This is a genomic window from Thalassospira sp. MIT1004 (assembly GCF_001858545.1).
Classification (GTDB): domain Bacteria; phylum Pseudomonadota; class Alphaproteobacteria; order Rhodospirillales; family Thalassospiraceae; genus Thalassospira; species Thalassospira xiamenensis.
In genome coordinates, this window is sequence record NZ_MCAO01000003.1 from 57,672 (window position 1) to 115,342 (window position 57,671).

The window sequence follows — 57,671 nt, forward strand, 5'->3', positions numbered from 1 at the left end:
CAAGATCGGCATGCACAAACTCTCCCAGGGCGGGCTTCTGGTGATGGCAATCAGCAGCCTGATCAATCTGGGCATTGCATTTGCCTTTGACGGCGCCCCGCCGCTTCCGGTGTTTGGTGTGGGTCTTACGGTCACACTTTTCTGCTTTTCGATGACCATGCCAAACTTCAATTCGCTGGCGATGGAACCGGTTGGCCGGATTGCCGGCACCGCATCCTCGATGATCGGGGTTTACAGCACCCTGATCGGTGTTGTCGCGGGCGGCATCATCGGTCAGCAGTTCAATGGCACGGTGATCCCGCTGGTGGGCGGTTATCTGGCTCTTGCCGTGCTGGCTATCATCATTGTCGGCATCACCGAACGCGGGAAGTTTTTCCACGCGACGCATTGATGACCGACCCAATGTAAAAAAGCCCCGCAGCCGGAAAGCTGCGGGGCTTTTTTGGTTCTGTACGATCACGCCTGACGCGGATCGTAATTCAGGTTCGGTGCCAGCCAGCGTTCGGCTTCGGCCAAAGTCATGCCCTTGCGTTCGGCATAGCTTTCGACCTGATCGCGTTCGATCTTGCCAAGACCGAAATATTTGGCTTCGGGATGGGCGAAATAGAACCCGCTGACCGAGGATGCCGGGGTCATGGCACAGCTTTCGGTCAGTCTGACTCCGACATTCTTTTCGGCATCAAGCAACTGCCACAGCGTACGCTTTTCCGTATGTTCCGGGCAGGCAGGATAGCCCGGTGCCGGTCGGATACCGCGATAGTTTTCGGCAATCAGTTCCGCATTCGGAAGGTTTTCATCCGCCGCATAGCCCCAAAGCTCCTTACGCACCTTTTCATGCATGCGTTCGGCAAAGGCCTCGGCAAAGCGGTCGCCCAGTGCCTTGACCAGAATGGCGTTGTAATCGTCATGCTCGGCTTCAAGCTTTTTGGCGATTTCTTCGACCTGCGGCCCGGCGGTGACGACAAAACCACCGATATAGTCGGTTTTACCGGATTCTTTTGGCGCGATGTAATCGGCAAGGGCGCGGTTCGGGCGTGAATTGTTTTCACGGAACATCTGCTGGCGAAGCGTGCGCAGCATTACCGGTTCGTTCTGATCGGGTGCCGGGGTGACCTCGATATCGTCACCCACCGAATTGGCCGGCCAGATACCAACAACCGCACAGGGCTTGAACCATTTTTCATCGACAATGCGTTTGAGCATCGCCTTGGCGTCTTCATAAAGACCGCGCGCGGTTTCGCCAACCTTCTCGTCGTTCAGAATATCGGGGAAACGGCCATGCAGTTCCCAGGTTTCAAAGAACGGTTTCCAGTCGAACCGTTCAACCAGTTCGGCAAGATCAAAGGTTTCAAACCGGGTAATGCCCGGTTTGGCCGGTGCGGGAACATCATAGGCTTCCCAGTCAAGCTGCACCTTGTTGGCGCGCGCGTCCGCAATGGCAAAACGTTTTTTCTGCAATTGCTGGGCGGCGTGTTTTTCCGCCATCGCGATATATTCTGCACGGATTTCGGCGGCAAAACGTTCACGGTGGGTTTCAGATACAAGCTGGCTTGCAACCCCCACCGCACGCGATGCGTCAATCACGTAAACCACCGACTTGTTATAGTTCGGGGCGATCTTGACTGCGGTATGGACCTTGGACGTGGTTGCGCCACCGATCAGAAGCGGGATATTGAGCCCTTCGCGTTCCATTTCGGCCGCGACATAGGTCATTTCTTCAAGCGATGGCGTGATCAGGCCAGAAAGACCGATCATGTCGACCTTTTCGGCCTTGGCGGTTTCGATGATTTTCTGGGTCGGCACCATCACGCCAAGGTCAAGGACCTCGAAATTGTTACATTGCAGGACCACGCCCACAATGTTCTTGCCGATGTCATGGACATCGCCCTTGACCGTCGCCAGCAGGATTTTGCCGTTGGTTTCGCGCACACCGTCCTTTTCTTCCTCGATGAACGGGATCAGGTAAGCAACGGCCTTTTTCATCACGCGGGCGGATTTGACCACCTGCGGCAGGAACATCTTGCCCGCACCAAACAGATCGCCAACCACATTCATGCCGTCCATCAGCGGCCCTTCGATAACGTGAAGGGGCTTATCAGCCTGTTGGCGGGCTTCTTCGGTGTCTTCTTCGACGAACTCGGCAATGCCGTTGACCAGCGCATGGGCCAATCGTTCATTAACCGGCTTTTTGCGCCATTCGAGATCGGCCTTTTTCTCTGGCCCGCCGGTGCCCTTGTATTTTTCGGCGACTTCAAGCAAACGGTCGGTTGCATCCGGACGACGGTTCAGGATCACGTCCTCGACCCGCTCGCGCAGTTCAGCCGGGATTTCCTCATACACCACGAGCTGACCGGCATTGACGATGCCCATATCCATACCGGCCTGCGTTGCATAATACAGGAACACGGAATGCATCGCTTCGCGGACCGGGTTGTTGCCCCTAAACGAGAAGGAAACGTTGGAAACACCGCCGGAAATCTTGGCGTATGGCAAGCGTTCCTTGATCAGCTTGCAGGCTTCGATGAAATCGACGGCATAATTGTCGTGTTCCTCGATCCCGGTCGCGACCGCAAAGATGTTCGGATCGAAAATGATATCTTCGGGCGGGAAGCCGACCTTGTCGACCAGCACGCGATAGCTGCGTTCGCAAATCTCGATCTTGCGGGTAACCGTATCGGCCTGCCCTTTTTCATCAAAGGCCATCACGACGACGGCGGCACCATAACGGCGCAGAAGACGTGCTTGCTTGATAAAGGGTTCCTCGCCTTCTTTCAGGCTGATGGAGTTGACTATCCCCTTACCCTGAAGACATTTCAGACCGGCTTCGATCACGTTCCATTTGGAACTGTCGATCATGATCGGCACACGGGCAATATCGGGTTCGGCCGCCAGAAGATTAACGAATTTGACCATCGCCGTTTCGGCATCCAGCATCGCATCATCCATATTGATGTCGATGATCTGTGCGCCATTTTCGACCTGCTGACGGGCAACCTCAAGGGCTGCGTCGTAATTTTCCTCGACGATCAGGTTTTTGAACTTGATCGATCCTGCGACGTTCGTGCGTTCGCCGATATTGATGAATCTTGAAATGTCACTCATGGGTCTGTTCGATCTCTTTTTTCAGCTTCCCGGCATCAGGCGGCGTTGAATGGTTCCAGGCCCGAAAGACGCATTTTCGGTTCAATCACAGGCAATTTGCGCGGGGTCGCATTTGCCACCGCATCGGCAATCGCCTTGATGTGGGGTGGCGTCGTGCCACAGCAGCCGCCCAGCAGATTGACCATGCCGGTATCGGCCCATTCCTTGACCAAGGCCGCCATTTCGGCATCCGATTGATCATATTCACCGAACTCGTTGGGCAGGCCCGCATTGGGATAAACCGAAACACGGCATTCGGCAATGCGCGACAGTTCCTGCACATAGGGGCGCAACTGTGCCGCCCCCAATGCACAGTTAAGCCCGATCGAGAACGGCTTGGCATGACGGACCGAATTATAAAACGCCTCGGTCGTCTGCCCCGAAAGAGTCCGGCCAGAGGCATCGGTGATCGTGCCCGAAATCAGAACCGGTACATCTTCACCACGTTCTTCAAGCACTTCGTCGATGGCAAATAACGCAGCCTTGGCATTGAGCGTATCGAAAATGGTTTCCACCAGAAGCGTATCCGCCCCGCCATCCAGAAGGCCGTTCACAGCTTCCTTATAGGCTTCGCGCAGCTGATCAAAATTAACCCCGCGGAAGCCCGGATTATTCACATCGGGCGAAATCGATGCGGTGCGGTTGGTCGGGCCGATGGCACCATTGACAAAGCGCACATCGCCGGGATGGGCGGCTTCCCATTCATCGCAGGCCGCGCGCGCGATTTTGGCACTTTCGTAATTGATCTCGTAGGCAAGGCTTTCCATGCCGTAATCGGCCTGCGCAATCGTCGTCGCACTAAAGGTATTGGTCCCCTGAAGGTCGGCACCCGCGGCAATATATTGCAGATGGATATCCTTGATGATGTCTGGCTGGGTCAATGACAGCAAGTCGTTATTGCCCTTCACATCCTGTTTCCAGTCGGCAAAGCGTTCACCGCGATAATCTTCCTCGCTCAGCTTGTGCTTCTGGATCATGGTGCCCATCGCACCATCAAGGATCAGGATTTTGTTTTCGGCCCGTTTACGCAGCAGGGCAATGCGTTCCTTGCGGTCATTCATCATCGTCATCCAGTCGTTTTGATCATGCAGGGTTTCTGGCGGGTGGTTCAGGCAGCAGCCTGTGCAACACCGCGAATACCCAACGCATGACAGATGGCATATGTCAGTTCGGCACGGTTTAACGTATAGAAATGGAATTCGGTAACACCTTCGGCCATCAGGCCCTCGACCTGTGAAATGGCTTCGTGGAAGGCGACCATGCGGCGCGTATCGGGATCTTCGTCAAGGTCTTCAAACCGCCAATGCAGGCGCTTGGGCACCGATGCGCCGCACATATCGGCAAATTTCAAAAGCGATCCGAAATTGGTCACCGGCAGGATACCCGGCACAATCGGTGCGGTGATCCCGGCAGCAACACATTTGTCACGGAACCGAAGAAAAACCTCGTTATCAAAGAAGAACTGCGTGATCGCGCGGTTCGCACCGGCATCGATCTTGTGCTTCAGATATTCGATTTCGAAATCGGCACTGGGGGCATCCGGGTGGGTTTCCGGATAGGCCGAAACCGAAATATCGAAATCCGCAATCCGCTTTAGTCCTTCGACCAGATCAACCGCATAAGGATATCCCCCCGGCGTCGGCACATATTTATCGCCCGCATCAGGCAGGTCACCGCGCAAGGCAACAATTGATCGGATGCCTTCATCCCAGTAGTTGCGCGCGATACCCTCAATTTCGTCCTGGGTGTGACCAACACAGGTCAGGTGGGCGGCCGCCGGAATGCCGGTTTCGCCCTGAATGCGGGTGACACTGCTATGCGTGCGGTCACGGGTTGACCCGCCTGCCCCATAGGTTACCGAAACAAAAGACGGGTTCAACGGCGCCAGACGGTGGATCGAACGCCACATGGTTTCTTCCATCTTTTCCGTTTTCGGCGGAAAGAATTCGAACGAAATCCGCAAATCGCTGCGGGATGTTCCCTGTGGTGCGATGTCGTTTTTAACCGTCATTCTTTTAATCCTGTCTTGTCGTTCCGGTGGAACGGGTCGTTATTCATCATTATTATGGTATCAAGCTGCCGGTTTGTTACTCGGCAGCTTCGTTATGATTGTTCGCGATCTGCGCCTTCTGTTCCTTTGCGGATGCATGTGCAGACCAGATTCGCACCGTCAGGGGCTTGCCCGGCAGGCTTATGACATCGCCGGGCGAAAGTTCACATGCGCGAAACCACGTATTGATCGCCCCGTCTTCAAAGCCAAGCCGCCGATGCGCGTGCTCTTCACGCAGTTCTTCGCGGTCATGGGTTGCAAAATCAACCACCACCAGCCTGCCATTAGGTGCCAGAACGCGGGCAGCTTCGGCGATGGCGGCTTCGGGGCGTTCGGCGTAATGCAGCACCTGATGCAGGGTCACAACATCAAACATTCCGGCCGGATAAGGCAGTTGATACATATCGGCCTGCCGTACCAGACAGTTCGAAAGATCGGCGCGCTGCAAGCGTGCGCGTGCGACCGCCAGCATCTCGCGCGACATATCAACACCGACACCTTCTTCGGCCGTTTTGCCCAGAAGTTCCAGAATCCGGCCCGTACCGGTCCCGATATCAAGAATACGGCCCCCGGAAAGATCGCCGATGGCGTCAACAAGCGCCCGTTCGACCACTGCTTCGTCGACATGAAGTGACCGGATTCGATCCCAGTCATCGGCATTGGCACGGAAATATTCCGTCGCAATCTGTTCGCGCTGCGCCTTGACCTGCTCAAGCCGGGTACGATCAAGTAAGAGGGTTTCGTCATCGCGGGGCAACAAATCAAGAACCGGCTGCAACAGTTCGGCCCCCGGACCTGTATTGGGTGTGCGATAAAAAACCCATGTCCCTTCACGGAATCGGACAAGCAAACCGGCTTCGCACAGCAATTTCAGATGACGTGACACACGCGGCTGGCTCTGCCCGATGATCTGGGTGATCTCGCTGACCGTCAGTTCGCATTCGGCACAGATCGCCAGCAGGCGAAGACGTGTCGCCTCTGCCGCCGCGCGTAACCTTGCAAGGACCTGTTCCATTTCGCCACCTCCGCTAACTCTGCAAAGACATAAAGATATGTTTATATTTAATCAAGACCTATTTACCCACCCCAAAGGGGTATGGCAAAAAAGCAACACGCCAAATCCCATTGATCGGGCACATAATTTTGTGTGCTGGTGTTTAAACTTTCCCTATGCTAACCACATTGGTATCTGAGACGTGCGCGATGCATGGTCCTGTTTTCTTCGCGGGCAACAGGACAGGTAGCGTTTTTGAAATCCCGATTTCAAAAACGTCTCGGGGTCGGGGAAAGTTTGTATCGAAAATCGTTTGGCAAAAAATAATGAAGCTTCGAACTTTGCTTTCGCTGTGCGCTGGTGCATCTCTGTCCATGCTGACAGCATGCGCGTCCACCCAGCCGGCACAGGACATGAGTGACTATGACCCTCTCGAACCGGTGAACCGGGTCGTGCACGGGGTTAATGGCGCCGTAGACTTTATGGTCCTTTACCCAGCCGCCATGTGGTATCGCGACATTGCACCGCAGCCGGTAAAAACAGCTGTCCGCAGTTTTGTGCGCAACATCGGCGAGCCGGTTAATGCATTGAACTCGCTGCTGCAAGGGGAACCTGATCAGGCGGCTGACACCGTTCAGCGCTTCATCATGAACACCACGATCGGCTTCCTTGGTTTCAATGATGTGGCTGCCGATTTCGGCATCGAATATCATTCAGAAGATTTCGGCCAGACTCTTGGCCATTACGGTATCGGCGGCGGTCCTTACATCGTCCTGCCGCTGCTTGGTCCGTCGAACTTGCGTGATACGACCGGCATTGCCGTTGATTACGTGGCAAACCCGCTGACCTGGGGCAGCCGGAACAGCGATACCCTTGATGCGCTCTATCTTGGTTCGCTGGGTTTGACAGCACTTGACGCACGCTATCGTACGCTCAACCAGCTCAACGAATTGCAGCAGACGTCGATTGACTATTATGCCGCTTTGCGTAGCCTGTATCGTCAGCAACGCAACGCCGCCATTCGGAACGGTGCAGATCCTTCGGCACCGAATTTCGAAGACGAAAGCGCTTCTGCCGACTTCGACGATGCGTTTGAAGCTGCGGCAAATTAATGGTTCGATCGAACATGAAAAGCAAATTTACGATTCCCGCACTGGCGGCAGCAATCGTTAGCGCGACCGGCCTTCTGGCCGGTCCTGCATTTGCAGGTAATGCAAACACTGCGCCGTCCCTGACGGTAGAGGTCGCTGTAAGCAGCAACGCATCCGAGGTAATCAAGACTCTTGCGAATGAAGCGATTATCGGCCTGACCGACCAGTCGCTTAGCAACGATACCCGTCGGCAGAACTTTGTTGCGCTGATGGACCGTTACTTCGCAATGGATGTGATTTCCCGGTTTGTTCTGGGACGTTACTGGCGCTCGATCTCCGAGGAAGAACTCAACGAGTTCGCCGATCTTCTCCAGGACTATCTGGCGCTTAACTACGCCAGTCAGTTCAAGGATTTCAATGGCGAGCAATTCGTTGTCGGCGACGAGAAACAGCAGAACAAGGATACCTTCGTCAATTCGCAGTTTGTCCGCCCGGACGGTCCGCCGGTTTCGATTATCTGGCGTCTGCGCGAATTTGGCGACGAGTACAAAATCATCGACGTCACCGTCGAAGGGCTGAGCATGGGCATCACCCAACGCGACGAATTCACCGCCGTCATCCAGAAAAACGGCGGCAAGGTCTCTGCGCTGACCGAAAATCTGCGCGAAAAAGTCGGAAAATAACTCCGTCACGACCTTTACGGAAATCAAAAAGCCACCGGTGATTTTCCGGTGGCTTTTTTAATGCATCCCCCAGATGGGGATAATAAAAGGCCGCCCGGCAGGCAAGCGGGCGGCCTTTTATTGTTAACCGCGCGTCAGCGGCTTGTATTTGATGCGATGCGGGCGGTCGGCCGCGTCACCGTAACGGCGTTTATAATCCGCTTCGTATTCCTGATAGTTGCCTTCGAACCATTCGACATGCGAATTGCCTTCGTAAGCCAGGATGTGGGTCGCGATACGGTCAAGGAAGAAACGATCGTGCGAGATAACCACGGCACAGCCGGCAAATTCCAGCAGACCTTCTTCAAGCGCGCGAAGCGTATCGACATCAAGATCGTTGGTCGGTTCATCGAGCAGCAGGACGTTAGAACCGGATTTCAGCATCTTGGCAAGATGAACGCGGTTACGTTCACCACCGGAAAGCTGCCCGACCTTTTTCTGCTGATCCGCCCCCTTGAATGCAAACTGCGACACATAGGCGCGCGAGCTCATCGGGCGTTTACCCAGAAGGATTTCGTCCAGACCGTCGGAAACTTCCTGCCAGACGGTTTTGTTCGGATCAAGCGAGTCACGCGACTGATCGACATAGCCCATCTTGACCGTTTCACCGATCTTGAGCGTACCAGCATCGGGTGTATCGCTGCCGGTCAGCATTTTGAACAAAGTGGTTTTACCCGCACCGTTCGGACCGATCACACCAACAATCCCGCCCGGCGGCAGACGGAAATGCAGATCATCAAACAGAAGCTTGTCACCAAATGCCTTGGTCAGGCCTTCAGCAGTGATCACCTCGTTACCAAGGCGTTCGGCAATCGGAATAACAATCTTGGTTGAATCCGGAACCGCCTTTGCGGCTTCGGCAACGAGATCGTCATAGGCACGAACACGGGCCTTGGATTTCGCCTGACGGCCTTTCGGGTTCTGACGGATCCAGTCCAGTTCGGATGCCAGCTGTTTCTGACGGCTACCTTCCTGACGGGCTTCCTGTTCCAGACGCTTCTGCTTCTGTTCGAGCCAGGATGAATAGTTGCCTTCATACGGGATACCCTGACCACGGTCGAGTTCAAGAATCCAGCCGGTAACGTTATCAAGGAAGTAACGATCGTGGGTAACCAGAATGACAGTACCCTGATAATCTTCAAGGTGACGTTCCAGCCACGCAACCGATTCCGCATCCAGATGGTTGGTCGGTTCGTCAAGCAGCAGGATGTCGGGCTTTGCAAGCAACAGACGGCAAAGCGCGACACGGCGGCGTTCGCCACCGGAAAGCTTGGTCACATCTGAATCCTTGGGCGGGCAACGCAGCGCATCCATGGCGATATCAAGCGTACGCTCAAGATCCCAGCCATTGGCCGCATCAATGCGTTCCTGCAATTCCCCCTGCTCGGCGAGGAGATTATTCATCTCGTCATCGGTCATCGGCTCGCCAAAGGCCATGCTGATTTCATTGAAACGTGCGAGATCGTCAACGATCTGACCGCAACCTTCCATGACGTTGCCCAGAACATCCTTTTCCGGGTTCAGCTGCGGTTCCTGTTCAAGGTAACCGACGCGAACACCTTCGGCTGGCCATGCTTCGCCGGAATAATCCTTTTCGATGCCCGCCATGATTTTAAGCAGGGTCGACTTACCGGCACCGTTGTTCCCGAGAACACCGATTTTCACGCCCGGCAGGAAGGATAGCGTAATGCCTTTGAAAAGTTCGCGACCGCCCGGAAGGATCTTGGTCAGGTCCTTCATGACGTAGATATACTGGTAGGATGCCATTAAATTCCCCATCCAAAATGTGAGAAATCCCGGGCAATGCCGGGACATGCGGATCGTCGCATTGCGACCATCCAGAAAGCTTTGCCCGTTTGTAACCGACCGGCCCCTTACAAACAATGACAAACAATCGCAATCGCTGTGATGCGCTTTGAATCTGCATCGGTGGAAACGACGCGGGCAAAACCGCGCCCGGAAATACACCTCTCGGGGCAAAATCAACCGTTAATAATGCATAATCAAGCAAATATACGCGTATTTCGATTAAAAACAGGCTGCCATTGTGCAGCGCAGAAAAACATCGAAAAAATGGCGGTTTTGGTAGGTTTTTGCAGCATTTCCAGCAGGTTGAGAACCCCGGGCGCGCGAATGTCTACGACTAATGATTAGCTTCTTGCGCATTCTGAAAACTGTTATCGAATTCGTTGGCAATGGTGCGTGCAAACACCACCACTGCATCAAAAGCAGGCGGACCGGCACAAAAAAAGAACTCAATAGCCGGTCGGCAGGGAAGTTTTCATTTTCTAGGAAGGAGACGCGCTATGGATGAGCAAAGCGCAGCCTACTGGAAGCGAAACGTAAAACTGGTGACCACCTTGTTGATCATCTGGTTTGTCGTTTCCTACGGTTTCGGCATCTTGTTTGTCGATGTGATGAACAACATCAAGATTGCGGGCTTTGAACTCGGGTTCTGGTTCGCCCAACAGGGGTCCATTTACGTCTTTGTCGCGTTGATTTTCGTTTACGTGTCCAAGATGAACAAACTGGACCGTGAATTCGACGTTCGCGAAGACGACTGACGTCGGTGAAAATTCCGGATCCGGGGAGACAGACAAATGGATCTTACTACCCTTACCTATATCGTCGTCGGCCTGAGCTTCGCGCTGTATATCGGCATCGCGATCTGGTCACGTGCGAGCACCACCGGCGAGTTCTATGTCGCTGGCAAGGGCGTTAACCCGGTCGTCAACGGTATGGCGACCGCCGCAGACTGGATGTCTGCTGCATCCTTTATTTCAATGGCCGGTCTGATTGCCTTCCTTGGCTATGGCGGCTCGGTCTACCTGATGGGCTGGACTGGCGGCTACTGCCTGCTGGCAATGCTTCTGGCACCTTACCTTCGCAAGTACGGTAAATTTACCGTGCCGGAATTCATCGGGGACCGGTACTACTCCAAAACAGCGCGTATCGTTGCTGTTATCTGCCTGATCTTCATTTCCTTCACCTATGTTGCAGGCCAGATGCGCGGTGTCGGTATCGTGTTCTCGCGCTTCCTTGAAGTCGAACTCCTGACCGGCCTGATCGTCGGCATGGGCATCGTCTTCGTTTATGCCGTTCTTGGTGGCATGAAGGGGATTACCTATACTCAGGTTGCGCAATATTGCGTGCTGATCGTTGCCTATACCATTCCGGCAATCTTCATCGCCTTCCAGCTGACCGGCAATCCGCTGCCGCAGCTGGCATTCGGTTCGACGGTTAACGGTACGGGCGATCATATGCTTGATCGTTTAAACCAGATCGTGACCGAACTGGGCTTCCTTGAATATACCACCACCAACAAATCGACGATCGACATCTTCTGCATCACGCTTGCGCTGATGGTCGGTACGGCAGGTCTGCCGCACGTTATCGTCCGCTTCTTCACGGTTCCGAAAGTACGTGATGCACGTTCATCGGCCGGTTGGGCGCTGGTATTCATCGCGATCCTTTACACCACTGCCCCGGCAGTCGGTGCGATGGCTCGCCTGAACCTGACGGAAACCGTGCAGATCGGTGCGGTTGGTGATCCGGAAGGCAACCTTAAAATCGAAGATCGTCCGGATTGGATGACCCGTTGGGAGGCCACCGGTCTTCTGAAATTTGAAGACAAGAACGGTGATGGTCGTATCCAGTACTATAACGATGCCAATGCCGAATTTGCCGCCAAAGCCGCTGAATATGGCTGGGCCGGTAACGAACTGAGTGTTGACCGGGACATCATGGTTCTGGCCAACCCGGAAATTGCACAGCTTCCGAACTGGGTGATTGCCCTTGTCGCAGCCGGTGGTATTGCCGCCGCACTGTCAACGGCAGCCGGTCTGTTGCTTGTGATTTCCTCGGGCGTTTCGCATGACCTTCTGAAGGGCACGTTTACGCCAGATATGACAGAAGGGCAGGAATTGATGGCCGGGCGTATTGCGGCAGCCGTCGCAATCGTGATTGCCGGTTATCTTGGATACAACCCGCCTGGCTTCGTGGCACAGGTGGTGGCCTTCGCCTTCGGTTTGGCAGCGGCATCACTGTTCCCGGTTATCATCATGGGGATCTTCTCCAAGAAGGTTAACCGCGAAGGTGCGATTGCAGGGATGCTGGTCGGTCTGATCTTCACCATGGGCTATATCATGTCCTACAAGGGCATCTTTATCCCGGTACTGATCGAAAACGTTCCGGCAAACTGGCTGTTCGGCATTTCGCCGGAAGGCATCGGTGTTGTTGGTATGATCCTGAACTTCCTCGTTGCGTTCGGCGTTTCGAAAGTTACCGCAGAACCGCCGGAACATATCCAGCACATGATTGAAGATATCCGTGTTCCGAAAGGAGCCGGTAGCGCCGTTGACCATTAATCGGTCGACTGGTTTGCAAGAAACCTGTTGCTGGCCCCCGGAATTACCTCCGGGGGCCTTTTCTTTTGCCGCGAACTCGGGCAACAATGCATCACGACAGGGAGGAAGGTCATATGAGTCTGGAATTAAAAGAAATCAGCGATTTCCTTAAGCAGCATCACCCGTTCGACCTTTTGCCTGACGACGTGATCAATGCCCTGCCCAAACGCCTGACCGCGCGCTATTTCCGCAAAGGGACGAAAGTCCTCTCACCTGAACAGCAATGCCTGCATCTGCACATCATCCGGACAGGCGGAACCGAAACACGCGACCCCGATGGCCAGCTTCTTGCCCGCCTTGGCGAAGGTGAATGTTTCGGCGTACGCGCGATGTTCCGCAATGGCAAGGCCGCCAACAACATCACCATGCTCGAAGACAGCCTTGTCTATCTGCTGCCCGAAAAGGATTTCCACGATCTGGCGGGGAAATACCCGCAGTTCAATTACTTCTTTGAACAGATGGGCGGTGCCCGACTTCGAAGCGGCATGCAGTTGCTTGAAAAGCGTGATGATGATCAGCTTAAACTGATGTCCATCCGGGTTTCCGATCTGATCGCGCGTGATCTGGTCAGTATCGATATCGGCGCATCGATTCTCGAAGCAGGCAAGCTGATGAGCGCCGAACGGGTTTCCTGCCTGCTGATCACGCAAAACGGCGATGAAGTCGCAGGCATCATGACCGATCGCGACCTTCGCAACCGGGTCGTCGCCGAGGCCCGATCGTTTGACGAACCGGTGACCAACATCATGACGCCGAACCCGATCAGCATCGGGCCGGACGATTATGCCTTTGACGCACTTCTGACCATGACGCGTCACAATGTCCGACACCTTCCGGTGATGAAGGACGGTAAGGCGATTGGCATGATCACCACCAACAACCTGCTGGCCCGCCAATCGCTTTCGGCGGTTCATATGGTCGGGCGCATTCGTAAAATGACCAGACCCGCCGATATGGCAAAGGTCATCGCACAGGTGCCCGAACTGCTAAGCAACCTGATCGAAGCCGGGGCGACATCGCGCAATGCCGGGCACATTGTCACAACACTTTCGGATGCGGCAACATCGCGCCTGCTGCAACTGGCCGAGGAAAAATTTGGTCCCCCGCCCGTGCCCTATGTCTGGATGGCGGGCGGATCGCAGGGGCGACAGGAACAGACCGCCCTGTCGGATCAGGACAATTGCCTGATCCTTGATGACGCCTATGATCCCGATCAACACGGCGACTATTTCAAGTCATTGGCCGATTATGTTTGCGATGGCCTTGATACCGTCGGCTATGTCTATTGCCCCGGCGAAATGATGGCGAAAACCGCCGAATGGCGGCAGCCTGTCCGGGTCTGGCAGCAATATTTCAACAAATGGATCGAACAGCCTGAACCCAAGGCATTGATGCTGTGCTCCGTCTGGTTCGACTTGCGGCCGATCCATGGGACGCGGTCGATTTTTGAAGACCTGCATCGCATGATCATCACCAAAGCCAAGGGCAACCGTATTTTCCTGGCTTACATGGTCGGAAATGCTTTGACCCATCACGTGCCGCTTGGCTTCTTCAAGAATTTCGTGATGGTTCGTGGTGGTGAACATGACCGCACGCTTGATATGAAGCATAACGGGGTTGTACCGATTGTTGATCTTGCGCGGATTCACGCATTGGCCAACGGTGTTGATGCGGTCAACACCTATGAACGCCTGGAGGCCGCAATGACCTTCCCCTCGATCAGCAAACAGGGGGCGTCCGACCTTCTCGATGCATTTGAATTTATCAGCATCACCCGGCTGAAACATCAGGTCCGGCAGATCCGCAACGGGGATCGCCCCGATAACTTCCTGCATCCCGAAAGCCTGTCGGCGTTTGAACGCACCCATCTGAAAGACGCATTTTCGGTGATCAAAAACCTGCAGACCGCCCTTGAGAACGCCTTTGGCAAAAGCGGGACATAACAATGGGCCTGCGTCAGAAAATCGTCGATAGCGACTTTTACCGCCAGATGGTGCAACGCCGGGCGACCGGGCCGCTTCGTTCCTATTACGACATCCCCGCCGCCGATCCCGATACGCCGATCCGGAATGTCGAATTTGTCGCCCTTGATCTGGAAACCACCGGTCTTGATCCGAAACACGATGAAATCGTCTCGATTGGCTTGGTGATCATTCGTCAGCTCGCAGTTGATTTTTCAAGCTGTCAGCATCTTCTGGTGCGGCCGAAAAAGGAACTCAGCGAAAGCTCGGTAATCGTGCACCGCATTTTCGACAGCGACGTCGAACAGGCCCCCGATATCGAGATCGCGCTGGCCCATATCCTGCCCATTCTGGCCGGGCGGGTTCTGGTGGCCCATCACGCGCCGATCGAGCTCGGTTTCCTTGGTCATGCCTGCAAACGTTACTTTGGTGCATCTTTGCAGATTCCGACCGTCGATACCCTGGTGCTGGCTCTTCGTGATCTGCACCGGCAGGGACAACCGATGAAATCGGGCGCGCTGAAACTTGAAACGCTGCGCCATACCCATAATCTGCCACCCTATCGTATTCACAATGCCCTGTCGGATGCGATTGCCGCGTCGGGCCTGTTTCTGGCGCAGATTGCCAAGCGTGATCCGAAAGGCGAACTTGAGCTTCGCCGCGTGCTGCGTTAATCGGTAATCAGGGGAAACGGGAACACCCGCCAGACCGATCCCGTCATAACAATAAATCAGGGGACTTCTTGCCGGATGTATGTGTTTATTATCACGACCGTTGTGGTCGGTTTTGCCTGTGCCGGTGTGGTCATGTTGCTGTTCCGCCTTTGGGGACGCAAGGCACCGAAATATGTCATCCCCTTTGTCGCGGCGATTGGCATGTTTGCCTATATGATCTGGGATGAATACAGCTGGTTTGACCGCTATGCCGGTCGCCTGCCCGGCCAGATCGATATCGTGCAGACCTTTGCCGATGAAAATCCCTTTGCCCCCTGGACACTGATTTCTGCCCCGATCAACCGCTTTACCGCCATTGACCGGGAAAAGGTCGTCGCTAATCCGGACAATCCCGGTCATAAACGGGTCACGACCCTGCTTCTGAAAAAAGGTTCAGAAACGCTGGCCCTAACCCATCTGGTGGATTGCAATGCCGGAACACGCGGCTACATCACCGCTCAAACCGCCCTTGATGGCAACGGATTCCCGATTGGCATCGAAGAATGGTTTACGATGGACGAAAACGATCCGCTGCGTTCGGTCTGTGACTGATCTGATCCAATCCAATCGAAAATTCCCGAACAGGATCGGCCATGCCGGTCCTTTCTTTTTTGGCCCGCACGCCCCGGCAGGCTCCATCTGATGGCACAGATGGTTGACGTCCCGCTATATTTTATCGAATATAGCGGAAAATGATCATCTGCTCCGTTCATCCTCCAGCCCGGAATTTTGCCATGCGCGATCTGATCCGAACCGCTCTTGCGTCCCTGTTGTTTCTGGCTGCCGCAACCACCGCCCGCGCCGAAGAAATCACGGTCTTTGCCGCCGCCAGCCTGACCGACGCCATGACGCAGGTGGCCCAAAGCTATGCCACGGCAACCGGCGACACGTTGCAACTATCCTATGCCAGTTCATCGACACTGGCCCGTCAGATCGCCGCAGGTGCCCCGGCTGATTTATTCATCTCGGCCAATCAGAAATGGATGACCTGGCTTGCTGATCAGGATCTGATCGCCGCCAACAGCCGCCATGATCTTCTGGCCAATGCGCTTGTTCTGATTGCCCCCGCCAACAGTAACCTTGAACCGATCACGTCCCAAACCGATCTGACCAGCCTGATCGGTGACGAGGACCGCATTGCCGTTGGCGACCCGGACCATGTCCCGGCGGGCATTTACGCCAAACAGGCACTTGAAAACCTTGGTCAATGGAACACCGTCGAACCAAGGCTGGCACGTGCTGACAATGTGCGCGCCGCCCTGGCACTGGTGGAACGGGGCGAGGCACCGCTTGGCATCGTTTACGCCACCGATGCCGCCATCGCCACCGATGTCAAAACCATTGCCACCTTCCCCGAAAACAGTCATCCGGCCATTACCTATCCGGTTGCGATCACGGCCGGACAGACCAAACCCGCAACCGCAAAATTGCTGGCGTGGCTTTTGGGGGATGACGCGGGCACCATTTTTGCGGAATATGGTTTCAGACGCCCGGCAACCAGCCCGAAGACACAATAACAAACCATGATCACACTCACCGACGCCGAGATCGAAGCCCTGCTGCTTAGCCTGCGCATTTCCGGCGTGGCGGTGATATGTGCCCTGCCCTTTGCCATTCTGGCCGCTGCCCTTCTGGCGCAGGCGCGCTTTCCGGGCAGGATTTTGGTCGATGCACTGGTGCATCTGCCATTGATCCTGCCACCGGTTGTGATGGGCTATCTTCTGCTGATCAGTTTTGGCACCCGCGCGCCGCTTGGCGCGTGGTTGCTGGAAACGTTCGATATCCGCCTGATTTTCAGTTGGACCGGTGCGGCACTGGCCGCGGGGATTGTCAGCTTCCCGTTTCAGGTCCGCGCCATCAGGCTGGCACTGGAAAATATCGACCCCGGCCTGTATCACGCCGCCGAAACGCTGGGGGCCGGGCCGGTTGACCGGTTCTTCAGCCTGACATTGCCGCTGGCCCTGCCCGGTATCATTGCCGGGGCGATTACCGCCTTTGCCGCAAGCCTTGGCGAATTTGGTGCCATCATTACTTTTGTGTCCAACGTTCCGGGTGAAACACGCACCCTGCCACTTGCGATCTATACCGCAATCCAGACACCGGGCGGCGAACTGGCCGCCGCACGCCTTGCGGCCATTTCCATCGGACTTGCCCTGATCGGGCTTCTGCTTTCGGAATTTGCCATGCGCCATATTCGCAAAAGGGCCCGCGCATGAGCATTTCCGTCGATATCCGCCACAAGATCGGCAAGCTGGACCTGCATGCGCAGTTCGATATTGCCGAGCCCGGAATTACCGCCCTTTTTGGCCCGTCAGGCAGCGGCAAAACCACCATCATCAATGCGATTGCCGGGTTGCTGCGCCCGGATCGGGGGCTCATCACCATCCATGACCGCCTTGTCTATGACAGCATGAAGCGGATCAATCTGGCACCGCGCAAGCGCCGGGTCGGTTATGTCTTTCAGGATGCCAGACTGTTCCCGCATCTGAGTGTCGCGGCCAATTTGTTTTACGGCCATAAACGCTGCGACCGGCCCATGAACAAAGCCGCCTGTGATGATGTCATCGCGATGCTCGGTATCGGCGGCTTGCTATCGCGACGCCCCAACCTTCTTTCCGGCGGCGAGAAACAGCGCGTCTCGCTGGGCCGGGCATTGCTGGGCAATCCGGAAATCCTGCTGCTTGACGAACCGCTCTCGGCCCTTGATCAGGGCCGCAAGAACGAGATCATCCCCTATCTGGAAAATCTGCGTGACGCACGGCAATTGCCGATCCTTTATGTCAGTCACGCGATTGATGAAGTCGCCCGTCTGGCCGATCATATGGTGGTGATGGAAGGCGGCAAAACGCTTGCCAGCGGATCGGTGTTTGACATGCTGGGCCGAACCGACCTTGCCCCGCTTGCCGGGCAGTTCGATACGGGAACCGTGCTTCCGGCCACGGTCAAAAGCCGCGACCCGAAGGGTGTCATAAGCTTCCTTGACTGTGCCGGGCAACGATTTGTCGTGCCCTTCCTTGGCAAGAAATCCGGAAGCCCGGTGCGCCTGCATATCCGGGCGCGTGATGTGATGATCGCCCGGACAGCCCCGACCGGGATCAGCGCCAATAACGTCCTGCCGGTAACGATCCGCGATATCGCCGATAATGGCGGCGATACGCTGGATGTCACGCTGGGGCTGGGTCATGACGATACCGGTGAAAACCGCACAATCCATGCCCGCATCACCCAATGGTCGGCAACACGCCTGAAACTTGCCATCGGACAAAAGGTCTTTGCGGTGATCAAATCGGTCACGGTCGACGGGCATCTGCGCGCCGACGATCTTTAAGACCCGTCTTCAGTCGGCGGGGACGGATCGCCCGCCAGTTCATCGGCAAGCTTGCGCAACTGGTCCGCCAACGCTTCATCTGCACGGGTTTGCGCATCGTCGTAAATCGCAATGATCCGCATCCCCGTCCCGGTCAGGCTGGCCCCGCCACGGCCTGCCCCCCCCATCCGGGTTTCAACAACCGGGGTGGCAAAGCTTTTGTTCAATTCTTCAAGCAGCATCCATGCCCGGCGATAGGACATGCCCATCGACCGCGCCGCCGCCGAAATCGACTGTTCACGATCAATCGCGCGCAGCAGATCGATCTTGCCATAACCAAGGCGAACCCCATCGGGCAATTCGATTTTAAGCCGGATTTTAAGGTCGGTTTTGCTCATGACGGACAATCTAGCGCCTTGGTCACATGCGCGCTACTGCCAACCGTAAACCGGGTGCCGATACAATCAGTTAACCGGGCTTACCAGCGTCCCGTCCGCAAACCACTGTGCCAGATTATCGACCACCATCTGCGCCATCGCATCGCGGGTTTCGACCGTGCCGCTGGCGTTATGGGGATACAGCACGACATTCTCAAACTCGGCAAAGGCACGGTCCATATGCGGTTCATTATGGAACACATCCAGCCCCGCCCCGGCAATCACGCCATCCCGAAGTGCCGCAATCAGGGCCGGTTCATCAATCACCGAACCACGGGCGATATTGATGACAAAACCGCGCGGGCCAAGTGCCTTCAAAACGTCGGCATTGATGATCCCCTGTGTCGCCGCCCCGCCGGGGCAGGAAATCATCAAAACATCCGCCCAGTTCGCAAGCCCGATCAGATCGGCTTCATAATGATAATCGACCGGCTTTTTGGATCGTCCGAAATAACCGATTTTCATGCCAATCGGCTCCGCCCGCGCGGCAATCGCCTGCCCGATCCGGCCAAGCCCGACAATGCCAAGCTTCTTGCCGCGTGCCGTTGTGGTTAACGGCATCGCCCCCTTTTCCGACCATTGTCCGCTGCGCGCCCAATGATCACCAACAACCAGCCGCCGAAGCGTCGCCAGCAGCAGCATGATCGCGGTATCGGCGACATCGTCATTCAAAACATCGGGCGTATTGGAAACGCGAATACCGCGCGCCGTACAGGCCGCGATATCAATCGCATCATAACCGACCCCGAAACTTGTAATGACCTTAAGGTTCGGCAGTTTCCCGATCAGCTCCGTCGGCACCCCGACCCCGGCGGTCGAAACAAGGGCTGTGATTCTGTCTGCCACTTCAGAAAGAAACGCGTCCTTGTCACTCGCCTGATCCCAGCGATGCAGTTCGTATTTCGCGGCCAGTTCTTCCATATGACGCGGCCGGATGGCCGAAACGACGAGGATATGTTTGTCAGAACGTGACATCGGGGATTCTCCGTTGGTGGCGGGAGGTCACAGACTAGCGGCATGCAACTTGTAAAACAAGAGAACAGGACAATTAACAGGCCAGCGCACATACCCCCTGAACTTGCAACCTGCCGCTGCGCCATTGCACACTACCTGCCCGGATGGCGAATATGTACAACAGATATGACGCAAATATCCAATCGCGACGTCGCAAATTCACATCTAATCGTGCAAAATCATGACACTTGGTGGAGCCGCTTCTCATGACGCATTTTTCTGCTTTGTCGCTGTTAAAGAATGCTCTTACAGGACAAAAGAACTGGCAGGCGCAATGGCCCGACAGCCAACCGAAGGCAGAATATGACGTCGTCATTGTCGGTGCCGGCGGGCACGGGCTTGGCGCGGCCTACTATCTGGCCAAGGAACATGGCATCACCAATGTCGCCGTGATCGACAAGGGCTGGCTTGGGGGTGGCAATACCGGGCGCAACACCACGATCATCCGGTCAAACTATCTTTATGATGAAAGTGCGCGGCTTTATGACCATGCCGTTGATCTCTGGGAAGGTCTTAGCCAGGATCTGAATTACAACGTCATGTTTTCGCGCCGCGGCGTTCTGATGCTCGCACACAATGTTCACGACGTTCAGTCTTTCCAGCGCCACATCCATTCCAACCGCCTGAACGGTGTCGATAACCGCTGGCTCACGCCCCAGGAAGCCAAGGAATTCTGTCCGCCGCTTAATATTTCGCCCAATGCACGCTATCCGGTCGTCGGTGCCGCCCTTCAGATGCGCGCCGGAACCGCCCGCCATGATGCGGTTGCGTGGGGCTATGCACGCGGGGCATCACAACGCGGTGTCGACATCATCCAGAACTGCCCGGTCACCGCGATCCGCCGCGGGCCGGATGGCGCGGTTGAAGGCGTTGAAACCGCCAAGGGCTTTATCCGTGCGAAAAAGGTCGCGGTTTCGGCCGCCGGTCACACCAGTGTCGTTATGGAAACCGCCGGTGTGCGCATGCCGCTTGAAAGCTATCCGCTGCAGGCACTGGTATCCGAGCCGGTCAAACCGATCTTCCCCTGTGTCGTCATGTCCAACACCGTGCATGCCTATATCAGCCAGTCGGACAAGGGCGAACTCGTGATCGGATCGGGCACCGATCAATATACCAGTTATTCCCAGCGTGGCGGCCTGCCGCTGATCGAACATACGGTTGCCGCGATCTGCGAGATTTTCCCGATCTTCAACCGCATGCGGATGCTGCGCAAATGGGGCGGCATTGTGGATGTGACCCCGGATCGCTCCCCGATCCTTGGCATGACCCCGGTACCGGGCCTTTACGTCAATTGCGGCTGGGGCACGGGCGGGTTCAAGGCCACACCGGGGGCTGCCCATACGCTTGCATGGACGGTTGCCAAGGACACTCCGCATGACATCAACGCCCCCTTCACGCTGGACCGTTTCCGGACTGGCCGTCTGATTGACGAAGCGGCCGCAGCCGCCGTCGCACACTGAGGAGAACGAACATGCTTCTCATCCATTGCCCCTATTGCGATGAAACGCTGCCGGAACTGGAATTCACCTATGGCGGCGAAGCCCATATCGCGCGTCCGGAAAATCCGGCGGACAAAACCGATGATGAATGGCGCGATTTCCTGTTCATCCGCACCAATGTCAAGGGACCGCATTTTGAACGCTGGCGTCATGCCCATGGCTGCGGCCGGTTCTTTAACGCCGTGCGCGACACCGTCTCGGACCGGTTCCTGACGACATACAAGGCGGGCGAACCGCGCCCTGACCTTGCTGTTTTGCTTGAAGATGCCGCAAAGAAGGAGCCTTCGAAATGACCGCTTTCCGTGTTCCGGGGCGTGGCCGGGTCCTTCACAATCGGCCGGTTTCATTCACCTTTGACGGCGACACCTATCAGGGTCTGGAGGGCGACACTGTCGCATCTGCCCTGATCGCCAATGGTGTTCACCTGATGGGGCGTTCGTTCAAATATCATCGTCCGCGCGGCCCGATTGCCGCAGGGTCGGAAGAACCGAACGCCCTGATCGGAACACGTCGCGGCAAGGGGCAGTTTGAACCCAACACGCGCGCAACCGTGCAGGAAATCTGGAACGGGCTTGAAACCAACAGCCAGAACAAATATCCCAGCCTGAAATTCGATATCGGCGCGATCAACGACCGCCTTTACATGCTGTTTTCCGCCGGGTTCTATTACAAGACTTTCATGTGGCCGCGCTCCTTCTGGGACAAGGTTTACGAGCCCTTCATCCGGGCGGCTGCCGGTCTTGGCGTGTCACCGACCGAACCCGATCCGGACAATTACGCATCCCGTTATCTGCATACCGATATTCTGGTTGTCGGCGCCGGTCCTGCGGGCCTTGCCGCCGCACGTGCCGCCGCTGAATCCGGGCTTCGCGTCACACTGGTCGATGAAAACGCCGAACCGGGCGGAACGATTTTAAGCGAACCGCAGGCAAAAATTGACGGCAAACCGGCATGGGACTGGCTGGAGGCCGAGCTTGATGCCCTGACCGACCTTGGTGTGCGGATCATGACCCGCACCACAGCAATTGGCTATTACCATCAGAACATGATCGGCCTGTGTCAGAAACTGACCGATCATCTCGAAAACCCGGCCGCCAGCACCCCGCGGGAACGGATGTGGCGGGTCCGCGCCAAACAGGTCATTCTGGCGCAGGGTGCCCTTGAAAAACCACTGGTATTTGATGGCAATGACCGTCCGGGCGTGATGCTGGCCGGGTCGGCGCAAACCTACCTGAACCGCTATGGCGTGCGTGTCGGAAACAATCCCGTCATCGTCACCAGCCATGACAGTGCATGGTATGCCGCCTTTGATCTGGCATCGGCCGGAACGAAGATCGAGGCCATTGTCGACACCCGCCCGACCCCGAATGCCGACCTTGTCAAGGAAGCCGCCGCACGCGGGATCACGGTCTTTGCCGGTTATACCGCAACCGGCACCTCGGGCCGCCTGCGCATCAAATCGGTGCGGATCAACAAGGTTGAAAATGGCACCGTTATGGCCGCCCAGACATTGGCCTGCGACAGCCTTCTGGTCTGCGGGGGCTGGACCCCGTCGCTCCATCTGTTTTCCCATACCAAGGGGACGCTTAAATGGGATGACCAAAGCCAGACCTTCCTGCCCGACCGCATTACCGAGGATTGCCAGATCGCCGGTGCCGGGCGTGGGCTTTGGGGGATCGAAGCCGCCCTTAATGACGGGGCCGCAATGGGCGCTGCGGCGGCCAAAGCACTTGGCAAAACCGCCACGGTCAAAACGCTTTCGGTTGCCGATGATCGCCCCGGTTCGGGCGCCAGCCACACCGAACTTCCGACCGACCTTGACGCTGGCAAGGCCCGTGCCTTTGTCGATTATCAGAACGATGTCACCGCCAAGGATTTGCGCCTTGCGGTGCGCGAAGGCATGCGCTCGATCGAGCATGTCAAACGCTACACCACCAATGGCATGGCCACCGATCAGGGCAAGATGTCAAACATCAACGGCCTGAACATCGCCGCCGATGCGCTTGGCAAGAAACAGCCCGAAGTCGGCCTGACCACGTTCCGCCCGCCCTATACCCCGACGACTTTCGGGGCGTTTGTCGGCTATCACAAGGGGGATCATTTCGAGGTCACCCGCAAAACCCCCATCGATAGCTGGGCCGAAGAAAATGGTGCCGTGTTCGAACCGGTCAGCCTGTGGCGTCGTGCATGGTATTTCCCCAAGGACGGCGAGAATATGGACGCCGCCGTGCGTCGCGAATGCCGCGAAACGCGCAAATCGCTTGGCATGTTTGACGCATCCACCCTTGGCAAGATCGAGGTGGTCGGCCCTGATGCGGTTGAATTCATGAACCGCATGTATACCAACCCCTGGACCAAACTTGCCCCCGGTCGCACCCGTTATGGCCTTTTGCTTGGCGATGATGGTTATATCCGCGATGACGGCGTGATTGGCCGTCTGACCGATGACCGTTTCCACATCACCACCACCACCGGCGGTGCGGCGCGTGTGCTGAACATGATGGAAGATTACCTTCAGACGGAATGGCCCGATCTGAAAGTCTGGCTGACATCGACCACCGAACAATGGGCGACCATTGCGCTCAATGGTCCGAATGCGCGCAATCTTCTGGCGCCGTTTGTCGAGGGGCTCGATATTTCCGACGAAGCCTTCCCGCATATGTCGATTGCCGAATGCTCGGTTGCCGGTTTCCCGGCCCGTCTGTTCCGGGTCAGCTTCACGGGCGAACTTGGATTTGAGGTCAATGTCCCCGCCCGTCATGGCCGGGCCCTTTGGGAAACGCTGTTCGCGGCGGGTCAGAAATACGATATCTGCCCCTATGGCACCGAAACCATGCATGTCCTGCGTGCCGAAAAGGGCTTCATCATTGTCGGTCAGGATACCGACGGGACGGTGACGCCTTATGACGCGGGTGCCGGATGGGCGGTTGGCAAAAACAAGCCCGACTTTGTCGGAATGCGGGCCCTTAACCGCCCGGACCTGACGGCAGAAGGCCGCAAACAACTGGTCGGGCTTCTGACCGATGATGGCACGTCCAAACTTGAAGAAGGCGCACAGATCGTCCTTGATCCGAACCAGCCGATCCCGATGAAGATGGTCGGCCACGTGACATCGTCCTACCATAGCGACGCGGCAGGTCGCCCGATTGCCCTTGCCCTGATCGAAGGCGGTCACGGCAAGACCGGCGAAACGGTTTATATCCCGATGCCCGACCGGACGATCAGGGCCACCATCACCGGCACGGTCTTTTACGACCCCGAAAATGCGCGTCTCAAACTTTAAATTCCAAGGTCATACAAGCGGAGATGACTGCAATGACTGCACATATCGACCTGTCCAAAGCCGGGATACTGGCCGAAAGCTCCGCCGTGCGTGTAGCACTTCTGCCCCCTGTCGCCCGCTTTTCCCTTCGGGCCGCAACGCCCGAACAGAAAGCCCTGTCAAAGGCGCTTGGCGTACCCCTTCCGGCCAAAATCGGTCAGTGCGGGCGCAAAGGGGATATTGAAATCCTCTGCCTTGGCCCGGACGAATGGACGATCATCGCCCCCGAAGATCAGGCAGGAACGATCACCGATGCCTGTGCCGCGATCTATGCCAAAACCCCGCACAGCCTGACGGAAATTTCCGACCGCGAAGTTACCGTCCATATCACAGGCCCGAAGGCCAGCGACCTTATCACCATCGGCTGCCCGCGCGACCTAGATCAATTACCGACCGGCGAAGCACGCCGCACGGTTTTTGATGGTGTGTCGGCGGTGCTGTGGCGGGATGGCGATCAGGATTACCGCCTCGATCTTTGGCGCTCCTTCGCCCCGCACGTCATCGCCCTTCTGGAAACGGGTTGCGCTGAACTGGCGGGCGAATAACCCGATGCCCGGGCCCTTTGCAAAGCTGCCGCAAACCCGGGACCGACGCCGCGATATGACGCCTCGACCCATGGCTTTCCCCGCAAGAGCCACGCCACGAACCCCAACCCGCCCCACAGCCGACGACGGCCCCAACGACAAACCACCTCCGCCAAAACCGGACGTCCCTCAATCCGGGAAGTCCCGACAAACGCGGGGCTTTGGCATCCCAGCCAACGCGGCAGAGCAGACAAGCCGCCTTCGGCCTCACAGCCCACTCCGGTCTTCCGGCCATGGTCGCATTTCCGGCAACCATCGGAAGGCCCGAAAAACCCAGGACTTCGGCATCCCCGCTAATGCCGCGCAGACAGCGGCCTTCGGCCTCACAGCCCGCCCCGGTCACTTCCGGTCATGACACCACCCCCGCAATCATTGGAAGCCCGGACGAACCTCGGGCCTCCGCCATCCTCGCCAACAACCGGTCTCCGGACCCACGACCCGCTCCCATCACTCCCGCAATGGCGACATTTCCGGCAACTGATGAAGTCCGGACACATTTCGGGCATTCGCCATCCTCGCCAACAACCGGTCTCCGGACTCACGTCCCGCTCCGATCACTCCCGGCAATGGCAACATTTCCGGCAACCGATGAAGTCCGGACAAACTTCGGGCTCATGGACCCCGCCGGTCCCCCCTTGACGGGCCACAGCTCAACGCTGCCCCCTGCTGCCATCGTTGCCGCTACCGGCAAATTTAAAGCTCCCTCCTCAACAAGACGCACCTCTCCCGTCATGACAAATGATCGGGTTAGCCCCCCTAGTCCTCGTCCTAGTCCCAGTCCTCGTCCTCGGGCAGAATGCCGCCATAATGGCTCCGCCATCCGCCGCCCCATATCCTGCGGAATGCCCCGCCGCCCTGCCTGTGTCTATGTCCGCGTCTTTGCCGATGCATCCCGATATCCTCTTTCCTTCAGCCCCAAACGCAAAAACCCGCAAGGCACAAGGCCTCGCGGGTTTCCGTCCGGGTGCATTTCTCCCGTTGACTTTACTCTTATGCCATAAATAAAAGAACAAATCAAGAACTTTTTAAGGAAACCGAATGGGAAGGAGGATTCGACACGACGCAGCCTGCGCGCTCGGAAATCTAGAAACAACTCTCACGGGTACGTCCACCAGAAATGGCTATTCGCTATTGCGTGGCAATTGATGAGCCCTACCCGACGCGCGCCCATCGGATGCCCGGTTCGGCTTCGGGAAAATCCCCAATTACAGCACCACCAACAGATCCGCATACCGGGAATATAAAAGCATCCTGCTGCTTCGGCAGCATATGTGCCACAGCCTTTTTGTTCACGAAGAGGAAAACCCTTTTGCAGACATTTCCACGTCGCGACAGGTAAGACCAGCCGTCATAATTCTAGCGCGAAAGCTCGTACAGAACCGCCCGGTCAAGGATGCGCAGTTTCGGTCCGGCGGCGATTGCACCTGTTGCCTCTAGCTTACGAAGCGAGCGCGAGAATGTTTCTGGCGTAATGCCGATCCGGCTTGCGATCTGACGTTTTTCAGGAAAGTTCGTCTCGTCCTCGCCACCCAGATTCTCGCCACTTCTTTCTTCGAAATCGATCAGGAAAGACGCAATTCTCTGGATCGGTTTGGTGTGGCGAATTTTGAAAATTTCTTCGAGGAAGAATCGTTCCCACCGCAGAAGTCCGGCAAGGACTTCGGCCATGACATCGGGCGCGCTGCGTAAAACGGAAAGATAGGTATCGCGCGGAATGGCGATGATCTCGCAATCTTCCATGACCTCGCATTCCACCGGATATGCCCGACCGGCCAACGAAACGGCTTCGGCGAATGCCCCCGGTTGGGTCAGGAAATGCATGACGGTTTCTTCGCCCTGCGGGGAAACCTTTACAAGGCGCAAGTGCCCGGAAAGCAGAACATAGAAGTTACGGGCAACATCACCGGCACGAAACAGATGTTCGCCGCGCGAATGGCATTCCACACGACATTTTGCCATCAGACTATCAAGCCGCGCCCCGCCAAGAGCAGACAGAAACGGGACCTGTCGGACGATATCGTAATCGATTTCAGACAGCGGTCTTGAACGCATCTTCGCCCCCTTCCTTGGCATCATTCCCAGACAACCCGCACCAATCGGCCAGCATTTCCGCATCTGCAATCCGGATAATGTGACCATTGGCATGTTGCGAAACACCAATTTCAGAAAGTTTCTTAAGCGCGCGAGAGATCGTCTCGCTGGTCATTCCCAACTTGCGGGCCAAGGCAGACTTTTCAATGGTCAGGGGTGTTTCATGCACACCGTCAATCGGCACCGCATCTGCCAGGAAATAGATCCCCAGACGTTGCGCCGCCGACCGGCATTTAAGTTCTTCGGCCTGTCGCAACATCTGACACAACCGTTCTGTCATGGCCGACATCATGGTCAGTGCACGGTCGAAATGGGCCGCAAGAAAATCAGCAAAGCCAGCACCATCAATACGAACCGCGGTTGTTGCCTCCAAGGTACGAACCGAAACCGCATAACAGCCATCGGGCACCAATGCGCATTCCCCGACAAGCTGACCATTCCCCAGAAGATCAATGACCCCGTCTTTACCGTCCTGATCCTTGAAAGACAATTCGACATGCCCGTTCACAATCAGATAAAGCGCTGACGCCAGTTCATCTGCCGAAATCATCATTGTATGAGTGTCAAACCTGACCCATTGGCATAGGGATGCCAGTTCAAGGATATCTTCCTGCGGCCATGTTCGGAAATAGTTCGCAAAGCGAAGAACACCGGAAATGCGTTCGACATCATTCATCACGGCATCGTCCATTGTATAAAAAAGGGAAGATTGCATTTACTGGAATAACTCTAACATCAGCCCAGATGATCAAGTTTGTTCCAGATCAATTTTGATCGGAAAACGCTTATCGGCGCGAGAACTGCCTTAGCCCTTCGACATCAAGGATGCTCATCCTTGTATCCTGGGCAATAAATCCGTCGTCTTCAAGTTTGCGCAATGCGCGTGAGAATGTTTCCGGGGTGACACCGATCCGGTTTGCGATGACATGCTTGGGTACGATTTCCGCATCGTCAGACTGCGAGAGCAAAAATCCGGCAAGGCGCTGCGATGGGCTTCGCTGGCGCAAATCATTGAGCTCCCTGTAGAAAAACCGTTCTCTCTCGATCAATGACTGCATCATCCGACCAATCATCGCCTTGTCATTCCTGAGGCGATTGACCAGTTGCAGCCTGCTGATTGCGATGATCTGGCTGCCCGGATCGCATTCGGCAGATACCGGATACTTTTGCCCGGAAAGGACCACAGCCTCGGCAAAAGACTCGCCTGCTGAAACAAGATGAAAAAGGGCGACACGCCCGTCACCGAGAATTCGAAACAGACGCACCTGCCCCTTGATGACAATAAAGAACTGTTCGGCGGGCTCCCCCTCGCTAAACAGCAATTCACGGCCGTTATAAATCACAACGGTCGCACCATTTGTCATCGATACGATTTCATCGCGCGAGAAGGCAGAAAGAACTGCCACCTTCGACATCAGACTGAAATCCGCATCATTCAGGTTACGGCGTGACATGATCGGCTCCAAACTCTGTCCGAGCTGACTGCGATGGTTGAAAACTGCTTCTGCGATGATGTCGACCGCAATTCACATGATCGGCCAACAGCGAAGACAACTCCCACCACGTGCCAACCGGTGCGAGCATGCCGACTTTCTCATCAGACCGGGAATTAACAGAAGCCGGAATATCAATGCGGCAATGCGCCCCATCCCCCGTCATAAGGGGAACAAAAAGAGCATTTCTGCACCTTGTCATGTTTCGCCAGTTGGCGAGAGACGGTTGGCCATCAATCTGGACATTGTAGATTTCGTCGTGATCAAGATGGTGCGAAAGTATCGCTCGCAACTGCTGCATTTCGGGCGACGGGCAGATGTCCTGCTTCTGCCCGTGAGCCACCAGAAAAATTGCCTTTTTATCCTTTTGATTTCCACCGGCCTTTAATCGCTGGGCAATTCGTGCCGCCAACATGCGGTCATATCCAGACAAATGTCCTGCGAATGGCAAAAGTGCCTCCGCTTCCAACCGGGCATCGGCAACAAGTGCGGACAGTTCCGCCACCAAACCGGCGCCCGGCGTAAAGAACAGGGGAAAGACAAGCACGTCAGACGCCGAATTCCGCGTCATGACCTTCAACACATTTCCCGCTGATGGCGTTGATCGCAAAAATGAAAGGCGGATGTCGAAATGCGGTAACTGACGTTGCAGATGCGCGGAAAACATCCCGCCGGGCACTGCACCAGTTCGTCGCGTTCCATGCGCGACAATCATCAAAACCGGATCGCAGACGGACATAACCATTCCCCTGTTTCACTCTCTCTGAACGCATTTTGCGGGCTTTTCCCCCAAGCGTATTGACTCCCGTCAAGAGTGGAACGGCTCAAAACCACAATGTTCATATGGTTATTTGATCATCATCAAGGCTGGCTCGCGTCGAAAGATCAAATCTCCGCAACCGGGAGCGAAGGCTTTCATTTTCCTAATGGAGGGACGCATGAAACTCACAACTCGGCTGAGACGGTCGGCAGCGCCGCTTGCACTTGGTTTCGGCCTTATCTTTGCCTCGGTGGCAATCGCCCAGGAAAAACATCCTGAAAGCGAAAGCACCTATGAACCCAGTCTCGAGTCACTTCCGACCGATGGGTCGCAACCCGGTACACACGAAGGTGTGCCAACGATGACGGCCGATGAATTCAATCAGGGCCGCAAGATTTTCTTTGAACGTTGCGCAGGTTGCCACGGCGTTTTGCGTAATGGTGCAACCGGCCCGGCCCTGACAACGGACCGCACCCGCGATCTTGGTTATGACTATCTGCATGACTTCATTACCTATGGATCGCCAGCTGGTATGCCAAACTGGGGAACCTCCGGAGATTTGACAGAAGAGCAAATCGACATCATGGCGCGATATGTCATGCAGGACCCGCCTCAACCGCCAGAATGGGGTATGGCCGCGATGAAAGAAAGCTGGAAAGTCATTGTTCCAGTCGACCAGCGCCCGACCCAAAAAATGAATGATCTCGATATCGAGAATCTGTTCTCGGTCACACTTCGTGATGCGGGTCAGATCGCACTGATCGACGGCCACGACTACAAGATCAAATATGTCATCGACACTGGATATGCCGTTCATATTTCACGTGTATCCGCGTCCGGGCGCTACCTCATGGTTATCGGTCGCGATGCAAAAATCGATATGATCGACCTATGGATGAAGGATCCCAAGATCGTTGCAACGATCAAAGTTGGTTTGGAAGCTCGTTCAGTCGAAACTTCTAAAATGAAAGGTTGGGAGGATCGTTACGCGATTGCGGGCTCATACTGGCCACCACAATTCACAATTATGGATGGCGAAACGCTTGAGCCACTTAAAATCGTCTCTACTCGCGGCATGACATATGATGAACAGGAATATCACCCTGAGCCTCGCGTTGCCGCGATTGTATCCTCACATTACAACCCGGAATTTGTCGTTAACGTTAAGGAAACCGGCAAGGTACTTCTGGTAAATTACGAAGATCTCGACGCCTTGCAAGTCACTTCAATAAGTGCCGAACGGTTTCTCCATGACGGTGGTTTTGATTCATCCGGTCGATATTTCATGGTTGCCGCCAATGCTCGTGACACAGTCGCCGTTATAGATACCAAAGAACGTAAACTGACCAAACTTGTCGAGGTCGGCACAACCCCGCATCCGGGTCGCGGGGCGAACTTCATCCACCCGGAACTCGGTCCGGTCTGGGCAACCAGTCATCTTGGCGATGACACCATTGCATTGATCGGTACCGATCCGGAAAAACATCCGGAAAATGCGTGGAAAATGGCGGCATCCATTGACGGGCTCGGTGGCGGTTCACTGTTTATCAAAACCCACCCGAATTCGAAAAACCTTTGGGTTGATGCGCCGCTAAACTCGGATGCCGAAATTTATCATTCGGTTGGTGTCCTTGACATCAACAACCTTGATGCCGGTGTTGAAACACTGCCGATTGCCGAATGGGCCGATCTGGGCGACGAAGGTGCCCAGCGCGTCGTTCAGGGTGAATATAACAAACAGGGTAATGAAATCTGGTTCTCTGTCTGGAACGGCAAAGCTGAAAAGTCAGCCATTGTGATTGTTGATGACAAAACCCGGAAGCTCAAGAAGGTCATCAAAGATGATCGCCTTGTGACCCCGACGGGCAAATTCAACATCTACAACACCCAACACGACATCTACTGATCTGCAGAACCGGAGGCCATCCACGGCCTCCGGACTTCCCGCATTTGAAACCTTGCCAAAACAGGGGAAAAGCCATGCAAAAATCCGGGCGTATTTATCTTGTCGGAGCCGGACCAGGCGATCCTGAATTGCTGACCATCAAGGCAGCACGCCTTCTCGACCGCGCGGATGCCGTTATCTATGACCGGCTTGTCTCCGATGAAATACTTGAACTGGCCAACCCGTTTGCAGAACGCGTTTATGTCGGAAAATCCACAGGATCCCACAGCCTGAAGCAGTCCGAAATCAATACGCTTCTGGTTCATATGGCCAGAAAACATTGCCACATCGTTCGTCTGAAAGGCGGGGATCCGTATATTTTCGGACGCGGGGGTGAAGAGGCAGAATGGCTCAGCCTGCATGATGTTCCGTTTGAAGTTGTTCCCGGAATTACAGCCGCCGCAGGATGCATGGCACAACTTAATCTACCGCTGACCCATCGCGGTCTGGCAACCAGTGTACGTTTTGTCACCGGTCACATGCAGGCAGACGCAGAACCCCATCACGACTGGCGTTCTTTGGCCGATCCGGACACTACGCTTGCGATTTACATGGGGGTCAAAACCATGCCGGTAATCGCGGGCAAACTGCTTGAACATGGGCTGCCCACCGATACGCCGGTGATGATTATCGAAAATGGTTCGACACCGGATCAAAGACATTTCCGCAGCACATTGGGCAATGTCTGTGACGACCTGAACCGGCTGGATTTTGATCCGCCCTGCATGATCGTCATTGGCCGCGTCATTTCACTGGCGGATCGACTATCACTGCCCGAGGCCGAACTTCTATCCGAAAGCCGGTTTGACCAAAACGCAGCACCCGACTTCCCCGATGGGGGTCTACGTTATGCCCATACTGCGTAATTCCCTCGTGATCCTGATCACCACGCTCGCTTTGGCGGGGACCTATTCAGTAAGTGCGGAAAACGCGACTTCTTCCCGAAGCCCCCATGCGCTGGAGCAAATGGTGCGTCAGGATTGCGGTTCCTGTCATGGCCTAACGTTTAAGGGAGGTCTGGGATCGCCCCTTTTACCGGAAAGCCTTGCGGCTTACAGCGTCGAGGATTTGACAACCATCATCCTCGACGGATTGCCCGGGACAGCCATGCCACCCTGGCGCGCAATCGTGACACCCGACGAGGCCACGTGGATGGCCCGCTATCTGAAAACAGGAGAACCCGAATGATGCGCATTGCATTTTCGGCCCGCATTCCTTCCACCGCGTTACAGGCAACCCGCAACCTTTTGGTTGTTGGGGGCATTTTGCTTTTGGCGGGCTGCGCAAATATCTCATCCGTTCGCGGGACGGCTGATCTGGCAACCGTCGTTGCCCGGGCCACTGGCGAAGTTGCTATCCTTGACACCAGCACCCGGCAATTTATCGGGATCGTTGAAGGCCTTGGCGATCTGTCACATGCATCGATCGTCTATTCCCGGGACGGACGGTTCGCATTCGTCTTTGGCCGCGACGGGGGATTGACCAAGGTAGACATTCTCAAACATGAGGTTGTCGTTAGAACCTTGCAAGCGGGCAACAGTATTGGCGGAGCCATCAGCCAGGACGGCAGACTGGTGGCGGTTGCCAATTACGAACCCGGCGGTGTCCGCGTTTTCGATAGTGAAACCCTCGAACTGCTGGCCGATATTCCTGCAATCATTGACGGCAGTTCGGATCGTTCAAAAGTCATCGGGCTGGTTGATGCGCCGGGGAACCGGTTTGTTTTCAGCCTTTGGGATTCCGGCGAAATCTGGATAGCCGACTTCTCAACCGGCAACGAGCCAAAGATCAACCGCTACAAAGATATCGGAACACAGCCCTACGATGCGCTGATCACATCTGATGGTCGTTATTACATTGCCGGTCTGTTTGGCGAAGACGGCATGGCATTGCTTGATCTTTGGCATCCGGAAAATGGCGTGCGCCGCATCCTTGATCATTACGACATGGGCCAAGAACGCTTACCCGTTTACAAAATGCCCCATCTTGAAGGCTGGGCGATTGCGGGGAAACGCGCATTTGTACCCGCCATCGGTCGCCACGAAGTTCTCGTGATTGACACCGAAAACTGGCAGCAGATCGGACGTATTCCCGTCCATGGACAGCCCGTTTTCGTCATGGCTCATCCCGACAACAGGCATGTCTGGGTCAATTTCTCGGTCCCGGATTACGACACGGTCCAGATAATCGACACGGAAAATCTGGCAATCGTCGGGGAACTGAAACCCGGCACCGGTGTCCTGCATATGGAATTCAGTCCACGTGGCGATCAGGTCTGGCTGTCGGTGCGCGATGACAACAAGGTCGTTGGATACAATCCCTACACGCTCCAGCCGATTGCCGAACTTCCGCTCCCCAGTCCCAGCGGCATTTTCATGTCTGACCGTGCCGGTCGGATCGGGTTGTAGGAGGCCATCATGAGCACCGAACTCACCCGCCTTCAGACCCGGCTGATCGAACATTTTCAGCGCGGATTTCCGACGACGCCACGCCCGTTTGAAACCATCGCCAGTGAACTGGGCACCAACGAAGACACGGTGATTTCCGCCATTTCCGATTTGAAGGACAAAGGTTATCTCGACCGGATTGGCGCGACCTATGCGACCGGGCGCGCAGGGGCATCAAGCCTTGCGGCGATGGAAGTTCCAGATGATCAGCTTGAAAAAATTGCAGCCCAAGTCAGCCACTTTACCGAAATCAATCACAATTACGAACGCGAAGATAAACTCAATTTATGGTTCGTCGTAACCGCCGCCGATCAGGCCAGTCTGGAAACGGCAATCAAGGCAATCGAAACCAAAACCGGCTTACCGGTATATCGGATGCCGATGATCGAACATTACCGTCTCGATTTGGGATTTGCGTTGAAATGGAACTGAGCAATCTTCAACACCGGCTGATCGAAAGACTGCGGGACGGCTTGCCACTTGGCAAACACCCATATGCCGACATCGCCAATGACCTCGGAACGACCGAGGGAACGGTGATCGAAACGCTTGAACAGCTTATCGCCCACAAGGTTATCAACCGCTTTGGCATGATCATCCGTCATCGCGCACTTGGTTATCAGGCCAATGCGATGTGCGTTTTCGATATCGGTGATGATGCGGCACCCGACATAGGCAAGGCGATGGCAGCCCTTCCCTATGTCACATTGTGTTACCGCCGGGAACGGGTTGCCGGGGTTTGGCCATACAATCTTTATTGCATGATCCATGGTCGAGACCGGCTGACAGTTCGGGCACAAATCCGCCACCTGATTGCGCGTCTGGAACTGCATGATGCGCCCCACAAGGTTCTTTTCAGCAAGCAATGCTTCACCCAGCGGGCGGGCAAATATGGCGCCCCGAGGGCATCCGTATCCTTGCCGGCGCCAACAGAAACTCGCGCAATTCCCGATGAAGTCAGGGAAATATCATGAACAAGCTTGAACGCGACCTGATCAACAATATGCAGGGTGGTTTTCCGATCTGCGCGCACCCGTTCCAGGTGCTGGCCGAACGTCTTGGTTATGACGAACAAACCGTCATTGACGGTGTCAAAAGGCTGATCGCGGACAGATATGTCAGCCGGTTTGGGCCGCTTTACAACACGGAAAGACTTGGTGGTGCTGTAACCCTTGCCGCGATTGCAGTCCCACCTGATCGCTTTGACGAGGTCGCGGAACAGGTCAACGCATGCGAGGAAGTCGCCCACAATTACGCCCGTGAAGATGTTCTTAACATGTGGTTTGTGATCCTTGCCGAGGATGAAGAAGCGCTTCAGGACGTCATAAAGCGGATCGAAAACACAACCGGGCTTGGGGTTCTGAGCTTCCCAAAGGAACAGGAATACTTCCTTGAATTGCATCTGGAGGTTCCCGAAAAATGATTTCCTTTCTGAACCAACCAGAACTACCGGAACTTGACGAAATCGATCATGCCCTGATCCGTGCGACGCAAACCGGATTGCCTTTAAGTCCCACGCCATACGGGGATATCGCGTTGGGCCTTGGACTTGGCCCGGATGAAGTTGAACAGCGCTTGCAACGTTTGCTTGATGTTGGCGTCATTCGCCGTATCGGCATCATCCCCAACCATTATCGGCTGGGTTATCGCGCCAATGGCATGAGCGTTTGGGACATCGACGATAAAACCGTTGATGCCATGGGCGAGATGATCGGAAAGCTGGATTTCGTATCGCACTGCTATCGCAGGCCGCGCCACCTGCCCGATTGGCCATTCAACCTGTTTGCCATGGTCCACGGAACAACACGCGAAACGGTCGAGGCCAAGGTCGAAGATATCCGCAACCGTTTGGGCGGGAATGTCCGCGACCATCGCATTCTATACAGCAACCGTATCCTGAAAAAAACCGGCCTGCGTTGGCGCAAAAGCGGAGAAAAGAAATGTTGCGGTTAAGCCAGTATATCCGTGCTGCAATCGATATTGCCGAGAATGGCACAGCACCCGTTACGAACCCCCGCAAACATGCCCCGCTTTCCAACAGCGGACCTGTCGTTATCTGGAACCTGATCCGGCGGTGCAACCTGACATGCAGGCACTGCTATGCCTCTGCCGTTGATAAGGATTTTCCCGGTGAGCTAACGACAAAACAGGTTTTCCATACCATGGAAAATCTGCGTGATTTCAATGTTCCTGTGTTGATCCTGTCGGGTGGGGAACCGCTTATGCGGCCCGATATTTTTGATATTTCGGCCTATGCCAAAGAACTTGGTTTCTATGTCGCACTGTCGAGCAACGGGACCCTGATTGATGATAGAAACATCGATCAGATTGCCGCCGCCAACTATGACTATGTCGGGATCAGTCTGGATGGACTTGGCGCAACACATGATTATTTTCGCCGTCTTGAAGGCGGTTTTGATCTTGCCCTTCGCGGGGCAAAACTGTGCCGTGGTGCCGGATTGCCGGTTGGCATTCGTTTCACCATGACCCGCGAAAATTATCAGGACCTTGCCGGTCTTCTGGACCTTGTGGAACAGGAAAAGATCGACAAGTTCTATTTCTCGCATCTGAACTATGCCGGTCGCGGTAATCACAACCGCAAGGATCACGCATTTTATAATATGACCCGCGAAGCGTTGTTGATGATGTTTTCCCGCTGCGAAGCAGATGTCAAAGCAGGCATCGCGCGCGACTACGTGACGGGCAACAACGATGCCGACGGGGTTTTCCTGAAATTCTGGATTGACGAACATTACCCCGCAGCATCCAGCCAGATCGAGAAAATACTGCAACGCTGGGGCGGGAACGCATCGGGTGTCAATGTTGCCAATATCGATAATCTGGGCAATGTCCATCCCGATACCATGTGGTGGCAGCACACATTGGGCAATGTCCTGAAACGTCCGTTTTCGGAAATCTGGCAGGATATCAGTGATCCCTTGATGGCCGGGTTAAAACAGCGTCCCCGTCTCGTTCACGGACGCTGCGGCGAATGCCGGTATCGCGATATTTGCGGCGGCAATACGCGAACGCGCGCCTATCAGTTGACCGGCGATCCTTGGGCCGAAGATCCGGGCTGTTATCTTGATGATGCAGAACTTGGCATTGTTGGCGAACATAACCGTCTTGAAACCGTTCCATTTTCCGCGACCAGACGTCACGGTCAGGTGGAGGTCACATCATGATCCCCATCGTTAAGCCTGTTCTGGCGCGGATTTGCCTTGGAACGGTATTGGTATCCGGTTTGATCAGCACAACGAACGCGTTTGGCCAAACCGCACTCTCTTCCGCGCAGATTGCCGATGCCAACGCGCTCTATGCAACGCATTGTGCTGCCTGTCACAATGGTGACCGGTTGGGCGGCATGGGCCCGGCGCTTTTGCCCGAAAGCCTTGAAAAATTGCGAGGCAATGGCATTTCGGATGTCATCCGCGATGGCCGCGCGGCAACGCAGATGCCGGCCTTTGGCGAAACCCTTGCCGCAACGGAAATCACCCTTCTAGCGGACTGGTTGCGCCAACCGATGGACAGGTCACCGGAATGGGGCATGTCCGAAATCGTCCAAAGTCACGACGTTTTCATCGATCCGGCGGAACTGCCCGACAAACCGAAATTCAAAAGTGATCCTCTAAACCTGTTCACAATTGTCGAGGCGGGCGATCATCACGTCACGATCCTTGATGGTGACACGTTCGAACCCCTTGATCGTTTTCCGACCCGCTTTGCCTTGCATGGCGGGGCAAAATATTCACCGGACGGTCGGTTTGTCTATCTGGCGTCGCGTGATGGATGGGTCCAGATGTATGACCTTTATTCCCTGCAAACCGTTGCTGAAATCCGGGTCGGCCTGAATACGCGAAATGTGGCGGTATCCGATGACGGCCGATATGTGATGGCGGGCAACATGCTGCCGCACAATCTGGTTCTGCTGGATGCACGGGATCTGACACCAATACGCGAGTTCGCCGTTATCGGTGATGATGGCAAATCATCGCGTGTTTCGGCGGTCTATACCGCCCCTCCGCGCCATAGCTTTATCGTCGCCCTGAAAGACCTGCCCGAAGTTTGGGAAATTTCCTATGCCGATGATCCACGTCCGGTCTATCCCGGTTTCGTTCATAACTACGAAGCCAATATGGTCGAAGCACTGGACGTTCAGAACGGCCCATTTCCGGTAAGGCGTATTCATCTTGGTGATGGTCTGGATGATTTCTTTTTCGATCAGGATTATCGCCACCTGATCGGGGCGGCCCGCAATGGCCGCGATGGACAGGTGATCAACCTGAATGTCGGCCGAAAGGTGGCCGACATTGCCTTGGAGGGCATGCCGCATCTCGGGTCGGGCATCACCTTTGACTATCAGGGGCATTCGGTGCTGGCCACCCCCCATCTGAAAGATTCCAAGATCAGTGTGATCGACATGGAAAGCTGGAAAACCATCAAAACCATCGAAACAAAAGGCCCCGGATTTTTCACCCGCAGCCACGACAACACGCCTTATGCCTGGGTCGATGTATTCTTTGGCCCGGACAAGGATGTTGTTCATATCATCGATAAACGCACACTCGAAATCGTTAAAACGCTCCGCCCGGACCCCGGCAAGGTGGCGGCCCATGTGGAGTTTGATCGCAGCGGCCAACACGCGCTGCTGTCGATCTGGGACGATGACGGCGCAATCATCGTTTACGATGCCCAAACATTCGAAGAAATCAAGCGCATCCCGATGAAAAAACCGGTTGGGAAATATAATGTTTTCAACAAAATCACCTATTCCGCCGGCACCAGTCACTAACACCAGATCAGCCGTCACGCGATGATTTAGCCATCTTGTGGCGGCGTGAAGATACGCCCTAGTGGCTTGACAAAATCACCGCCCCCTGTGCGGCCAGAACACCGGCAAAAATCACAATAAGAAAGGCAACAAACAATCCACGCCATCCGCCCGCGGATGGCCCAAGCCCAAGATAGTATCGCAAGATCAACCATGCCTTAAAGCTACCCACAGCCATAATAATTGTGGCTGGCACCAGACCAAGCATCGTGGCTGTGCGTTCTTCTCCCACAAGCGCAAGGACCAGTGACAGGATGGTCGTGCTGGTTGCGATCAGCCAGACCAGAATTGCTGTTCGCATCGATAAAGCCTGCGTGTCGCAAGATTTGCCAACATTCCTTACGACATCATCGGATTTCGCACTGATGGTACAATGATGGTCCATAATTACCTCATCGCAACAGATAGATCACAGGAAAGACCAGCACCCAAACCATATCGATCATATGCCAGAAGGCGGCACCGGTTTCGATGTTGGTTAAATTGGGCCAAATGGAAACAATCCCCAAAAGACCAAGCCCCATCACCACATGCAGCGCATGAAAACCGGTGATGAGATAGTAAAGCGTGAAGAACGTACTGCTTTCCAAACCGATCCCGGCATCGATTTTACTGCTATATTCCAGCAGTTTTATGATCAGGAAAGCGATAACCAGAATTGCAGTTGCCGCCATCCAGCCTCGACACCGCAAAACAGCATTTTGGCGTATGGCATGAACGGCGAACACCGCGAACAGACCGCTTGTCAGTAAAACAACCGTATTAAGCCCGCCCATAACACGATCAAGACGCAGTTGATCCGCCGCAAACCCAGACGGGTCGCCAATTCTTGCCGCGGAAAATGTCAGCAGAAAAGCCCCGAAAACAACCAACTCCGACAGGATCAGGACCCACATCAACGGATGCCCGGGCAAGGCTTCAAGCCCGCCCCAGGCATCAGCCCCGGCAGAAGAAGTTACCGATACACTGTGATGATCACTTTCATTCGCGGGCGAGATATCATGTTGTGCCATATTTTCCTGACGAGCTTGCATATTATCACCCGTTTTCAAGATACAAGCTGGCGATAGATACGTGGTAAAGCCGCCGGAAGGTTTTCCAGCTTGCTGACAATTGCGTGCCCGCCTGCCCCAAAGATATAGGGGAAGTAATCCTGTGCCCTTTGATCGACCGTTACACCGAAAAGGCCAAGCCCTGCCTTTCGGCATTCACGTACCGCACGGCGGCTATCCTCTATGCCGTAGCGACCTTCGTAATGGTCGATATCATTTGGCTTGCCATCCGTGATTACCAGCATCAACCGGTGTTGGTGCGGTCGATCCCCCAACAGCTTTCCAACATGGCGGATGGCAGCCCCCAACCGCGTGTAATACCCTGGACGGAGCTTCTGTATCCGGTCCTGCGTAGAACGTGACCATTCCTCGTCGAAGTTCTTGATCGCATTAATACGCACCCAATCCCGACGACGTGATGTAAAGCTGAAGATACCAAACTCGTCCCCACATTCGTCCAGCCCACCAGCCAGCACCGAAAGCGCCTGCTTTTCAACATCGAGAACCCGTTGATCCTGTATCCAGGCATCGGTCGACAATGATACATCGACCAGTACCGCAACCGACAAATCGCGTGCCCGTCGAACCGTGTTCAGATACAGCCTGTCACTGAGTTCTCCACTGCCTTTCTGGTCACAGCGGGCGCGCACCAATGCTTCGAGATCAAGCTCGCTTCCATCACTTTGCGCGCGCAGAATTTCATGGCGCGGCCGAAACGCTTCGAATTGGCGGCGAACCTGGCGGATTTGTCGCCGTTCGGTTTCACCCGGATGCCAGACATCACACTCACTGACTTTTTCATCACCGGATTGCATGACGACTTTGCAGAAATCCGGGCGATACGATTGATGACGGTAATCCCATTCCGGATAGGTCCATTCACCAATCACGCGTCCTTCATCAGCTTCGCGTGGCGGCAGATCCAGATCGAAACGCAATTTGGTTGCCGCTTTGCGTTTGCAGTCGGAAATTTCCATTTCGTCAAGCTCGTCAGCCGCTTTCTTTGCATCCTGCTCGTCCTCGTCATCCATCGGCCGATTGACATTGACCATCTCGGCTATCGAAAGGATTTTTTCAAACCGGTTTAATGCGAGGGGATCATTGCGACCAGCCTGATCATTCTTGCGTCGGCGAGCGCGTTTTTTACGTTCCTGACTGCCGTCTGACGAATTTCCATCCTCGTCCGTGTCGGTATCGGCAACACGACTGGCCTTGCCCGAACAAATGGCTTCGCCCCAAAGCGGAACGGGAAGGAACGGCGCATAACGACGCGGTTGCATACCCGCAACATCAATCATGCCCGCAATATCGCCATTTGCGTCAACGGCGTTAACAACAGGCCACAGATCGTTTGCGTCCTGTTGATCCGCAGCCCCAAGAATCTTCAGAACACATTCTTCGATCTGCTGTTCGCATCGGGGCAAGGGACGAACCGGTCGCAACGCCAGAAACGCATCATACAGGCGTTGCCGCAAACCGATGATGCCTGGGAACTGGCGACACACATCCTGATCGGTTTGTCGTGCCCGGGAAAGCCGCATGATGTCGGCCAATAACGGGCTTTGCGAAATGTCCGCCGAAATGGTTTGCGGCTCCGAAACCGCGAACCATGCCATCAGCCAGATATAAAAATCACGGTTAAGATCACGGGACGGAAACAGTGAAATGGACGCGGGCAGCTTTACCGATGCCTCGTTCATTTCGGCCATCGTGATCTGTTCATCCACCAGACCGATCCGTTGCCGCCAGCGTAGCCGATGCCCCGAAACCCGTTTATCAATCTGGGCAAATTCCAACGCCGGGTCGCCACCAAGAGTGCGAAAAATCACCGGCAAATGAACGCGCAATTCAGCAAACGTGATCGCGTGTTCAACATGATCGCGATAGCTTTCCTGATTGCGTGATGCAATCCGGTGCCAGATCATGCCGACCTGTTCTTCGAATTCCAGAAAATCGAAACTCATCATCGCCTCCCGGCTGTCAGCCCCGGATAATCCCGATGGCCTCGCGAAGGCCCGCCTTGATATCCGCATCATCCGACAGTGGTTCGATGATGGCCGCATTGATGGCGTCATCAAATGCAACATTGGCCATCAAAAGCGTCGCGCCATAGACCAGCAACCGGGTTGAAACAGCTTCTTCAAGATCAATACCGGTAAGCTTGCGAATATTGCCCGCAATGCGCACCAGAAGGGCTGCCCGTTCAACATCGATCCCGGTTTCACGCATGATGACCGCTTTTTCGGTTTCCGCGTCCGGGAAATCGAACTCGACGGCCAGAAAACGCTGTCGGGTCGATGGTTTAAGCTGCTTCAGAAGGTTCTGGTAACCGGGGTTATAGGACACCACCAGCATGAAATTGGCAGGAGCTTCAAGCATCTCGCCCGTCCGGTCCAGCGGCAACAGACGCCGATCATCCGTCAACGGATGAAGGACCACCGTCACGTCCTTGCGCGCCTCGACCACCTCATCAAGATAGCAGATACCACCGTGGCGGACCGCACGTGTCAACGGACCATCCACCCAAACCGTTTCCCCGCCCTTGATCAGATAGCGCCCCGTCAGATCCGCAGCAGTCAAATCGTCATGGCAGGAAACGGTATAAAGCGGAACGCCCAGCTTTGCAGCCATATGGGATACAAAACGTGTTTTCCCGCAACCGGTCGGTCCCTTTAACAACAAGGGCAGATGCTGCTGCCAGGCTGTTTCAAACAGCTGCTGTTCGTTGCCGGTAGACTGATAATAAGGAACGTCTTGCTGGGCGAGTACGTCTTTAAGAGCGGTCTGCATTTGAATGCTCCTTGGAAAATGGAGAGGCCGAAAATGACAACGACCGGTCGCGGGAACCAACCGGTCGTTGTCCGCCATGTGTCGTCATGGAAGAGAGCATGAAATCGAACACACAGACTTGATTGCCGTCATTCGGCAGGCTGACGTGCCCCGGCTGTTACGCGTGCATCACGCGGTGCCACCACCAGTGACCAGATAATCATGGTGACACCGATCAGCACGACAACACCCGATCCCAAGCGCGTCCAGTAGAACAGGGCAACCTGGTCCTGGACTTCCATGTAATTCATTCCCAGAACACGTTGCAGATGGGTCTGAACGACACCCGCAAATGTCAGGGTAAAGGTCATGAAGGCCATCGCACTGGTCGTGATCCAGAAGCCCCACATATTGAGCTGCTGGTTATAAGGTTCACGCCCGCGAAGATAAGGCAGCGCATAGGTGAAGATTGCCAGATTAAGCATCACATAGGCCCCGTAGAAAGCCAGATGGCCATGTGCTGCGGTAATCTGTGTTCCGTGGGTGTAGTAATTGATCGACGACAGGGTATGCATGAAGCCCCATACGCCCGCGCCAAAAAACGCCATGACCGAACATCCAAGCGACCAAAGCAGGGCCGCCTTGTTCGGATGATCCCGGCCGCCTTTCCAAACCATGTAGAAGCAGAAAACAACCATGGCAAAGAACGGGACGACCTCAAGCGTGGAAAACACATTGCCGATCCACTGCCAATATCCCGGGGTTCCGATCCAGTAATAGTGATGGCCGGTACCCAGAATGCCGGTAAACAGCGAAAGTGAAACCATGACATAAAGCCATTTTTCAACGACTTCGCGATCAACACCCGTCATTTTGATCATCAGAAACGCCAGGATCGACGCCATGATCAGCTCCCATACGCCTTCAACCCAAAGATGCACGACATACCACCAGTACATCTTGTCCACCGCAAGGTTGGACGGATTATAGAACGCAAACAGGAAAAGCAACGCGACGAACCAAAGGGCAACCATCAGTACGTTTGATACTGCGGTTTTCCGGCCCTTAAGCAGTGTCAGCGTCGTGTTGTAAAGGAACATCAGCGCCACGACGACAATGCCGACCTTGATCGGCAATGGCTGTTCAAGGAATTCACGCCCTTCGTGATAGCCAAGGATGTATCCGACAACTGCAGCAGCGGTTGCCGCCATGAACAGCCAGAACTGGATGATCGCCAGTTTCGGGCTGTGCAGTTCGGTTTCGCATTCTTCGGGCAGCAAATAGTAAGCAGCTCCGAAATACCCCATCAACAACCAGACGATCAGGGCATTGGTGTGGATCATGCGAATGACGTTGAACGGCAATAGTTCGGACAAGACGTTTGGAAAAACATAGACAGTGCCCGCCACCACGCCGAACAGAATCTGGGCTGCGAACAATGTCAGCGCGCCGTATATGTAATACAGCGCAACCTTTTGCGATTGATATTTCATTGTAGCCTCGTTTCCATCAGCACCGGATTATCCCGCCTCGTTTGGCGGCCAGTTCTGGGTGTCGATTTCACTGGTCCATTTCAGGAAGTCGACAAGCTCATCGAGCTCCTGATCTGTAAGGTTGAATTGCGGCATCTGGCGGCGGCCTTCGATGCCTGTGGGCTGTGCGGCCATCCATGCCTTAAGCATATCGCGCGCACCTTCCGGATCATCTTCACCGCCATACCGCACCCAGACATTGCCAAGTTCAGGTGCGAAATAGGCACCCTCGCCCAAAAGCGTATGGCAGTTGATGCATGAATTGCGTTCCCAGACATGCTTGCCCGCGACAACCGATGGCGTCAGCTGATCCTGATTGCTGGACTCGTTGACGATATAGTTGTGGCTGTGCAAGGTCAGTCCGATAAAGATGACCAGAAAGAAGATCGTTCCGCCGTAGAAGATGTTTCGGGCGGCAGATTTTGTCAGTCGTTCCGACATGTGAACGGATCCTCACTCCGATTGGCAGTTCAGTGCCGCTCTGTCCCCAAAACGGCGTCATGCAATCATTTCCCGACTGGACGTTTCCCACCTTGACTACCGTCAAACGAAAAAAGCCCCGTACAATGGCGGGGCAGGTGGGGTCGGAAATGCACGGCAGGAAGGATAAGGCAAACCGCGTCAGGCTATTCAAAACGCGGAAACAGTATTTCATTCTCAAGATGGATATGCGCCACCAGGTCTTCGACCAGCTTGGCCGTACCGGAATAAAGCGCCTGCCATGAACCGCAGACACCGTCGGGCAACGTGAAATTATTGGTCAGCTTTTGCAGTTTATGGATGGCTTCGGCATGCTCGTCATGTTCTTCGCGCATGCAATGGATCGGCATGATCAGGGGGATTGTGCTGGCACTGTTGCGTTGCATTTCGCGCATCGCCGGAAACAGAACCATTTCCTCTTTCGCCATATGGGAATCAAGCTTTTCCGTCATTTCAAACAGCGCGTCGGCCAATCCCGCCGGGGCGTCCGGATGATCTCCGTGAACCGCCTCGACCTTGCGGGCAAGCAGGATGAGTTCGGCCAGTTCATCACAGTGGGTCTGATGATACCGATCCAGAATAAAATCGATGAACGCATTGATATCATTTGGATCCGGCAAGGTCAGTGGTCCCTTGGGCAAATCACACAATTCACGGGCAATCAGACCGGCATCCAGTCCTTTCACACTGGTGACCTCGTCCAGCGACTTGTTGCTTGAACAGCAAAATCCGATTTTATGGCGTCGCAAAACCAGGGTCGCCCCCGGAAAACTCGCGACCAGATCGCCTATCTTGCGATGGATCAGATTTGCTGAATTGGCAGCTTCCTGATCATGGGTGAAATCGGATTTCATGCTGGCGGGCCTCCATCCCCGGATATTGATCCAACCAAGTTTAGGCACCTTCCCAAAAGTCACGTTGACGATGGTCAAGTAGCGCTGCGTGGAATTTTGCGATCCCCCTGCCCGATACTGTCTTGCAAAAGCAGAACCTTTCCGCCTTATCAAGAACCGTAAAAATTCAAATCTTTCAGTGATTTGACGGACATCAACACCTTAAGACCCAAACATGACAATACTTCCGGAACCAATTCGGTCCGGAGTCCGCCGTGTCAATCAAACGCCCGTCATTTACACCCTTTCTGCTGATGAACCCCATCGTTCGAAATGTTCCGGCATTTGCGCTGGAACGTCTGTGCCAGCACGCCATGGAAACCATGTATCGCCGACACAAAGCTGTTTTCGAACGGGTCACCGAACGCGAAACATTTACCCTGCTCGTATGCCCGACGGACCTTGATCTCGACCTTTTCCTTGCCCTTGATCCCAAGGCCCCCGTCCTGCGCCCTGCCCATGAGGGGGATGACAATATCATCGCGGCACGGATCATCGGCCCGCTTCCGGCCCTTCTGGAACTGCTCGAAGGAAAATCCGACGGGGACGCACTGTTTTTCTCGCGCGCATTACGAATAGAGGGCCGGACCGACCTTGTCGTTGCCCTTCGCAATGCCCTGGACGGCGAAGAAATAGACCTGCGTTCCGCCGTCATTGAAAGCTTCGGCGCGTTGGGTCCTGCGGCACGTCTGGCACTGCGCGCGGCCGAAGCGGCATATCGCCAGATGCAATCGGACATGGACCGCGTTGCCGACACCCTGATGTCCCCGATTGAAAAACGTCTGGGCGGACTTGACCGGCGTCTTGGCGAACATGCGGAAAACATTTCAGGGATTCAGAAATCAGTAAAACGTCGCACGCCGCGCATCGGTCAGACCGTGCTGTCGGGTGATGATTTCGCCCTTCCCGATCCTTCATAACCGACAAACACATACAGGGATTTCATGGAATTAGTTTGCCCGGCAGGAACCCCCGCCAGTCTGCGTGCCGCCGTCGAGGCCGGTGCGGATGTTGTATATTGCGGTTTCCGCGATGCGACCAATGCCCGCAACTTTCCGGGGTTGAATTTTTCCCGACCCGAACTGGCCGAGGCCGTTACATTCGCACATAGACATGGCGTGCATGTCTATCTGGCCTGCAACACCTATCCGCAAGCCGGTTCCGAAGATATCTGGCACAAGGCCGTCGATGATGCGGTTGCAATCGGCGTTGATGCGGTAATCTTGGCCGATATCGGTTTGCTGCGCTATGCGCGCGATAAACACCCGGATGCACGTCTGCATCTGTCGGTTCAGGCATCCGCCTCGAACGAGGAAGCCATTCGTTTTTACCACCGCGAGTTTGGCGTGCGTCGTGTGGTTCTGCCGCGTGTCCTGTCGCTCGAAGAAATCCGGATGTTAAACCGGCGCATTTCGGTGGAAACCGAAGTTTTTGCCTTTGGCGGCATGTGTGTCATGGCCGAAGGTCGCTGTTCGCTATCTTCCTATGCCACGGGGGAAAGCCCCAACATGAATGGCGTTTGTTCGCCAGCAGCCCACGTCCATTACGAGGAACGCGGCGACAGCACCGTTTCCCGCCTTGGCAATTTTACAATCAATGTTTACGGCAACGATGAAAAGGTCGGATATCCGACCCTTTGCAAAGGCCGGTTTCGCGCCATGGACAAGGCCGGTTACCTGTTCGAAGAACCCACCAGCCTTGACGTTACCGCAATCCTGCCCGAACTCGCCGATGCCGGTGTAACCGCCCTTAAGATAGAAGGACGCCAACGCGGCAAGGCTTATATCACGCAGGTTGTCGGCGCATTCCGCGCGTCCCTTGATCGCATTGCCAATGGGCAAACCGGTACGCGCAGTAATCTGGCTGCCCTTAGCGAAGGTCAGGCAGATACAACAGGTGCCTATCGGAGAAGCTGGCAATGACAAAATCAAGACTGGTCATGGGGCCTATTTTGTTTCACTGGGACGAAAACCGTAAAAAGGATTTCTATGCCCGGATCGCGGATGAAACCGACATTGATACGGTACATGTTGGCGAAGTCGTTTGCGCCAAACGCATGCCGTTTTTCGACAAGCATCTGCCTGACATCATCGAGCGGCTTCAGAATGCCGGAAAGGAAGTCGTCTTCTCGACACTGGCCCTCGTGATGAATGAACGCGAGATCGCCCAGCTTCGTGAAATTGCCGAAATGCCGGACCTTCTGATCGAAGCCAACGACATATCTTCCATCGGCCTGCTTTCCGGCCGCCCGCATGTCGTCGGGCCGTACATCAATACATATAACGAAAGCACCTTGGACTACCTGATTTCCAAAGGTGCGCATCGCGTATCCCTTCCCTGGGAATTGCCGATGTCATCGATCATAGCGCTTTGCAACGCGCGGAAATCTGCCGAGATCGAAGTCCAGATATTCGGGCGTGTCCCGCTTGCCATATCAGCCCGGTGTTACTCTGCACGCGCACATGGCTTGCACAAGGATGGCTGCCGATATGTCTGCGGCGAGGCCCTTGATGGCATGGATGTCGAAACGCTGGATCATATACCGTTTCTTGCCGTCAATGGTCTGCAAACCCTGTCCAGTCACTATCTGGAATTATCGACCGCCGTTGATGATCTGAAAGATGCTGGTGTTACAGCCTTCCGAATTTCACCGCACACTCTTGATATGGTGCGTGTTGCCAATCTCTACCGTCGTCTGATTGACGGTGAAACCTCGTCTGACGAGGTCAGGCAATCGTTGCTGGAAATGCAAAACGATCTGGCTTTCGCCGATGGCTTCCTGCACAGCCTTCCGGGTGCGGATCTCCGGGAAACGCTTGGTTCCCGGGCAGAATAGCCTTCCCCACCGCGCAAATATCCATATCCCGAATACAGATATGAAAAGGGCCACAGCCTGATGAACTGTGGCCCTTCGATACATTGTGCAGGGGAGTGGACAGCTCAATGTATTGACGATGGTTGGAGTATAATTGATTTGCTTTGATACTCCTTGACGGTCGTCAATTAGGACTGCCTTTGCGGGTTTCCTGCTTTTGGATCACACATCAATTTCTATTTCCTGCGCCTCGCCCAAAGGCACAAGAAGGATTTTTCGAACAGGCAGATGACGCGCTGCATGCCGTATTTCGGTTTCACGCATCATCGAAAACGCGGTTGAAAACGCATCGGCATCCGTTGCGGTATCTGCAAAGACACTCACCCTCTCCCACAAGGCGGGCGAATGTCCGCTGCGCGGGTCGATCAGATGGGTATAATTCCCGTTCAAACTGAACCTGAATCCCGAACCTGACGACGTTGCCAATGCACCATCATATATCCTGATTCCACTGGACGACTGCGCATCGTTCCCGCCAAATCTTACCGGCCATCCCGTATCGTCTATTCTGGGGCCAATCGCGTATTTTTCGCCAAGGTCAACCAGCACATTCTTCATGCCATGTCGCCGGAAAACCCCCGCGACACGGTCGGTGATATAACCCTGTGCCATACCATTCAGCGTGACCTGCATGCCCTGCTGCGCAAAGGAAACCCGGTTCGGCTCAATCCGGATTGCCTCATATCCGATCAAGGATTTCAGCCTCCCGATTTCTGCCTGAACTGCACCTTTATCAGTGATAGCGATCTGCTGCGACAGTTCTGTTAGCCGCGCCCAAACAGTCTGGACCGTCGGATCGAATGCGCCATCGGTATGTCTGGAAATCATGACCGCGCGCGACATCAGTTCAACAAATTCCTGTTCGGGGTTTTCGACAAATCCATCGCGATTCAAGCGCGAAATTGTCGCATCCGGCCGATACAGACTGAACATGTTTTCCAGTCGTTCGATTTCGGAAAGTGCCGACGAAATCATTTCATCGGCCTGATCTTGCGAAAGGCCGTCCAGATAGATTGCAGCCTCTGCACCAAGGGCGGTTCCCTGCCAACGATGCAGCTTATCTGACGCGGCGAAGACCTTGGGGGATACCAAGGCAATTGATGCCGCACTGGCAAACAGGGTGATAAAGCGACGACGGTTCAAGTCTGTCATGACGCACCTCCGTCCGAAGGTCCAAGATCAAAAACGTAGTCATCAGGGATGTCTTTGTAGTCGACAATCTGCCCCCCATGCGCGGTTACGAATGACTGGGCTGCGGCAAGGGTCCCGAATGGCACGGCTTCGCCAATTCCCATGCCGCTTGTCATGTCACTGCCGATCACGAAATGTGCGCTATCAATGACCACCCAATTTGGTGGCGGGGATTGCCAGTCGGCATAACCGGTCATGTCATTTACATAAATGACAGCCACGTCACGGGCTTCACCGGGCATAAGCGTAAACGCAATCGCGTCACGTACCGACGGGAACCATAAAATTTCGCCATTCGATTTACGGTGCAGCTGGGCCTTTGGCCCCGGATGATCGGCAACAATCATGCCGCAGAAAAAGCCAGAAACATCGCGTGTCAGATCCTGCGGATCGGGACGCGCGACAATCTCTTGCTCGCGACATCCCGCAAGCAGGATCGCCCCGAGAACGACAAACGGTAAAATGGCTTTCATAACTGCTTCCTCCGAAACAGCACCACCGCCAGTATCAGCGGAACAACAACCCACATGCCGAGCGAGAGCACGGGTGCGAAACCGTTACCGATACCTTCAAGGTCCGATATCACCAGCCCGGCAGCAACCCGGACATCCTCAAAACCCGAAAGATTGATCATGCGAAATGCATCAGCCGGATTGACAGTCAGAAGCATATCGAAAACCGGTGCGCTTATGCCTTCACCGCCATCGGCAACCAACGCCCCCAAAAGCGCCATGTCATAAACGATCACCAGACAAAGCCACACACCAAACGCCAGAGCCGCCGCGGCACTCCGTTGACGGGGCATGGCACTGATGGCCAATCCAAGTGCGACAAAAGCCGCCCCCAGCACAACCGAACTCCCTATCAGAACGCCAAAGGCCATCCAGTTAGCGCTTTCAATCCCTCCGTAAACAAGGACAAGTGCCGCTGATCCGAAACCAAGAATAGTTGCCAATCCAAGGCCCAGCGTCTGGCCCAGAAACTTTCCGATAATGATGTCGGATCGCGACAGCGGATAGGTCAGCAACAAAAGCATTGTCCCGCGTTCAACCTCGCCCACCAGCGCGTCATAGGACAGCAACAACGCCATCAATGGCAGCAAAAAGACCGAAAGGCTGGCCAGACTGACGATCGTAACAGCCAGTTGATCGACGCCAACGGTGCCCGCCGGCGCACTTCCCAGAAAAGTAAGGCTTAGCGAAAACAGGACCAGCGCCGCGGTCGCGCCTAAAAACCAGCGATTGCGAATTCCGTCCCGAAATTCCTTGATTGCAATGATGACAAGTTCTCTCATGACACCACACTTTCTTTCTGGAAATGCATGTAGAGATCGCCAAGCGACGGCAACCTGATGTCAACGTCGTCAAGCTCCGGCACGGTGGCCGACAGATGCCGCAATACGTCAATCTTGCGTTCAGATGGCAAGGTCAGATCAAGACCATGGTCGTTGATCCGCTCGCAGCCGATCCCGTCGGGAATTTTTTCAGCACAGGCGGCCCCCATTCCCGGTCTGGTGATCAGACGGATATGCACCGGCAGATTGGCCCGCCTGCGCAGATCATCGATGGTTCCCGATGCAATCAGTTGGCCCTTTCGCATGATCGCAATTTTACGGGTATGGGCTTCAAGTTCCGTCAGCGCATGCGACGACAGAATGACCGTCACACCACTGTCTTCAAGTTCGCGCACGATGTCATAAAAGGCGTTGCGCAATTCCGGATCAAGGCCGGTCGTGGGCTCGTCGAGCATCAATATCCGCGGATTGCCCAGCAATGCCTGCGCAAGACCAAGACGCTGACGCATCCCTTTGGAATAATGCCCAACCCGCTTATGCGCGGCTGCAGCAAGCCCGACACGTTCAAGGATCCGTGCGCAGTCTGACACGGGATGGCGTTTCAACCGGGCAAAGAAAGCCAGCGTCTCCGCACCGCTCATGCTGTTATAAAACGCGATATTTTCCGGAAGATATCCAAGAAATGCATGCGCGTTCTTTCCGCGATGGCGGGATGTGCTCTCCTCACCAAGAATGCGGATATTTCCCTTGTCAGGACGCATAAGACCAAGGATCAGCTTGATAAGTGTCGTTTTACCCGCGCCATTATGGCCAAGTAACGCAACACTCTCGCCTGCGCCAATTTCCAATGACAGATCGTTGACAGCGTTTTGCTGATCGAACGTCTTGGTCACTTTTTCAAGAAGAATTGCAGGATCATTCGGCATGATAGCCGTCTCCTTCAAATCGGGCGATAACCGGCGGTGCCATTAGCGGATGACTGTCAATCACGCCCCCCGGATGCAGTGCCGGAAACCGGGACTGCGCCCATTTCAAAATCTGTATTGCGGGTGCATTCAGCAAAAGCTTGGCGGATGGATGGGCCCAGACGACCTGATCAAGCATGTCATTTGGCCGATAGGCCCGATCCCCAAGACCATCACCATCCAGATCGAACGCGGCATTATCGCTCCAGTAATTTCCGCGACCGTTTTCAGACCATTCAAGCCAGCGTGTGCCGACATACTTGACCTGTGTCCGGTTGCCGGAAAACGCATTGCCAACAATGACATTGCGTTCCGATCCGGCTGTAAACTGCACACCGATCCCGCAGCCCTCGAACCGGTTTCCCCGAAAATCGTTCTTGTTGGAGTTATAGATAAAAACGCATTTCTCGCCGCCGCGATCCACGACATTCCCGCTAAATTCGGACTTATTGGCATAGTTCAGCAAAATGCCGTGGTCACGATCCCCGCGTGACAGGTTGTTCGTTACCTTCAAACCATCCGAAAACATCAACGCATAGCCGACCGTATTGTCAAAGGAACGGTTGTCCCGGATTTCGCTGTCATGCGTATACATGTAATGAACCGCAAAACGGACATTGCGAAATTCGTTACCGATGAACCGGTTCTGTTTGCTGGTCGTCACAAAAATACCGTCTCGGCCCTGTGATATTGCGTTGCCGACAACAACCGATCCCGGTGTGTTCCAAAGCTGCACCCCATTACCACGCTCGTTGACCCGCAGGTCCTGCCGGCCGACGATGATATTGTTCCGCACTGTCGCGTTTTCCGGACCGGAAAGATAAATGCCGATCAGATTGTCACTGATCACACTGTCTTCAATAACGGCACCGTCGCCATTGGGGGTCACAAAAACCCCGCTATCCTGTGTTGATAAATCCAGCCCCGATCCCGTCACGGTGACACCGCGAAGCATCACATCCGGTCCGTCGATGGTAATCACATTGCCGGTTCCATTCCCGACAATCCGGACATCATCACCACCTTCAAGCATGACCGGACGATGCAGAATGATCGGCCCGGAATAATCTCCCGGGCCGAGCAGAATCCGGTCACCGTCCTGTGCCGTGTCGACAATCTCCTGCAATCCCTTATCTGGCGGGCTTGCCTCGATTTCCGACGCATGCAGCGACGAGAATGTTGCCCCCCAAACCGCCAGCGCAGATAAAGCGGTTCGAATGGCAGTCTTTGGACGGATGACCGGAAACATCGTGCTTATCCTTACGCCGGTTTAACCAGCATACGGCCGCGCATTTCCATATGCAGCGCATGGCAGAACCACTGACAGTAATACCAGTGCACACCGGGTCGATCGGCCTTGAAGGTCACCGATGCCGTTGCCTGCGGTGCGACTTCCATTGCCACGCCATAGTTCGCGATGGTGAACCCGTGCGTCAGGTCGTCGACATCATCGATATTGGTGATGAATACGGTAACCTCGTCGCCCTGATTGACCTCGAACTTGTCCATGCTGAACATCGGCGCGTTGGAATACATATAGACACGCACCTTGTTGCCATCCCGAATGACGATTGAATCGCCTTCAAGATCGACACCATCCTTTTTCGCCCAGTCGCGGGCTTCGGCAAACATCGGATCGTTGCGATCCCAAAGATTCACCGGATTGACCACCGAACTATGGACGATGATGCAATCATGGGGTTCGGCAAATGTCGGACCGTCATGAACAACCTTTGGCGCATCCCCGGTAATATCAATCAGCTGATCGTTTTCCGGCTTCAGCGGACCGACATTAAGGAACCGGTCTTTCGAAAACTTGTTAAGCGAGATAAGCCATTTGCCATCCGCATCCTTGGTTTCACCCATGGAAGTGTGGTTATGCCCCGGCTGATAATGGACATCGACCTTGGCAAGGATCGGATCGACCTCTTCACCGTTGAACTTGCGAACCGCGGCATCAATGTTCCATTTGCACATCTGACTATCAAGGAACAGGGTGGTATAGGCATTCCCCTGACCATCAAACGCGGTATGTAGCGGACCCAGACCAAGTTCCGGTTCGGCCACGACAACTCCGCGCGGCTCGATCTTGTCTTCGAAGCACTCTTCGAACTTCCGCACATCAAGAACGGTAACCGTCGGGGACAGCTTGCCGTTAATGACAATATGCTTGCCGTCCGGTGCCGTGTTGCAGCCATGCGGGCTGTTCGATACCGGCACATAACGGGTCAGCGGCGATCCTTTGCGGCCGTCAACGACCTTGACGCCGTTGATTTCCTTGTAATTGCCATTCTTGATCGCCTGTTCGATGCGCTCGATCGAGAAAATGACCGCCCAGTCCTGCTCGCTTGCCGTCATTTCGGCAAGCGACACACCGTTTTCCGAATTGTAGCAGGTCGAAACCGCATATTTTCCCTGATAATCCGCATCACAGTTATCAAGGTTGCCATCAACCATCACCTGCCAGGCAACTTCCATCGTGTCGCCGTCAATTGCCGTGAAAATTGCATGATACCGCGACGGATCGTCCAGAATGCTACCGTCATTGGGAACCGGAACCCGATGTTCACCATTGGCAAAGACATAGCCGGTGCGCGGGAATTTCTGCGGGCGCAGACCATGGATGTCCGACGCGTTCGGAATTTCGATGATCTTGTCGCATTTCATGACGTCACAGCGAATGCGGGCGACACGCGTGTTCGCCTTGTCATTCACAAACAGGTATCGCCCATCATAGGTCCCATCCGTGAAGGACATATGCGGGTGGTGCAAATCCCCGTTCAGCCAGATTTCACCCTTGTCGGCCAGATACTTTTTGGTTTCCGGCAACAGACCTTCGGTCAGGATTTTGCGGCTTTCATTCGTTTGGCCCCAACCTGTTGCGCTGCATCGGTTGAAAACCGGAATGCGCATCAGCTCGCGCATGGAGGGAACCCCCATAATGCGGACTTCGCCAGCCTGCCCACTGCTCCAGAAGCCGTAATATTCGTCAAGATCACCTGGCAAAACCTCAACCGATCCAGCAGCCGCTTTTGCCGCCGTTGGTGCGAGGATTGAACCCGCGGCAATGCCCGCAGCACCGGTTGCACCGGCAATCCCTGCCAATCCTGCCATCTTTGCTGTTCCGCCGAGCAAGCCGCGTCGGCTGATCTTATAGTTCTCTGTTTCATTCGACATAATGGAACTCCTGATATGTCACAGCTGGTTAGACGCACCGTTGTTTCCGTCCGAAGACTTCGGATTGGAACAACTTGCGCCGCATCCACCGGAGCCACAGCTCGCGGACGATGGTTTCGAATGAGAAGTCGTTTCGGTTTTCGTTTGAGGTCTGGAAGTTTTTGAACCGGACTGCAGTGCCATGCGGCGTTCAAACCGGGCCAGTTTCTGGATCATGACCGGGCAATTCTGGTCGTCGTAATACAGTTCCTGGCAATGAAGGCAGTACAGGCATTCATTCGGGTCAATGTGCCCGTCAGGATGAATGGCCTGAACCATGCATTCGTTTGCGCACCGGTGGCAGGGGGAACCGCAATCACGATACCGTTTCAGCCAGTCATTGACCCGGATCCGACCAGGTATCGCCAAAGCCGCGCCCAGCGGGCAAAGGTAACGACAGTAAAACCGCTCGATGAAAAGGCCCGCGACCAACAGCAGAACCGCAAACAGGACGAACGGCCAATCGCGCATGAAGGAAAGAATGATCGCCGTCTTGAAGGGCTCGATCTCGGCCAGATGCTCGGCCTGATCGAACGCATGGAACGAGATGCCAAACAGGACCAGAAAGGCGATATATTTGATCGGCCAAAGGCGCTGATGCAGGCCAAAGGGAACCGCGATTTGCGGAATGCGAAGCTGTTTGGCCAGCTTGTTCAAAAGTTCCTGAAGTGCGCCAAACGGGCAAAGCCACCCGCAATATGCACCGCGTCCCCAGAATATCAGTGACGCCGCAACCGCAAACCACAGCATAAAGATCAGCGGATCCATCAAGAAATAGGACCAGTCAAAACCCGACCCAAAGGAATTGGCAACCGTCAGGACATTGACGACCGAAAGCTGTGCATTGGCATAATATCCAATCCAGACCACGGTAAAGATCAGGAATCCAGTCCGGATCCGCTGCGTCAGTTTGCGACGGCGGACAAACCAGTCCTGGAAGAAGAACAAGCCGGTCAGAAGCAGGATTGCGCAAGACAGGATGACAATATCGACAATCCGGTTCGTCCATATCCGCTTCCAAAGCGCGTCCCGGTTTTGGGTATCGGTACCGGATTTCTGTGCACCAACCTCGTTGGCTTTTTCCGAAACATTATCCGGTGCCGCCGTCGCAACATCGATCTTGCGCAGATATTTGACCGGTGGCGCATAATCGACGCCAAATGTCGTAAAGGCCTTCTCCAAAGCGCCTAGCTGGCGCTGGACCAGAAGCTGCAAATGCCACGGCACAGTTGGATCAAACGGCACTTCTTCGGGGATAACAAAAAGGGCAACTTCCCTGAAACGCGGCGCACCCTCGGCCGCAATTTCCCCGAGGCGCTTGTGATGTTTGTCACGGAAACGGACACTGTTATCGCCCTGTATAACCTGAATACGGTCAAACACCCCACCGCGAACATAACCCGATCCCTTGAAGGAATATTCACCGTTCGCCGCAACAAGCAACGCCTGCTGGCCGGGCTTCAGAACCTTCTGAAGATTGGCATATTCCGCATCCCCCAGCAGATTATGTCCGATCATCGGAATGGAAACGAGAGCGGTATATAGATCGATGAACGGGCCGTCGGCAGCGATCCTGGCTTGATCGTTGCCACTACCTTTACCTTGCCCTCTGTCGTCAGTTCCCTCGAAGGCCTGCGCAACATCGCCATGCGATAGCGACAGACGCCTAACCGACCCGTCGCCAAGCAATTCATCCCAGCTTGCCGGCCCGTCTTGCGACATATCGACGGCGAATTTGTCGCCCTTGCCGCCCGGCTGCGCCAACCCGCCCAGACCAAGTGTTCGGGCCACCTTGATTGCCGAGCGCCGAATTGAATCGTCAATCACCATGATGGTGACGGTGGCACCACTCACGATATCGTCAGGCAACGCATCCAGCTCTTCGCTGCGGGCATATTCGGCGATGTTAAAACCGGTATAGCCCGCGATGTAGTCCGTGATTTTGCTTTCAGGAATGCCAACCAGCACGATCGGTTCTTTGTGGGCAACCAGTCGTGCACCGGTAATAACACCCTGCATCGAGATGCCGACCAGAATGTCGATTGGTTTGCCGGAATAACCAACCGAATTGGCCCAGTCGCTATTGAGGAAAATGTAACCAAGCTGGTTACTACCGCTATAGACGGGAACAAGATGATCTGTTGTTTGCTCCTCGCCGATATGATCGGCTCCGGGCATGATGCTTCCGGCATCAAGCGACACGACATAATCGTCAAGCGTCCCTGCAAAACTGCTCGTGAACGCAAGCCCCCAACCGATCACTGCCAGCAGAAGCAGGCGCAAACCCGATAACGAAAATGATCCGGATACAACAACCACGGCACGTCCCCACCAAACTGATGCTCCATAATCTGAACACCAGTGAGCGGGACCTTATCGGATCCGGAAACGCCATCACTTGACTCACGTCATGTCAAAATTGCGAAATCGCAATTGCCTGATAGCTTGTCGTTTTATCTACGCAAAAACGTCATTTTTGATGACGCTCTCTAAAATTGATCTCTTCGAAACTTCAATACCAAACGACATACGGGACGAGAACGCTCAAAATGGGCGGCACTTTCAAGTCCCGTTAAGCTCATATCATAAAGCTATA

The 57,671-nt window shown here is 54.9% G+C and carries 53 protein-coding genes (1 of these 53 only partly in view); 28 read left to right on the forward strand and 25 right to left on the reverse strand.

Annotated features, from left to right (window positions below; translation table 11 throughout):
* Positions 1–391, forward strand: the final stretch of a protein-coding gene (locus BC440_RS01690; RefSeq protein ID WP_063095063.1) for a multidrug effflux MFS transporter. Its footprint begins 854 nt before the window's first position; the window shows 391 of its 1,245 coding nt (coding positions 855–1,245); its start codon lies beyond the left edge, outside the window; the stop codon is at positions 389–391.
* A 65-nt stretch (positions 392–456) separates the two neighbouring features.
* Here the strand turns inward: BC440_RS01690 and metH are convergent, their stop codons facing one another.
* The 4 genes from metH to BC440_RS01705 all read right to left on the reverse strand — a co-directional run bounded on the left by metH (position 457) and on the right by BC440_RS01705 (position 6,206).
* The gene (gene metH, locus BC440_RS01695; protein WP_074624786.1) at positions 457–3,102 is read right to left on the reverse strand and encodes a methionine synthase; all 2,646 of its coding nucleotides are present in this window, start codon (positions 3,100–3,102) and stop codon (positions 457–459) included.
* Between the two features lie 35 nt (positions 3,103–3,137).
* On the reverse strand, positions 3,138–4,211 hold the full coding sequence (locus BC440_RS22310) for a homocysteine S-methyltransferase family protein (RefSeq protein ID WP_074624787.1): 1,074 nt from the start codon (positions 4,209–4,211) through the stop codon (positions 3,138–3,140).
* Positions 4,212–4,249: 38 nt separating this feature from the next.
* On the reverse strand, positions 4,250–5,152 hold the full coding sequence (gene metF / locus BC440_RS01700; protein ID WP_063095061.1) for a methylenetetrahydrofolate reductase: 903 nt from the start codon (positions 5,150–5,152) through the stop codon (positions 4,250–4,252).
* Between the two features lie 76 nt (positions 5,153–5,228).
* Entirely contained in the window at positions 5,229–6,206 is a 978-nt protein-coding gene (locus BC440_RS01705; protein ID WP_063095059.1) for a metalloregulator ArsR/SmtB family transcription factor, read from the reverse strand.
* Positions 6,207–6,394: 188 nt separating this feature from the next.
* Here BC440_RS01705 and BC440_RS01710 point away from each other — a divergent pair, with 188 nt between their 5' ends.
* Both BC440_RS01710 and BC440_RS01715 read left to right on the forward strand, forming a co-directional pair.
* Positions 6,395–7,297 (forward strand): VacJ family lipoprotein, encoded by a 903-nt coding sequence (locus BC440_RS01710; RefSeq protein ID WP_223304853.1) that lies wholly within the window; start codon positions 6,395–6,397, stop codon positions 7,295–7,297.
* A gap of 14 nt (positions 7,298–7,311) precedes the next feature.
* Positions 7,312–7,959: an ABC transporter substrate-binding protein gene (locus BC440_RS01715; protein WP_223304854.1), complete on the forward strand. Its 648-nt coding sequence runs from the start codon at positions 7,312–7,314 to the stop codon at positions 7,957–7,959.
* 123 nt (positions 7,960–8,082) lie between these two features.
* Here the strand turns inward: BC440_RS01715 and ettA are convergent, their stop codons facing one another.
* A complete protein-coding gene (ettA, locus tag BC440_RS01720) occupies positions 8,083–9,765 on the reverse strand; it encodes an energy-dependent translational throttle protein EttA (RefSeq protein WP_007089794.1) in 1,683 nt (560 codons plus the stop codon).
* 539 nt (positions 9,766–10,304) lie between these two features.
* Here ettA and BC440_RS01725 point away from each other — a divergent pair.
* From BC440_RS01725 to modC, 8 genes are all read left to right on the forward strand, one after another.
* Positions 10,305–10,562 carry a DUF4212 domain-containing protein gene (locus BC440_RS01725; RefSeq protein WP_007089795.1) on the forward strand — a complete coding sequence of 86 codons (258 nt, stop codon included), beginning with the start codon at positions 10,305–10,307 and terminating at the stop codon, positions 10,560–10,562.
* A 36-nt stretch (positions 10,563–10,598) separates the two neighbouring features.
* Complete coding sequence (locus BC440_RS01730; protein WP_063095053.1) at positions 10,599–12,365, forward strand: sodium:solute symporter family protein; 1,767 nt, start codon at positions 10,599–10,601, stop codon at positions 12,363–12,365.
* A 113-nt stretch (positions 12,366–12,478) separates the two neighbouring features.
* Positions 12,479–14,347: a DUF294 nucleotidyltransferase-like domain-containing protein gene (locus BC440_RS01735; protein ID WP_063095051.1), complete on the forward strand. Its 1,869-nt coding sequence runs from the start codon at positions 12,479–12,481 to the stop codon at positions 14,345–14,347.
* A gap of 2 nt (positions 14,348–14,349) precedes the next feature.
* Positions 14,350–15,039, forward strand: coding sequence for an exonuclease domain-containing protein (locus BC440_RS01740; RefSeq protein ID WP_063095049.1), 690 nt, complete (start codon positions 14,350–14,352; stop codon positions 15,037–15,039).
* A gap of 75 nt (positions 15,040–15,114) precedes the next feature.
* On the forward strand, positions 15,115–15,630 hold the full coding sequence (locus BC440_RS01745; protein WP_063095048.1) for a hypothetical protein: 516 nt from the start codon (positions 15,115–15,117) through the stop codon (positions 15,628–15,630).
* 182 nt (positions 15,631–15,812) lie between these two features.
* Complete coding sequence (modA, locus tag BC440_RS01750; RefSeq protein WP_063095046.1) at positions 15,813–16,595, forward strand: molybdate ABC transporter substrate-binding protein; 783 nt, start codon at positions 15,813–15,815, stop codon at positions 16,593–16,595.
* 6 nt (positions 16,596–16,601) lie between these two features.
* Positions 16,602–17,294, forward strand: a complete 693-nt coding sequence (modB, locus tag BC440_RS01755; protein ID WP_082822631.1) for a molybdate ABC transporter permease subunit — start codon at positions 16,602–16,604, stop codon at positions 17,292–17,294.
* A complete protein-coding gene (modC, locus tag BC440_RS01760; protein ID WP_063095043.1) occupies positions 17,291–18,406 on the forward strand; it encodes a molybdenum ABC transporter ATP-binding protein in 1,116 nt (371 codons plus the stop codon). The genes modB and modC overlap by 4 nt, the downstream gene beginning before the upstream one ends.
* On the opposite strand, the gene BC440_RS01765 is transcribed toward modC, so the two are convergent.
* Positions 18,403–18,783, reverse strand: a complete 381-nt coding sequence (locus tag BC440_RS01765; RefSeq protein WP_063095042.1) for a LysR family transcriptional regulator — start codon at positions 18,781–18,783, stop codon at positions 18,403–18,405. The genes modC and BC440_RS01765 overlap by 4 nt on opposite strands.
* Positions 18,784–18,849: 66 nt before the next feature.
* Positions 18,850–19,797 (reverse strand): 2-hydroxyacid dehydrogenase, encoded by a 948-nt coding sequence (locus tag BC440_RS01770; RefSeq protein ID WP_063095040.1) that lies wholly within the window; start codon positions 19,795–19,797, stop codon positions 18,850–18,852.
* A gap of 245 nt (positions 19,798–20,042) precedes the next feature.
* Between BC440_RS01770 and BC440_RS01775 the strand changes: the two genes are divergently transcribed.
* From BC440_RS01775 to BC440_RS01790, 4 genes are read left to right on the forward strand one after another with little or no spacing between them, the layout of a single operon-like run.
* The gene (locus BC440_RS01775) at positions 20,043–21,296 is read left to right on the forward strand and encodes a sarcosine oxidase subunit beta family protein (protein ID WP_063095038.1); all 1,254 of its coding nucleotides are present in this window, start codon (positions 20,043–20,045) and stop codon (positions 21,294–21,296) included.
* Positions 21,297–21,307: 11 nt separating this feature from the next.
* Complete coding sequence (locus BC440_RS01780; protein ID WP_062960758.1) at positions 21,308–21,628, forward strand: sarcosine oxidase subunit delta; 321 nt, start codon at positions 21,308–21,310, stop codon at positions 21,626–21,628.
* Entirely contained in the window at positions 21,625–24,618 is a 2,994-nt protein-coding gene (locus tag BC440_RS01785) for a sarcosine oxidase subunit alpha (RefSeq protein WP_063095035.1), read from the forward strand. The genes BC440_RS01780 and BC440_RS01785 overlap by 4 nt, the downstream gene beginning before the upstream one ends.
* A 32-nt stretch (positions 24,619–24,650) precedes the next feature.
* Positions 24,651–25,202, forward strand: coding sequence for a sarcosine oxidase subunit gamma family protein (locus BC440_RS01790; protein ID WP_063095029.1), 552 nt, complete (start codon positions 24,651–24,653; stop codon positions 25,200–25,202).
* A 1,395-nt stretch (positions 25,203–26,597) separates the two neighbouring features.
* On the opposite strand, the gene BC440_RS01795 is transcribed toward BC440_RS01790, so the two are convergent.
* The 4 genes from BC440_RS01795 to BC440_RS01810 form a co-directional block, all read right to left on the reverse strand.
* The gene (locus BC440_RS01795) at positions 26,598–27,293 is read right to left on the reverse strand and encodes a Crp/Fnr family transcriptional regulator (protein WP_007089809.1); all 696 of its coding nucleotides are present in this window, start codon (positions 27,291–27,293) and stop codon (positions 26,598–26,600) included.
* Entirely contained in the window at positions 27,271–28,047 is a 777-nt protein-coding gene (locus BC440_RS01800) for a Crp/Fnr family transcriptional regulator (RefSeq protein ID WP_082822632.1), read from the reverse strand. Before BC440_RS01800 ends, BC440_RS01795 begins: the two co-directional genes overlap by 23 nt.
* Positions 28,048–28,117: 70 nt before the next feature.
* On the reverse strand, positions 28,118–28,786 hold the full coding sequence (locus BC440_RS01805; protein WP_063095025.1) for a Crp/Fnr family transcriptional regulator: 669 nt from the start codon (positions 28,784–28,786) through the stop codon (positions 28,118–28,120).
* Complete coding sequence (locus BC440_RS01810) at positions 28,773–29,564, reverse strand: hypothetical protein (protein ID WP_063095023.1); 792 nt, start codon at positions 29,562–29,564, stop codon at positions 28,773–28,775. Before BC440_RS01810 ends, BC440_RS01805 begins: the two co-directional genes overlap by 14 nt.
* A gap of 199 nt (positions 29,565–29,763) precedes the next feature.
* On the opposite strand from BC440_RS01810, the gene BC440_RS01815 reads away from it, so the two are divergent.
* The 10 genes from BC440_RS01815 (at position 29,764) to BC440_RS01860 (ending at position 38,769) form a co-directional block, all read left to right on the forward strand.
* Positions 29,764–31,491: a nitrite reductase gene (locus BC440_RS01815; protein WP_063095021.1), complete on the forward strand. Its 1,728-nt coding sequence runs from the start codon at positions 29,764–29,766 to the stop codon at positions 31,489–31,491.
* A gap of 74 nt (positions 31,492–31,565) precedes the next feature.
* On the forward strand, positions 31,566–32,396 hold the full coding sequence (cobA, locus tag BC440_RS01820) for a uroporphyrinogen-III C-methyltransferase (protein WP_007089814.1): 831 nt from the start codon (positions 31,566–31,568) through the stop codon (positions 32,394–32,396).
* A complete protein-coding gene (locus tag BC440_RS01825) occupies positions 32,380–32,718 on the forward strand; it encodes a cytochrome c (RefSeq protein WP_007089815.1) in 339 nt (112 codons plus the stop codon). Before cobA ends, BC440_RS01825 begins: the two co-directional genes overlap by 17 nt.
* Positions 32,715–33,938, forward strand: a complete 1,224-nt coding sequence (locus tag BC440_RS01830) for a cytochrome D1 domain-containing protein (RefSeq protein WP_139189968.1) — start codon at positions 32,715–32,717, stop codon at positions 33,936–33,938. The genes BC440_RS01825 and BC440_RS01830 overlap by 4 nt, the downstream gene beginning before the upstream one ends.
* A 9-nt stretch (positions 33,939–33,947) precedes the next feature.
* Positions 33,948–34,409, forward strand: coding sequence for an Lrp/AsnC family transcriptional regulator (locus BC440_RS01835; RefSeq protein ID WP_063095019.1), 462 nt, complete (start codon positions 33,948–33,950; stop codon positions 34,407–34,409).
* The gene (locus BC440_RS01840) at positions 34,400–34,951 is read left to right on the forward strand and encodes an Lrp/AsnC family transcriptional regulator (RefSeq protein ID WP_063095017.1); all 552 of its coding nucleotides are present in this window, start codon (positions 34,400–34,402) and stop codon (positions 34,949–34,951) included. Before BC440_RS01835 ends, BC440_RS01840 begins: the two co-directional genes overlap by 10 nt.
* Entirely contained in the window at positions 34,948–35,400 is a 453-nt protein-coding gene (locus BC440_RS01845; protein ID WP_082822633.1) for an Lrp/AsnC family transcriptional regulator, read from the forward strand. The genes BC440_RS01840 and BC440_RS01845 overlap by 4 nt, the downstream gene beginning before the upstream one ends.
* The gene (locus BC440_RS01850; protein WP_007089820.1) at positions 35,397–35,930 is read left to right on the forward strand and encodes an Lrp/AsnC family transcriptional regulator; all 534 of its coding nucleotides are present in this window, start codon (positions 35,397–35,399) and stop codon (positions 35,928–35,930) included. Before BC440_RS01845 ends, BC440_RS01850 begins: the two co-directional genes overlap by 4 nt.
* The gene (nirJ, locus tag BC440_RS01855; RefSeq protein ID WP_063095013.1) at positions 35,918–37,162 is read left to right on the forward strand and encodes a heme d1 biosynthesis radical SAM protein NirJ; all 1,245 of its coding nucleotides are present in this window, start codon (positions 35,918–35,920) and stop codon (positions 37,160–37,162) included. The genes BC440_RS01850 and nirJ overlap by 13 nt, the downstream gene beginning before the upstream one ends.
* Entirely contained in the window at positions 37,159–38,769 is a 1,611-nt protein-coding gene (locus tag BC440_RS01860; RefSeq protein ID WP_063095011.1) for a nitrite reductase, read from the forward strand. Before nirJ ends, BC440_RS01860 begins: the two co-directional genes overlap by 4 nt.
* Before the next feature lie 58 nt (positions 38,770–38,827).
* On the opposite strand, the gene BC440_RS01865 is transcribed toward BC440_RS01860, so the two are convergent.
* The 7 genes from BC440_RS01865 to BC440_RS01895 form a co-directional block, all read right to left on the reverse strand.
* Positions 38,828–39,109: a cytochrome C oxidase subunit IV family protein gene (locus BC440_RS01865; protein ID WP_062947882.1), complete on the reverse strand. Its 282-nt coding sequence runs from the start codon at positions 39,107–39,109 to the stop codon at positions 38,828–38,830.
* Between the two features lie 91 nt (positions 39,110–39,200).
* Entirely contained in the window at positions 39,201–39,821 is a 621-nt protein-coding gene (locus tag BC440_RS01870) for a cytochrome c oxidase subunit 3 family protein (RefSeq protein WP_082822634.1), read from the reverse strand.
* Positions 39,822–39,856: 35 nt separating this feature from the next.
* Complete coding sequence (locus BC440_RS01875) at positions 39,857–41,824, reverse strand: VWA domain-containing protein (RefSeq protein WP_063095009.1); 1,968 nt, start codon at positions 41,822–41,824, stop codon at positions 39,857–39,859.
* A gap of 16 nt (positions 41,825–41,840) precedes the next feature.
* A complete protein-coding gene (locus BC440_RS01880; RefSeq protein ID WP_007089826.1) occupies positions 41,841–42,650 on the reverse strand; it encodes a CbbQ/NirQ/NorQ/GpvN family protein in 810 nt (269 codons plus the stop codon).
* A gap of 128 nt (positions 42,651–42,778) precedes the next feature.
* On the reverse strand, positions 42,779–44,122 hold the full coding sequence (locus BC440_RS01885) for a cbb3-type cytochrome c oxidase subunit I (RefSeq protein WP_063095007.1): 1,344 nt from the start codon (positions 44,120–44,122) through the stop codon (positions 42,779–42,781).
* Between the two features lie 27 nt (positions 44,123–44,149).
* Positions 44,150–44,602, reverse strand: a complete 453-nt coding sequence (locus BC440_RS01890; protein ID WP_007089828.1) for a cytochrome c — start codon at positions 44,600–44,602, stop codon at positions 44,150–44,152.
* 185 nt (positions 44,603–44,787) lie between these two features.
* Entirely contained in the window at positions 44,788–45,495 is a 708-nt protein-coding gene (locus BC440_RS01895) for a DUF542 domain-containing protein (RefSeq protein ID WP_063095005.1), read from the reverse strand.
* Positions 45,496–45,749: 254 nt separating this feature from the next.
* On the opposite strand from BC440_RS01895, the gene BC440_RS01900 reads away from it, so the two are divergent.
* The 3 genes from BC440_RS01900 to BC440_RS01910 are packed head-to-tail and all read left to right on the forward strand — an operon-like array spanning position 45,750 to position 48,370.
* Positions 45,750–46,454, forward strand: a complete 705-nt coding sequence (locus tag BC440_RS01900) for an SCP2 sterol-binding domain-containing protein (RefSeq protein ID WP_063095003.1) — start codon at positions 45,750–45,752, stop codon at positions 46,452–46,454.
* A gap of 24 nt (positions 46,455–46,478) precedes the next feature.
* Positions 46,479–47,456, forward strand: a complete 978-nt coding sequence (locus BC440_RS01905; protein ID WP_063095001.1) for a peptidase U32 family protein — start codon at positions 46,479–46,481, stop codon at positions 47,454–47,456.
* Positions 47,453–48,370, forward strand: a complete 918-nt coding sequence (locus BC440_RS01910) for a U32 family peptidase (RefSeq protein WP_063094999.1) — start codon at positions 47,453–47,455, stop codon at positions 48,368–48,370. The genes BC440_RS01905 and BC440_RS01910 overlap by 4 nt, the downstream gene beginning before the upstream one ends.
* A gap of 201 nt (positions 48,371–48,571) precedes the next feature.
* Here BC440_RS01910 and BC440_RS01915 read toward each other — a convergent pair whose 3' ends face one another.
* From BC440_RS01915 to BC440_RS01945, 7 genes are read right to left on the reverse strand one after another with little or no spacing between them, the layout of a single operon-like run.
* Positions 48,572–49,561 carry an FAD:protein FMN transferase gene (locus BC440_RS01915; RefSeq protein ID WP_063094997.1) on the reverse strand — a complete coding sequence of 330 codons (990 nt, stop codon included), beginning with the start codon at positions 49,559–49,561 and terminating at the stop codon, positions 48,572–48,574.
* Positions 49,558–50,073, reverse strand: a complete 516-nt coding sequence (locus tag BC440_RS01920) for a nitrous oxide reductase accessory protein NosL (RefSeq protein ID WP_063094995.1) — start codon at positions 50,071–50,073, stop codon at positions 49,558–49,560. Before BC440_RS01920 ends, BC440_RS01915 begins: the two co-directional genes overlap by 4 nt.
* A complete protein-coding gene (locus tag BC440_RS01925; protein ID WP_063094993.1) occupies positions 50,070–50,894 on the reverse strand; it encodes an ABC transporter permease subunit in 825 nt (274 codons plus the stop codon). The genes BC440_RS01920 and BC440_RS01925 overlap by 4 nt, the downstream gene beginning before the upstream one ends.
* Positions 50,891–51,820: an ABC transporter ATP-binding protein gene (locus BC440_RS01930; protein WP_063094991.1), complete on the reverse strand. Its 930-nt coding sequence runs from the start codon at positions 51,818–51,820 to the stop codon at positions 50,891–50,893. Before BC440_RS01930 ends, BC440_RS01925 begins: the two co-directional genes overlap by 4 nt.
* Positions 51,810–53,108 carry a nitrous oxide reductase family maturation protein NosD gene (locus BC440_RS01935; protein WP_063094989.1) on the reverse strand — a complete coding sequence of 433 codons (1,299 nt, stop codon included), beginning with the start codon at positions 53,106–53,108 and terminating at the stop codon, positions 51,810–51,812. The genes BC440_RS01930 and BC440_RS01935 overlap by 11 nt, the downstream gene beginning before the upstream one ends.
* Before the next feature lie 11 nt (positions 53,109–53,119).
* Positions 53,120–55,036 carry a TAT-dependent nitrous-oxide reductase gene (gene nosZ, locus BC440_RS01940; RefSeq protein WP_063094987.1) on the reverse strand — a complete coding sequence of 639 codons (1,917 nt, stop codon included), beginning with the start codon at positions 55,034–55,036 and terminating at the stop codon, positions 53,120–53,122.
* Between the two features lie 18 nt (positions 55,037–55,054).
* Positions 55,055–57,394, reverse strand: coding sequence for a NosR/NirI family protein (locus BC440_RS01945; protein ID WP_063094985.1), 2,340 nt, complete (start codon positions 57,392–57,394; stop codon positions 55,055–55,057).
* Positions 57,395–57,671: the final 277 nt, after the last annotated feature.

What these genes read in the sequence shown, in the direction of transcription:
- BC440_RS01710 (WP_223304853.1), top strand. Translation starts at nt 6,395, where the DNA reads ATGCATGGTCCTGTTTTCTTCGCGGGCAACAGGACAGGTAGCGTTTTT.
- BC440_RS01910 (WP_063094999.1), top strand. Translation starts at nt 47,453, where the DNA reads ATGACAAAATCAAGACTGGTCATGGGGCCTATTTTGTTTCACTGGGAC.
- BC440_RS01845 (WP_082822633.1), top strand. Translation starts at nt 34,948, where the DNA reads ATGAACAAGCTTGAACGCGACCTGATCAACAATATGCAGGGTGGTTTT.
- nosZ (WP_063094987.1), bottom strand. Translation starts at nt 55,036, where the DNA reads ATGTCGAATGAAACAGAGAACTATAAGATCAGCCGACGCGGCTTGCTC.
- BC440_RS01880 (WP_007089826.1), bottom strand. Translation starts at nt 42,650, where the DNA reads ATGCAGACCGCTCTTAAAGACGTACTCGCCCAGCAAGACGTTCCTTAT.
- modC (WP_063095043.1), top strand. Translation starts at nt 17,291, where the DNA reads ATGAGCATTTCCGTCGATATCCGCCACAAGATCGGCAAGCTGGACCTG.
- BC440_RS22310 (WP_074624787.1), bottom strand. Translation starts at nt 4,211, where the DNA reads ATGACGATGATGAATGACCGCAAGGAACGCATTGCCCTGCTGCGTAAA.
- BC440_RS01835 (WP_063095019.1), top strand. Translation starts at nt 33,948, where the DNA reads ATGAGCACCGAACTCACCCGCCTTCAGACCCGGCTGATCGAACATTTT.
- BC440_RS01735 (WP_063095051.1), top strand. Translation starts at nt 12,479, where the DNA reads ATGAGTCTGGAATTAAAAGAAATCAGCGATTTCCTTAAGCAGCATCAC.
- BC440_RS01775 (WP_063095038.1), top strand. Translation starts at nt 20,043, where the DNA reads ATGACGCATTTTTCTGCTTTGTCGCTGTTAAAGAATGCTCTTACAGGA.
- BC440_RS01770 (WP_063095040.1), bottom strand. Translation starts at nt 19,797, where the DNA reads ATGTCACGTTCTGACAAACATATCCTCGTCGTTTCGGCCATCCGGCCG.
- metF (WP_063095061.1), bottom strand. Translation starts at nt 5,152, where the DNA reads ATGACGGTTAAAAACGACATCGCACCACAGGGAACATCCCGCAGCGAT.
- BC440_RS01925 (WP_063094993.1), bottom strand. Translation starts at nt 50,894, where the DNA reads ATGAGAGAACTTGTCATCATTGCAATCAAGGAATTTCGGGACGGAATT.
- BC440_RS01915 (WP_063094997.1), bottom strand. Translation starts at nt 49,561, where the DNA reads ATGACAGACTTGAACCGTCGTCGCTTTATCACCCTGTTTGCCAGTGCG.
- cobA (WP_007089814.1), top strand. Translation starts at nt 31,566, where the DNA reads ATGCAAAAATCCGGGCGTATTTATCTTGTCGGAGCCGGACCAGGCGAT.
- BC440_RS01725 (WP_007089795.1), top strand. Translation starts at nt 10,305, where the DNA reads ATGGATGAGCAAAGCGCAGCCTACTGGAAGCGAAACGTAAAACTGGTG.
- BC440_RS01785 (WP_063095035.1), top strand. Translation starts at nt 21,625, where the DNA reads ATGACCGCTTTCCGTGTTCCGGGGCGTGGCCGGGTCCTTCACAATCGG.
- BC440_RS01830 (WP_139189968.1), top strand. Translation starts at nt 32,715, where the DNA reads ATGATGCGCATTGCATTTTCGGCCCGCATTCCTTCCACCGCGTTACAG.
- BC440_RS01780 (WP_062960758.1), top strand. Translation starts at nt 21,308, where the DNA reads ATGCTTCTCATCCATTGCCCCTATTGCGATGAAACGCTGCCGGAACTG.
- BC440_RS01745 (WP_063095048.1), top strand. Translation starts at nt 15,115, where the DNA reads ATGTATGTGTTTATTATCACGACCGTTGTGGTCGGTTTTGCCTGTGCC.
- BC440_RS01800 (WP_082822632.1), bottom strand. Translation starts at nt 28,047, where the DNA reads ATGCAATCTTCCCTTTTTTATACAATGGACGATGCCGTGATGAATGAT.
- BC440_RS01850 (WP_007089820.1), top strand. Translation starts at nt 35,397, where the DNA reads ATGATTTCCTTTCTGAACCAACCAGAACTACCGGAACTTGACGAAATC.
- BC440_RS01805 (WP_063095025.1), bottom strand. Translation starts at nt 28,786, where the DNA reads ATGTCACGCCGTAACCTGAATGATGCGGATTTCAGTCTGATGTCGAAG.
- BC440_RS01705 (WP_063095059.1), bottom strand. Translation starts at nt 6,206, where the DNA reads ATGGAACAGGTCCTTGCAAGGTTACGCGCGGCGGCAGAGGCGACACGT.
- BC440_RS01815 (WP_063095021.1), top strand. Translation starts at nt 29,764, where the DNA reads ATGAAACTCACAACTCGGCTGAGACGGTCGGCAGCGCCGCTTGCACTT.
- BC440_RS01935 (WP_063094989.1), bottom strand. Translation starts at nt 53,108, where the DNA reads ATGTTTCCGGTCATCCGTCCAAAGACTGCCATTCGAACCGCTTTATCT.
- BC440_RS01870 (WP_082822634.1), bottom strand. Translation starts at nt 39,821, where the DNA reads ATGGCACAACATGATATCTCGCCCGCGAATGAAAGTGATCATCACAGT.
- nirJ (WP_063095013.1), top strand. Translation starts at nt 35,918, where the DNA reads ATGTTGCGGTTAAGCCAGTATATCCGTGCTGCAATCGATATTGCCGAG.
- BC440_RS01875 (WP_063095009.1), bottom strand. Translation starts at nt 41,824, where the DNA reads ATGAGTTTCGATTTTCTGGAATTCGAAGAACAGGTCGGCATGATCTGG.
- BC440_RS01795 (WP_007089809.1), bottom strand. Translation starts at nt 27,293, where the DNA reads ATGCGTTCAAGACCGCTGTCTGAAATCGATTACGATATCGTCCGACAG.
- BC440_RS01765 (WP_063095042.1), bottom strand. Translation starts at nt 18,783, where the DNA reads ATGAGCAAAACCGACCTTAAAATCCGGCTTAAAATCGAATTGCCCGAT.
- BC440_RS01715 (WP_223304854.1), top strand. Translation starts at nt 7,312, where the DNA reads ATGAAAAGCAAATTTACGATTCCCGCACTGGCGGCAGCAATCGTTAGC.
- BC440_RS01860 (WP_063095011.1), top strand. Translation starts at nt 37,159, where the DNA reads ATGATCCCCATCGTTAAGCCTGTTCTGGCGCGGATTTGCCTTGGAACG.
- BC440_RS01920 (WP_063094995.1), bottom strand. Translation starts at nt 50,073, where the DNA reads ATGAAAGCCATTTTACCGTTTGTCGTTCTCGGGGCGATCCTGCTTGCG.
- BC440_RS01740 (WP_063095049.1), top strand. Translation starts at nt 14,350, where the DNA reads ATGGGCCTGCGTCAGAAAATCGTCGATAGCGACTTTTACCGCCAGATG.
- BC440_RS01895 (WP_063095005.1), bottom strand. Translation starts at nt 45,495, where the DNA reads ATGAAATCCGATTTCACCCATGATCAGGAAGCTGCCAATTCAGCAAAT.
- BC440_RS01930 (WP_063094991.1), bottom strand. Translation starts at nt 51,820, where the DNA reads ATGCCGAATGATCCTGCAATTCTTCTTGAAAAAGTGACCAAGACGTTC.
- modA (WP_063095046.1), top strand. Translation starts at nt 15,813, where the DNA reads ATGCGCGATCTGATCCGAACCGCTCTTGCGTCCCTGTTGTTTCTGGCT.
- BC440_RS01865 (WP_062947882.1), bottom strand. Translation starts at nt 39,109, where the DNA reads ATGCGAACAGCAATTCTGGTCTGGCTGATCGCAACCAGCACGACCATC.
- metH (WP_074624786.1), bottom strand. Translation starts at nt 3,102, where the DNA reads ATGAGTGACATTTCAAGATTCATCAATATCGGCGAACGCACGAACGTC.
- BC440_RS01825 (WP_007089815.1), top strand. Translation starts at nt 32,380, where the DNA reads ATGCCCATACTGCGTAATTCCCTCGTGATCCTGATCACCACGCTCGCT.
- modB (WP_082822631.1), top strand. Translation starts at nt 16,602, where the DNA reads ATGATCACACTCACCGACGCCGAGATCGAAGCCCTGCTGCTTAGCCTG.
- BC440_RS01810 (WP_063095023.1), bottom strand. Translation starts at nt 29,564, where the DNA reads ATGTCCGTCTGCGATCCGGTTTTGATGATTGTCGCGCATGGAACGCGA.
- BC440_RS01840 (WP_063095017.1), top strand. Translation starts at nt 34,400, where the DNA reads ATGGAACTGAGCAATCTTCAACACCGGCTGATCGAAAGACTGCGGGAC.
- BC440_RS01905 (WP_063095001.1), top strand. Translation starts at nt 46,479, where the DNA reads ATGGAATTAGTTTGCCCGGCAGGAACCCCCGCCAGTCTGCGTGCCGCC.
- BC440_RS01730 (WP_063095053.1), top strand. Translation starts at nt 10,599, where the DNA reads ATGGATCTTACTACCCTTACCTATATCGTCGTCGGCCTGAGCTTCGCG.
- BC440_RS01890 (WP_007089828.1), bottom strand. Translation starts at nt 44,602, where the DNA reads ATGTCGGAACGACTGACAAAATCTGCCGCCCGAAACATCTTCTACGGC.
- ettA (WP_007089794.1), bottom strand. Translation starts at nt 9,765, where the DNA reads ATGGCATCCTACCAGTATATCTACGTCATGAAGGACCTGACCAAGATC.
- BC440_RS01790 (WP_063095029.1), top strand. Translation starts at nt 24,651, where the DNA reads ATGACTGCACATATCGACCTGTCCAAAGCCGGGATACTGGCCGAAAGC.
- BC440_RS01885 (WP_063095007.1), bottom strand. Translation starts at nt 44,122, where the DNA reads ATGAAATATCAATCGCAAAAGGTTGCGCTGTATTACATATACGGCGCG.